General features: G+C 29.5%; 59 protein-coding genes, 6 tRNA genes and 1 other annotated feature (1 of these 66 running past the window's edge). Of the genes, 5 read left to right on the top strand and 60 right to left on the bottom strand.

All coding sequences use genetic code 11. From position 1 onward, the window contains the following. From rsmB to ACU68U_RS05305, 17 genes are all read right to left on the bottom strand, one after another. Nucleotides 1-1252 carry the 5' portion of a 16S rRNA (cytosine(967)-C(5))-methyltransferase RsmB gene (rsmB, locus tag ACU68U_RS05385; RefSeq protein WP_094207063.1) on the bottom strand. 20 nt of this gene lie to the left of the window's left edge, so only the first 1252 of its 1272 coding nucleotides appear in the window; the start codon lies at nucleotides 1250-1252; the stop codon falls past the left edge of the window. Nucleotides 1253-1366: 114 nt separating this feature from the next. Then, nucleotides 1367-2050 (bottom strand): zinc metallopeptidase, encoded by a 684-nt coding sequence (locus ACU68U_RS05380; protein ID WP_154271153.1) that lies wholly within the window; start codon nucleotides 2048-2050, stop codon nucleotides 1367-1369. A gap of 9 nt (nucleotides 2051-2059) precedes the next feature. Beyond that, nucleotides 2060-2992, bottom strand: a complete 933-nt coding sequence (fmt, locus tag ACU68U_RS05375) for a methionyl-tRNA formyltransferase (RefSeq protein WP_154271154.1) — start codon at nucleotides 2990-2992, stop codon at nucleotides 2060-2062. Continuing rightward, the gene (gene def, locus ACU68U_RS05370; protein ID WP_154271155.1) at nucleotides 2982-3470 is read right to left on the bottom strand and encodes a peptide deformylase; all 489 of its coding nucleotides are present in this window, start codon (nucleotides 3468-3470) and stop codon (nucleotides 2982-2984) included. Before def ends, fmt begins: the two co-directional genes overlap by 11 nt. 8 nt (nucleotides 3471-3478) lie before the next feature. Beyond that, nucleotides 3479-5848 (bottom strand): primosomal protein N', encoded by a 2370-nt coding sequence (gene priA, locus ACU68U_RS05365; RefSeq protein WP_446762879.1) that lies wholly within the window; start codon nucleotides 5846-5848, stop codon nucleotides 3479-3481. Between the two features lie 6 nt (nucleotides 5849-5854). Further along, complete coding sequence (coaBC, locus tag ACU68U_RS05360) at nucleotides 5855-7021, bottom strand: bifunctional phosphopantothenoylcysteine decarboxylase/phosphopantothenate--cysteine ligase CoaBC (RefSeq protein ID WP_154271156.1); 1167 nt, start codon at nucleotides 7019-7021, stop codon at nucleotides 5855-5857. Beyond that, nucleotides 7014-7211, bottom strand: coding sequence for a DNA-directed RNA polymerase subunit omega (gene rpoZ / locus ACU68U_RS05355; protein ID WP_094203559.1), 198 nt, complete (start codon nucleotides 7209-7211; stop codon nucleotides 7014-7016). Before rpoZ ends, coaBC begins: the two co-directional genes overlap by 8 nt. Then, entirely contained in the window at nucleotides 7204-7791 is a 588-nt protein-coding gene (gene gmk, locus ACU68U_RS05350) for a guanylate kinase (protein ID WP_094203558.1), read from the bottom strand. The genes rpoZ and gmk overlap by 8 nt, the downstream gene beginning before the upstream one ends. A 1-nt stretch (nucleotide 7792) precedes the next feature. Then, entirely contained in the window at nucleotides 7793-8044 is a 252-nt protein-coding gene (locus tag ACU68U_RS05345) for a DUF370 domain-containing protein (protein WP_002838275.1), read from the bottom strand. A 7-nt stretch (nucleotides 8045-8051) separates the two neighbouring features. Then, a complete protein-coding gene (locus tag ACU68U_RS05340; protein WP_278725420.1) occupies nucleotides 8052-8927 on the bottom strand; it encodes a YicC/YloC family endoribonuclease in 876 nt (291 codons plus the stop codon). A 70-nt stretch (nucleotides 8928-8997) separates the two neighbouring features. Further along, the gene (locus tag ACU68U_RS05335) at nucleotides 8998-10734 is read right to left on the bottom strand and encodes an Rqc2 family fibronectin-binding protein (protein WP_446762878.1); all 1737 of its coding nucleotides are present in this window, start codon (nucleotides 10732-10734) and stop codon (nucleotides 8998-9000) included. A gap of 9 nt (nucleotides 10735-10743) precedes the next feature. After that, nucleotides 10744-11193, bottom strand: a complete 450-nt coding sequence (gene smpB / locus ACU68U_RS05330; protein ID WP_094205581.1) for an SsrA-binding protein SmpB — start codon at nucleotides 11191-11193, stop codon at nucleotides 10744-10746. 12 nt (nucleotides 11194-11205) lie between these two features. Then, entirely contained in the window at nucleotides 11206-13311 is a 2106-nt protein-coding gene (rnr, locus tag ACU68U_RS05325; RefSeq protein WP_156849937.1) for a ribonuclease R, read from the bottom strand. Between the two features lie 76 nt (nucleotides 13312-13387). After that, the gene (locus ACU68U_RS05320) at nucleotides 13388-14002 is read right to left on the bottom strand and encodes an ATP-binding cassette domain-containing protein (protein ID WP_156849936.1); all 615 of its coding nucleotides are present in this window, start codon (nucleotides 14000-14002) and stop codon (nucleotides 13388-13390) included. After that, nucleotides 13989-14672, bottom strand: a complete 684-nt coding sequence (modB, locus tag ACU68U_RS05315; RefSeq protein ID WP_278735133.1) for a molybdate ABC transporter permease subunit — start codon at nucleotides 14670-14672, stop codon at nucleotides 13989-13991. The genes ACU68U_RS05320 and modB overlap by 14 nt, the downstream gene beginning before the upstream one ends. Continuing rightward, on the bottom strand, nucleotides 14665-15471 hold the full coding sequence (gene modA / locus ACU68U_RS05310; RefSeq protein ID WP_446762877.1) for a molybdate ABC transporter substrate-binding protein: 807 nt from the start codon (nucleotides 15469-15471) through the stop codon (nucleotides 14665-14667). The genes modB and modA overlap by 8 nt, the downstream gene beginning before the upstream one ends. Before the next feature lie 67 nt (nucleotides 15472-15538). Further along, nucleotides 15539-16333: a nitroreductase family protein gene (locus tag ACU68U_RS05305; protein WP_230454522.1), complete on the bottom strand. Its 795-nt coding sequence runs from the start codon at nucleotides 16331-16333 to the stop codon at nucleotides 15539-15541. Between the two features lie 100 nt (nucleotides 16334-16433). Here ACU68U_RS05305 and ACU68U_RS05300 point away from each other — a divergent pair, with 100 nt between their 5' ends. Next, on the top strand, nucleotides 16434-18275 hold the full coding sequence (locus ACU68U_RS05300) for an ATP-dependent helicase (RefSeq protein ID WP_446762876.1): 1842 nt from the start codon (nucleotides 16434-16436) through the stop codon (nucleotides 18273-18275). A 27-nt stretch (nucleotides 18276-18302) separates the two neighbouring features. Here ACU68U_RS05300 and ACU68U_RS05295 read toward each other — a convergent pair whose 3' ends face one another. Both ACU68U_RS05295 and ACU68U_RS05290 read right to left on the bottom strand, forming a co-directional pair. Further along, nucleotides 18303-18866, bottom strand: a complete 564-nt coding sequence (locus tag ACU68U_RS05295) for a redoxin domain-containing protein (protein ID WP_446762875.1) — start codon at nucleotides 18864-18866, stop codon at nucleotides 18303-18305. Between the two features lie 130 nt (nucleotides 18867-18996). Then, nucleotides 18997-19953 carry a DUF1002 domain-containing protein gene (locus tag ACU68U_RS05290; RefSeq protein WP_154254102.1) on the bottom strand — a complete coding sequence of 319 codons (957 nt, stop codon included), beginning with the start codon at nucleotides 19951-19953 and terminating at the stop codon, nucleotides 18997-18999. A 177-nt stretch (nucleotides 19954-20130) separates the two neighbouring features. Between ACU68U_RS05290 and ACU68U_RS05285 the strand changes: the two genes are divergently transcribed. Continuing rightward, nucleotides 20131-20217 (top strand) — tRNA-Leu (locus ACU68U_RS05285). 289 nt (nucleotides 20218-20506) lie between these two features. Here ACU68U_RS05285 and ACU68U_RS05280 read toward each other — a convergent pair. The 4 genes from ACU68U_RS05280 to ACU68U_RS05265 form a co-directional block, all read right to left on the bottom strand. Next, nucleotides 20507-20590 (bottom strand) — tRNA-Leu (locus ACU68U_RS05280). Nucleotides 20591-20593: 3 nt separating this feature from the next. Further along, nucleotides 20594-20670: transfer RNA gene (locus ACU68U_RS05275), tRNA-His, on the bottom strand. 125 nt (nucleotides 20671-20795) lie between these two features. After that, nucleotides 20796-21485, bottom strand: a complete 690-nt coding sequence (locus ACU68U_RS05270) for a thermonuclease family protein (RefSeq protein ID WP_446762874.1) — start codon at nucleotides 21483-21485, stop codon at nucleotides 20796-20798. Nucleotides 21486-21504: 19 nt separating this feature from the next. Further along, complete coding sequence (locus ACU68U_RS05265; protein ID WP_446762873.1) at nucleotides 21505-22179, bottom strand: glucosaminidase domain-containing protein; 675 nt, start codon at nucleotides 22177-22179, stop codon at nucleotides 21505-21507. Nucleotides 22180-22295: 116 nt separating this feature from the next. On the opposite strand from ACU68U_RS05265, the gene ACU68U_RS05260 reads away from it, so the two are divergent. Together ACU68U_RS05260 and ACU68U_RS05255 are read left to right on the top strand one after the other, a co-directional pair. Further along, nucleotides 22296-22371, top strand: a tRNA-Thr gene (locus tag ACU68U_RS05260). 31 nt (nucleotides 22372-22402) lie between these two features. Continuing rightward, on the top strand, nucleotides 22403-23290 hold the full coding sequence (locus ACU68U_RS05255) for a DegV family protein (protein ID WP_446762872.1): 888 nt from the start codon (nucleotides 22403-22405) through the stop codon (nucleotides 23288-23290). 15 nt (nucleotides 23291-23305) lie between these two features. On the opposite strand, the gene ACU68U_RS05250 is transcribed toward ACU68U_RS05255, so the two are convergent. The 33 genes from ACU68U_RS05250 to mraZ form a co-directional block, all read right to left on the bottom strand. After that, entirely contained in the window at nucleotides 23306-24229 is a 924-nt protein-coding gene (locus tag ACU68U_RS05250; protein ID WP_446762871.1) for an RluA family pseudouridine synthase, read from the bottom strand. After that, entirely contained in the window at nucleotides 24226-24903 is a 678-nt protein-coding gene (locus ACU68U_RS05245; RefSeq protein WP_094207043.1) for a uracil-DNA glycosylase, read from the bottom strand. Before ACU68U_RS05245 ends, ACU68U_RS05250 begins: the two co-directional genes overlap by 4 nt. Then, on the bottom strand, nucleotides 24903-25349 hold the full coding sequence (gene lspA, locus ACU68U_RS05240; protein WP_094203541.1) for a signal peptidase II: 447 nt from the start codon (nucleotides 25347-25349) through the stop codon (nucleotides 24903-24905). Before lspA ends, ACU68U_RS05245 begins: the two co-directional genes overlap by 1 nt. 8 nt (nucleotides 25350-25357) lie before the next feature. Beyond that, the gene (locus tag ACU68U_RS05235; RefSeq protein WP_446762870.1) at nucleotides 25358-26134 is read right to left on the bottom strand and encodes a YlmH/Sll1252 family protein; all 777 of its coding nucleotides are present in this window, start codon (nucleotides 26132-26134) and stop codon (nucleotides 25358-25360) included. A gap of 1 nt (nucleotide 26135) precedes the next feature. Beyond that, the gene (locus ACU68U_RS05230; protein WP_094205566.1) at nucleotides 26136-26408 is read right to left on the bottom strand and encodes a YggT family protein; all 273 of its coding nucleotides are present in this window, start codon (nucleotides 26406-26408) and stop codon (nucleotides 26136-26138) included. Beyond that, complete coding sequence (locus tag ACU68U_RS05225) at nucleotides 26405-26890, bottom strand: cell division protein SepF (protein ID WP_094203538.1); 486 nt, start codon at nucleotides 26888-26890, stop codon at nucleotides 26405-26407. Before ACU68U_RS05225 ends, ACU68U_RS05230 begins: the two co-directional genes overlap by 4 nt. 9 nt (nucleotides 26891-26899) lie before the next feature. Continuing rightward, a complete protein-coding gene (locus ACU68U_RS05220; RefSeq protein ID WP_094205565.1) occupies nucleotides 26900-27580 on the bottom strand; it encodes a YggS family pyridoxal phosphate-dependent enzyme in 681 nt (226 codons plus the stop codon). Then, on the bottom strand, nucleotides 27580-28737 hold the full coding sequence (locus ACU68U_RS05215) for an HlyD family efflux transporter periplasmic adaptor subunit (protein WP_094205564.1): 1158 nt from the start codon (nucleotides 28735-28737) through the stop codon (nucleotides 27580-27582). The genes ACU68U_RS05220 and ACU68U_RS05215 overlap by 1 nt, the downstream gene beginning before the upstream one ends. Before the next feature lie 37 nt (nucleotides 28738-28774). Further along, entirely contained in the window at nucleotides 28775-30001 is a 1227-nt protein-coding gene (locus ACU68U_RS05210; protein ID WP_446762869.1) for a peptidase U32 family protein, read from the bottom strand. Between the two features lie 46 nt (nucleotides 30002-30047). Further along, entirely contained in the window at nucleotides 30048-30692 is a 645-nt protein-coding gene (locus ACU68U_RS05205; protein ID WP_446762868.1) for an O-methyltransferase, read from the bottom strand. Then, nucleotides 30685-31023 carry a YlbF family regulator gene (locus tag ACU68U_RS05200; RefSeq protein ID WP_094203533.1) on the bottom strand — a complete coding sequence of 113 codons (339 nt, stop codon included), beginning with the start codon at nucleotides 31021-31023 and terminating at the stop codon, nucleotides 30685-30687. Before ACU68U_RS05200 ends, ACU68U_RS05205 begins: the two co-directional genes overlap by 8 nt. A 1-nt stretch (nucleotide 31024) precedes the next feature. After that, nucleotides 31025-32692 (bottom strand): ribonuclease J, encoded by a 1668-nt coding sequence (locus ACU68U_RS05195; RefSeq protein ID WP_002836243.1) that lies wholly within the window; start codon nucleotides 32690-32692, stop codon nucleotides 31025-31027. Next, nucleotides 32693-33145 (bottom strand): Fur family transcriptional regulator, encoded by a 453-nt coding sequence (locus ACU68U_RS05190; RefSeq protein ID WP_094203531.1) that lies wholly within the window; start codon nucleotides 33143-33145, stop codon nucleotides 32693-32695. Next, nucleotides 33145-33387, bottom strand: a complete 243-nt coding sequence (locus ACU68U_RS05185) for a DUF1292 domain-containing protein (RefSeq protein ID WP_094203530.1) — start codon at nucleotides 33385-33387, stop codon at nucleotides 33145-33147. The genes ACU68U_RS05190 and ACU68U_RS05185 overlap by 1 nt, the downstream gene beginning before the upstream one ends. A gap of 2 nt (nucleotides 33388-33389) precedes the next feature. Continuing rightward, nucleotides 33390-33803 carry a Holliday junction resolvase RuvX gene (gene ruvX, locus ACU68U_RS05180; RefSeq protein ID WP_154271167.1) on the bottom strand — a complete coding sequence of 138 codons (414 nt, stop codon included), beginning with the start codon at nucleotides 33801-33803 and terminating at the stop codon, nucleotides 33390-33392. A 52-nt stretch (nucleotides 33804-33855) separates the two neighbouring features. Then, the gene (locus ACU68U_RS05175; protein WP_094205556.1) at nucleotides 33856-34122 is read right to left on the bottom strand and encodes an IreB family regulatory phosphoprotein; all 267 of its coding nucleotides are present in this window, start codon (nucleotides 34120-34122) and stop codon (nucleotides 33856-33858) included. 12 nt (nucleotides 34123-34134) lie between these two features. Further along, entirely contained in the window at nucleotides 34135-36756 is a 2622-nt protein-coding gene (gene alaS / locus ACU68U_RS05170) for an alanine--tRNA ligase (RefSeq protein WP_446762867.1), read from the bottom strand. 10 nt (nucleotides 36757-36766) lie between these two features. Further along, nucleotides 36767-37954 carry an AI-2E family transporter gene (locus ACU68U_RS05165; RefSeq protein WP_154272666.1) on the bottom strand — a complete coding sequence of 396 codons (1188 nt, stop codon included), beginning with the start codon at nucleotides 37952-37954 and terminating at the stop codon, nucleotides 36767-36769. A 2-nt stretch (nucleotides 37955-37956) separates the two neighbouring features. Continuing rightward, the gene (locus ACU68U_RS05160) at nucleotides 37957-38364 is read right to left on the bottom strand and encodes an RrF2 family transcriptional regulator (protein WP_002839398.1); all 408 of its coding nucleotides are present in this window, start codon (nucleotides 38362-38364) and stop codon (nucleotides 37957-37959) included. A gap of 106 nt (nucleotides 38365-38470) precedes the next feature. After that, nucleotides 38471-40879, bottom strand: coding sequence for a leucine--tRNA ligase (gene leuS, locus ACU68U_RS05155; RefSeq protein ID WP_446762866.1), 2409 nt, complete (start codon nucleotides 40877-40879; stop codon nucleotides 38471-38473). Between the two features lie 37 nt (nucleotides 40880-40916). Next, nucleotides 40917-41097, bottom strand: a binding site (T-box leader). A 47-nt stretch (nucleotides 41098-41144) separates the two neighbouring features. Then, complete coding sequence (asnS, locus tag ACU68U_RS05150; protein WP_154271172.1) at nucleotides 41145-42530, bottom strand: asparagine--tRNA ligase; 1386 nt, start codon at nucleotides 42528-42530, stop codon at nucleotides 41145-41147. After that, a complete protein-coding gene (locus ACU68U_RS05145; protein ID WP_094207030.1) occupies nucleotides 42527-43822 on the bottom strand; it encodes a replication-associated recombination protein A in 1296 nt (431 codons plus the stop codon). The genes asnS and ACU68U_RS05145 overlap by 4 nt, the downstream gene beginning before the upstream one ends. A 93-nt stretch (nucleotides 43823-43915) precedes the next feature. Beyond that, nucleotides 43916-44368: a transcriptional regulator NrdR gene (gene nrdR, locus ACU68U_RS05140; RefSeq protein WP_002836229.1), complete on the bottom strand. Its 453-nt coding sequence runs from the start codon at nucleotides 44366-44368 to the stop codon at nucleotides 43916-43918. After that, nucleotides 44368-45450 (bottom strand): cell division protein FtsZ, encoded by a 1083-nt coding sequence (gene ftsZ, locus ACU68U_RS05135; RefSeq protein WP_446762865.1) that lies wholly within the window; start codon nucleotides 45448-45450, stop codon nucleotides 44368-44370. Before ftsZ ends, nrdR begins: the two co-directional genes overlap by 1 nt. 330 nt (nucleotides 45451-45780) lie before the next feature. Beyond that, complete coding sequence (locus ACU68U_RS05130; RefSeq protein WP_316094152.1) at nucleotides 45781-46503, bottom strand: cell division protein FtsQ/DivIB; 723 nt, start codon at nucleotides 46501-46503, stop codon at nucleotides 45781-45783. Then, complete coding sequence (gene murG, locus ACU68U_RS05125) at nucleotides 46490-47602, bottom strand: undecaprenyldiphospho-muramoylpentapeptide beta-N-acetylglucosaminyltransferase (protein WP_154271174.1); 1113 nt, start codon at nucleotides 47600-47602, stop codon at nucleotides 46490-46492. Before murG ends, ACU68U_RS05130 begins: the two co-directional genes overlap by 14 nt. Continuing rightward, entirely contained in the window at nucleotides 47599-48708 is a 1110-nt protein-coding gene (locus ACU68U_RS05120; protein ID WP_446762864.1) for an FtsW/RodA/SpoVE family cell cycle protein, read from the bottom strand. Before ACU68U_RS05120 ends, murG begins: the two co-directional genes overlap by 4 nt. A 4-nt stretch (nucleotides 48709-48712) precedes the next feature. Beyond that, nucleotides 48713-50038 carry a UDP-N-acetylmuramoyl-L-alanine--D-glutamate ligase gene (gene murD / locus ACU68U_RS05115; RefSeq protein ID WP_094207025.1) on the bottom strand — a complete coding sequence of 442 codons (1326 nt, stop codon included), beginning with the start codon at nucleotides 50036-50038 and terminating at the stop codon, nucleotides 48713-48715. 7 nt (nucleotides 50039-50045) lie between these two features. Then, on the bottom strand, nucleotides 50046-51008 hold the full coding sequence (gene mraY / locus ACU68U_RS05110; RefSeq protein ID WP_094207024.1) for a phospho-N-acetylmuramoyl-pentapeptide-transferase: 963 nt from the start codon (nucleotides 51006-51008) through the stop codon (nucleotides 50046-50048). A 78-nt stretch (nucleotides 51009-51086) separates the two neighbouring features. Then, the gene (locus ACU68U_RS05105; RefSeq protein ID WP_094207023.1) at nucleotides 51087-53324 is read right to left on the bottom strand and encodes a penicillin-binding transpeptidase domain-containing protein; all 2238 of its coding nucleotides are present in this window, start codon (nucleotides 53322-53324) and stop codon (nucleotides 51087-51089) included. Continuing rightward, complete coding sequence (locus ACU68U_RS05100; RefSeq protein ID WP_446762863.1) at nucleotides 53324-53713, bottom strand: cell division protein FtsL; 390 nt, start codon at nucleotides 53711-53713, stop codon at nucleotides 53324-53326. Before ACU68U_RS05100 ends, ACU68U_RS05105 begins: the two co-directional genes overlap by 1 nt. Nucleotides 53714-53748: 35 nt before the next feature. Continuing rightward, nucleotides 53749-54687: a 16S rRNA (cytosine(1402)-N(4))-methyltransferase RsmH gene (gene rsmH / locus ACU68U_RS05095; RefSeq protein WP_094207021.1), complete on the bottom strand. Its 939-nt coding sequence runs from the start codon at nucleotides 54685-54687 to the stop codon at nucleotides 53749-53751. A 7-nt stretch (nucleotides 54688-54694) separates the two neighbouring features. Continuing rightward, nucleotides 54695-55126, bottom strand: a complete 432-nt coding sequence (gene mraZ / locus ACU68U_RS05090; RefSeq protein ID WP_035109458.1) for a division/cell wall cluster transcriptional repressor MraZ — start codon at nucleotides 55124-55126, stop codon at nucleotides 54695-54697. Nucleotides 55127-55293: 167 nt separating this feature from the next. Between mraZ and ACU68U_RS05085 the strand changes: the two genes are divergently transcribed. Next, the gene (locus ACU68U_RS05085; RefSeq protein WP_094207020.1) at nucleotides 55294-55965 is read left to right on the top strand and encodes a class A sortase; all 672 of its coding nucleotides are present in this window, start codon (nucleotides 55294-55296) and stop codon (nucleotides 55963-55965) included. Between the two features lie 97 nt (nucleotides 55966-56062). Here the strand turns inward: ACU68U_RS05085 and ACU68U_RS05080 are convergent, their stop codons facing one another. From ACU68U_RS05080 to ACU68U_RS05065, 4 genes are all read right to left on the bottom strand, one after another. After that, a complete protein-coding gene (locus ACU68U_RS05080; protein ID WP_094207019.1) occupies nucleotides 56063-56788 on the bottom strand; it encodes an HAD family hydrolase in 726 nt (241 codons plus the stop codon). After that, on the bottom strand, nucleotides 56788-57168 hold the full coding sequence (locus ACU68U_RS05075; protein WP_094205538.1) for a hypothetical protein: 381 nt from the start codon (nucleotides 57166-57168) through the stop codon (nucleotides 56788-56790). Before ACU68U_RS05075 ends, ACU68U_RS05080 begins: the two co-directional genes overlap by 1 nt. A 95-nt stretch (nucleotides 57169-57263) precedes the next feature. After that, nucleotides 57264-57339: transfer RNA gene (locus ACU68U_RS05070), tRNA-Lys, on the bottom strand. An 18-nt stretch (nucleotides 57340-57357) separates the two neighbouring features. Then, nucleotides 57358-57433, bottom strand: a tRNA-Lys gene (locus ACU68U_RS05065). Nucleotides 57434-57671 lie beyond the last annotated feature (238 nt).

Raw genomic sequence — 57671 nt, 5'->3', positions numbered from 1 at the left:
AAATGAAAAATCCCTGTGTTCCTTTTTGGAAAGGCATAAGTTTTATAAATTCATTTTTATCTCCATAAAAATCAATATCTTCTCTTTTTAAATTTAATTTGTTTTCAATATAATCCACATTTTCTTCGTTCTCTTCTTTTAAAAGAGAACATGTAGAATATACTAAGATGCCGTCTTTTTTTAAATATTTTTCACAATTTTCAAGAATTCTTCTTTGGATTCCAACCAAATCTTCTACATCTTTTTTCGTTCTGAATAACTTTATCTCTGGATTTTTATTGATAACACCAGTTGCAGAGCATGGTGCATCCACAAGAATTCTATCAAATTTATTTATCAAATCTTCTTGTAAAATAGTTGCATCAAAATTCATATATTGAACATTTTCAACTCCACATTTATATACATTTTCTTTTATTCTATCTATTTTATTATTATTAATATCATTACAGTAAATAATCGATTGATTATTTGTTATTTCTTGAATGTTGCATGATTTTGACCCAGGAGCTGCACAAATATCAAGAACTACGGAGTTCTCCATTGGCTCTAAAACCTCTGCGCACAAACTACAAGAACCATCTTGGATAATAAATTTACCTTCTTTAAATTCGTTCGTATCTATTATCGATTCAGGATTTCTTACGATAAAACTATCTTTTAAAAAAGGATGTTCTTCTAATACGAATCCCTGATTTTCTAAATTTGTTTTTAAATTATTCTCCTTTATTTTATTTTGTTTAATTACAAAATCAGATTTGTAAAAGAAAGATTTGAGAAGTTTTTTTACAGTTTTTTTTGAATAAGATTTGTTCAACATCTTAAGTAATTCTTTGTTTATGGAGAATTTAATTTCATCTCCTAAATCTTCCTCATCCAAATTAATCCTGCAAACCTCCCTTAGAACAGCATTAACATAATCTTTATAATGTGTTAAGTTGTTAGCCAATTCTACTGCTTCGTCAACTACAGCATAATCAGCTGTTTTCATAAATAGTATTTCCGTAGTTGCCATTCGCAAGATTTCCAGAACAATTTTATCAAGCTTATTTAATTCCAAATCGCTGCACTTAGATATTACATAATCTATGAAAAATCTATTTTCTATTTCTGTAAATACACACCTTTTAATGTAAGCGATATCTCTCTTGTCCAAATCACCATAATCATAAGTCTTTAATAATTCAGAAGAGTATCCCGATTTATTATTAATTGAATTGGTAATATTAATTATTTCGTTTCTAATATTCATAATCTCTCATTTCTTTTAATTATTTTAATTACATAATATATTTTACACTAAAACAGCAAAAATAAAAAAATTGAACCTAGAAGGATTAACCTTAGGTTCAATCTACATTAATTTTTAATCTCTATCTCTTGATATCAATACTAATCTTACCAATTGTAACAGTGAAACCAAAGCACTTGCAATATAAGTTAATGCAGCTGCTTTTAAAACTTGTTTCGCAGGTTCTATTTCATCATCAGTCAATAGTCCATTTGATAAAGCTCGTATAGCTCTACTACTAGCATCAAACTCAACAGGTAATGTAACTAATTGGAACAAAACAGTCGCTGAGAATAAAATAATTCCAAATTCTACTAATGGTCTCATACTAAACATAAATCCAAGTAAAATTAAAATCCATACTGATTTCGATGCGAAATTCACAACAGGAAACAAAGATTCTCTAAATCTCAAGAAACCATAATTTTCCTTGTCTTGAATCGCATGACCTACTTCGTGACTTGCTACAGAAACTGCAGAAATCGACTGACTATTATACACTGCATCTGATAAAGCCAAAACTTTTTTTGATGAATCATAGTAATCAGTCAAGCTTCCTTGAACATTTACTATTTCTATATCAGACAAACCTTCGTAATCAAGCAAAACTCTTGCCATTTCTTTTCCAGTCAATCCTTTTGAATTTGTAATTTTCTTATACTTATCAAAAGTATGAGTGACTTTGATTTGTGAGTAAAATGCTAATATCAAAGCCGGAATCAAAAGTAGCATAGTTCTATCATAATAAAAATTAAACAATGATTCCTCCTACAAAATTATTCCCTCTTCAAATGAATTTCCATTCAAATATTCGCTAACGTTAAGAGGTTTTTTATTTGGAAGTTGTAATCTTGTGATAACTATAAATCCATCTTCACAAGCAACTTTAATCCCATTCTTATCTACTTTTACAACTTCTCCATTCTTATTATCATTATATTGTTCTATTATGTTGATATTGTGAACTTTTACAGTTTTATCGTTTAATTTAAAAAACAAACCTGGCCAAGGAGTCAATCCTCTAAATTTATTGTAAATTACATCTGCTTTTTCATTAAAATTAATTTCACCCATAGATTTTTGAATTTTGCCTACTGTAGATGCTTCATTTTCATTTTGTTTTTCTCTTGAATCGAAATATTTTTTATAATCATTGATAACTTTATCTATTAAGTCAGCACCCATTATCATTAATTTATCGTGCAATTCTTCAAGCATAATTTCTTTGTTAAGCTTAATTTTATCTACAGCTAAAACATCCCCAGTATCAAGTCCTTGTTCAACTAACATTATACTTACACCGGATTCTTTATCGCCATTTATTAGAGAGTAATTTATCGGAGAAGCTCCTCTGTATTTGGGCAAAATTGATGCGTGAACATTTAAAATCTTGTTTTTAAACCTATCCAGTATTCTTTTTTTGATTAATTGACCATAAGCTACCACCACAATAAAATCAGGATTAAGTCTATCTAATAGATTAAAAACTTCATCGTCATTTATATTTTGTGGAGTAATAACCTCTATTCCCAAATCCATAGCTCTTTTTTTAACTGCCGTAGGTGAAAACTTATTTCTATTTCGTTTTTTATCTTGTTGTGATATCACTAATTGAATTTCGTTATTTGGGTTATCATATAATCTTTGCAAACTCTCAACTGCAAAATCTGGAGATCCCGCAAATACAATTTTATTTTTCATTATTTAATCTCTCAATCTCTTCATCAGAAAGATTCAATACTTTATCAGTGTACAATACGCCATCTAAATGATCTAATTCATGACAAAAACAATGTGCTTTGTAATCAGTGCCTGTTTTCCTTTGAACGTTTCCGTCCAAGTCTGTGTATTCTACAGTAACAATCTTAGGTCTTTCAACATATCCATTTTTACCAGGAACTGACAAACAACCTTCAACATTAATTTGCTTTTCATCTGATCTTTCTACGATTCTAGGATTTATTAGAACCATTTTACCGTCTTCATCTTGCATGTCTATTACTACTATTCGCTTAAGCATTCCTACTTGTACACAAGCCAATCCTATTCCTTTATTTTCATACATTGTTTCAAACATATCATCTACGATTTGTTTGATTCTATCATCTATTTTTTCAACCTCTCTTGATTTTTTTCTCAAGATTGGATCATTTTCTAATCTTATTTGTCTTAATGCCATTTTATCTCCTAAAAATAACTTTGAGGATCTAATGTTATTTTAAGCGTTATTCCCTCTAAGTTAATATTGTATTCATTGTTTATTAAAACTTTTTTTATTATTTCTATTATTTTATCCTCTCCATTAGGGAATTTATAGTACAAATCAAACCTGTACATATTATTAATTCTCTCTATTGGAGAAGGATGAGGCCCATTTATTAATGTTGTAGATAGTTTGTATCTTCTGATAAGGGCAGCAACGTAATTTGAAACTTCATTGATTTTTTTCATAGCAACATTTCTGTTTTTACTGGAAATATTGATATTTAATATTCTGAAAAAAGGAGGATAATTAAATGATTTTCTTAGCTTTATCTCCTTTTCATAAAACATCTTATAATCATGAAGTGCCGCCGATGTTATAGCAAAATTATCAGGCTTATATGTTTGAATAATCACATCTCCTTCATATTCTGCTCTTCCTGCTCTTCCAGCTACTTGAGTTATCAATTGAAAAGTTTTTTCATTAGATTTGTAATCTCCTAAGTTTAAACTAATATCTGCAGCCATTACTCCGACTAATGTAACATTTGGAAAATCAAATCCTTTCGACAACATTTGCGTCCCGATTAATATATCTATTTCTTGATTATTCATCATATCATAGATTTTTTTGTAATCTTTTTTTGTGTTCGTAGTGTCTCTATCCATTCGTGCAATTCGTGCATTAGGAAAAAGCTCTCTAGTTTCTTCTTCTAATTTTTGAGTACCCGCTCCAAACTCTTTTATAAATTTCGAGCCACAGTTTGGGCATACTTTCGGCTTTAGAGCTGTTCTTCCACACATGTGACAAATCAACCTATTTTTTGTTTTATGATATGTCATGGAAACATCGCAGCTATCACATTTTAGTACATATCCACATCTTCTGCACGAAATAAAAGAAGTGTGCCCTCTCTTGTTTAAAAACAAAATAGTTTGTTTTTTGTTGTTTAAATTATTTTGAATTTTATTGAGTAGAACTTTACTGAACATTCTCATGTTTCCAGTTTCAAGTTCTTTTCTCATATCTACAATCGTGCATTCAACAGGGTTTGTATCATTAGCTCTTTTATTCATTTGAATAAGATTGTACTCACCTTTTAAAGCTTTGCTGTATTCTTCAACTCCAGGAGTTGCTGAACCCAATAAAAGCTTTGCACCATTATATTCTGCTCTAAATCTGGAAATATCAATAGCGTTGTATTTAGGATTTTTTTCACTTACATAACTTGTTTCGTGCTCTTCATCTATTATTATCAATCCTAAATTTTTAAACGGAGAAAATACAGCACTTCTAGCTCCAACTACTATTTTATATTCTCCATTATACATTTTTCGAAATTGTTCGAATTTTTCGTTAACATTTAGCTTAGAGTGAATTATCGCAACTTTTCCTGGAAACCTACCCTCAAACCTTTCAATAGTCTGCGGAGTCAATGATATTTCTGGAACCAGAACTATGCTATCTTTACCTTCATTTAACATTTTTTCAACCAAATGCAAATACACTTCAGTTTTACCACTACCCGTTACACCATGTAACAAATTAAATTGATTTTCTAAAATCGAATTATAGGCTTTTTCTTGCTGTGAATTTAGTTTTATTTTTTGATAAGTTCTAGTATCGTCGACGACAACTCTGTCAACTTCTTTGAAGTAAATTTCAACAATTTTCTTATCTTCAAGTGCTTTTACTACACTTGAAGTCGTATTAGTTTTCGCTAAAAGCTCACTATAAAGTATGTTCTTTTTAGTTTTTAGCATATCAACTATTTTTTGTTGAGCATTTGCTCTTTTTGAAATAACTGGATTATCATCTATAAGTTTGACGTATTTCAATAGCTTTGGTGTGATTTGTTGATCATATACTAAATCCATTTTCAAAAAATCAGATTTTACATATTCCATTAGCTTTTTATGGCTAATGTCTGAAATTTCTTTAATTTCTGAATATTCTTTCTTGGTTTTAAGAATATTGTACAAATCTTCATCTACATTCAGTAGTTTATCATTTGCAGTGAAATATTCTTTTAATTCTTCAAAGTTTCCAGGCGGCAAAATAGTTTGAAAAGCAGAGCTAAAATCGCTTAAATATTTATCAACCATGAAAAAAGCAATATCGATGGATTCTTGTGTTACAATAGGATTCAAGTCTACTACTGATATTATTTCTTTGTAATCAATATCTTTTCTAGGGTTATCATTAATTCTAACCACTAACGCTAATTTATTAATATTTGATTTGCCAAAATGGACTATAACTCTCATTCCAACTTCGACATCTTCACTTGAATAATATGAGTATAGCCTGTTAGTCATCTTCGATTTGTTTCTAAAAATAACATCAATATACATGTTTACCTACTTTATCAAATCCAATATCTTATCTGCGATATTTAACTTTGTGTCCTTATCAATTTCTAATATATTATCTTTGCTGATTATAGTTACCTTATTATATTCTGAATTAAATCCAATGTCTTTTTTTGATACATCGTTTAATACTATAAAATCTAGATTTTTTTTATCTAACTTTTTCTTAGCATTTTCTAATAAATTATTTGTTTCTGCGGCAAATCCAATAAAGATTTGATTATCTTTTTTATTTAATGATTTTAAAATATCTGGGTTTTCTTCTAATTCTAAAGAATTAATGCCATCTTGTTTTTTTATTTTTAAATCTTTTCTGTTCTTTACTTTAAAATCACTTACAGCTGCCGCCATAATTAAACAGTCAAAGTCGTCAATATAACTTTCAATTTTTTCTTTCATTTCAATTGCAGACTCCACTTTTATGTTTTCAATACCATATGGATTTTCTGCTGTTGTTTTTCCAGAAATAATTGTTACATCGGCTCCTCTCATACAAGCTTTCTTAGCAATCGAATATCCCATTTTACCACTGGAATCATTCGTTATATATCGTACAGGATCAATTCTTTCAACTGTTGCTCCTGCAGTAATCAAAATTTTCTTACCTTGTAAATCTTTTTCGCAAAAGTATTTTTCAACTTCTTCAACAATTTCCCAAGGTTCTTTTAATCTTCCGTTTCCTTCTGTATTACAAGCAAGCATTCCACTATTTGAATCTACAATTAAGTGTTTTTTTTGTTTCAAATCTTCTATGTTTTTTTGTGTCGCAGGATTATTCAACATATTGGTATTCATACTTACACAAAACATTATTGGCTTGGTATATGCTAGCGCGGTAGATGATAACAAATCGTCCGCGATACCATAATTTATTTTAGCCATCGTATTTGCACTAGCAGGTGCAATCAAAAACAAATCTGCCCATTTTGCAAGCTCTATATGTTCAACAACCTTGTGTGAATTATTATGAAACATTTTGTTTTTTACATCGCATTTGCCAATTGTTTCAAAAGTCATTGGACTTACAAATTCACAAGCTGAATCAGTCATAATTATTTTGATATTATAGTCAAGTTTTTTTAGTCTACTTACAACATCTACAACCTTGTAAATAGCAATTCCTCCAGTAACACCTAAAAGAATATTTTTATTCATTTGATTTGTTTTCCCAAACCTTTTTTTCCATAACTTCTTCTAAAGCTGTAGTAACTGGTTGAGCTTTTGCTTTCTTTAGTTTTGTGTCTTTGCCATCTATTAACATTCTTGCTCTTTTGCTTACCATTACACAAAGTGCATATCTACTATTGTTTATTTCTGATAATTTTTTAAATGATGGATTAATCATATTTTTCTCCTTTTACAACTCTAAATTTTTCTGCATCAATTATAGTTTCAATATTTTTTACAGTTTCATCGACATCTTCATTGATAACTGCATAATCATATTCATCAATAAAACTCAATTCTTTCTTGGCGTTTTGCATTCTAATATTAATTGTTTCTTCATCTTCTGTATTTCTGCCTTCAATTCTTCTTCTAAGTTCAATCAAATCCGGCGGAAGAATGAAAACAAAAACAGCTTCTGGATAGTTTTCTTTTACTTTTAATGCACCCTGAACATCAATTTCTAGAATAACTATTTCTCCTTTATTTATTTGATCAAAAACAAATGATTTTGGAGTTCCATAATAGTTATTGTGCACATTAGCATATTCAATGAAATCTCCTTGTTCGATTTTCTTCTTAAACTCATCCAAGCTCAAGAAATAATAATTTTCTCCGTCTATTTCATAGGGTCTCTTCTTCCTTGTTGTAGCTGATACAGAATATACAATATCATTTTTTTGTGATATTAATTTTTCACAAACAGTTCCTTTACCAACTCCCGATGGGCCAGAAACAACTAATAAAAATCCGTCTCTCATATTAATCTTCCTTATTATTTGATTTATCTAATCTCATTTGTAAAGTCTCTGGTTGAAGACAACTCAACACAACATGACTTGAATCCATAATTATTACACTCCTGGTTTTTCTTCCAAAAGTAACGTCTATGAGATTATTATCTTCTTTTGCTTTTTGAACAATTCTTTTAATTGGATTTGTTTCAGGACTAACAATTGCAATAATCCTGTTGCTATTAACTAAATTTGAAAAACCTATACCTAAACTTTCCATTTTCCCTCTATTCAATATTTTGTACTTGTTCTCTTAATTTTTCAATCAAACTTTTAACTTCAATAACACAAACTGAAATAGATTCATCATTTGATTTTGATGAAATTGTATTGATTTCACGATTCATTTCTTGAATTATAAAATCCAATTTACGTCCGATGCAATCTTTAATATCCATTGTCGATTTAAATTGAACTATATGAGAATCAAATCTCTTTAATTCTTCGTTAATGTCAGCTTTATCAGCCATCAAAGCAACTTCCAAGTACATTCTATCCTTATCAATTTTTTCTTCATCTAATAATTCAGATATTTTATTAAACAAATTTTCTCTGTATTCTTTTACACTATTTTCAGTTAAACTTGATATTTTAGATATTTGATCTTCTATTTTTGATAAATTAGTCGATAAATCTTCTCTCAAATTATCGCCTTCAATAGATCTCATTGAATAAATTTTATTCACAGCTTCATCTAAAACTTTTAGAATATTATCGTGCAAAAATTCATTGTCCAAATCTTTGTAAGTAAATGTCATTACATCATCATATTTTACTAAATCTCTGACACTAATATCCGATCTCATATCTAACTTTTGATTTAATGAATCAAGTTTTTCCTTGATTTTTTGAGCTAATTCATAGTTAATATCCACACTGTCAACTGATAGTTGATATTTTTTGATTTTGATATAAACTTCGACTCTACCACGTTTTAACTTATTTTTGATTAATGATTTCATATCTTCCAACATAAAATTCAAATAACTGGGCATTGAAAAATTGAAATCCAAATACCTATTATTAACAGATTTGATTTCAATATCTATGCTGCAATCTTCTAATTCCAAACTTGAAGATCCAAATCCTGTCATAGACTTCATTTCTATCGCCTCCCTTGATATTGTTAGTGTATATTAATCTTTAAGAATTTACAATAATTTATTACAATTTTTAAACAATTTCTTTGATTTTATCAATATCGTAAGAACTCATGTCGACATTAACAGTGTTGAAATTATTGTAAAAAACCATTCCTGGTTTTGCTCCCTTAGCTTTTTTTACATTCTTTTTTTCAGTATAATCGACCTCGACGTATTTTTCTTTACTCATTGATGAAAAATACGCCGCTAAGAAACAAGCAACGCCGTAGTCTTCTTCAGTCAAGTTTTCGTTTCTCATTATGACGTGTGAACCTGGCATATCTTTTACGTGAACAAAAATATCTTCTTTGTTAGCTTGTTTCAAGGTAAGATTATCATTTTGGTAATTATTTTTACCTACAAAAATATCAACGTTATTTTCTGTTACAAAATGTCTTGGCTTTGATGGTTTTACTTTTGCAGTTTTTTTCTTAGATTTTTTTATCAAACCTATTTTTACCATCTCATCCTTAATCTCTGATAGTTCCTGATATTCTGTCACTCTCTCCAGCGTTTCTAGAAGTTGTAGCAAATATTCGTTTTCTTGTTTTATAAGAGGAAGCTCTTGTGTAATCATTTTTTCTCTAGTTTTTAATTTGCTAAATTTTTTGTAATAATTTTGTGCATTTTCATTTCCAGATTTTATTGGATTCAATGGAATTTCAATTGGGTTCATATCATCATAGAAATTCTGTACATTTATTTTCTCCACGCCTTTATGAATCAAATGCATATTTGAACTTATCAGATCAGCATAAACTTTGTAAATATCTCTTTTCTTTGCTTCTTGCAAATCTACAGTTAAGTTGCTCAATTTATTTGAATTTCTTTGAATTTTATTTGAAACTATTTTCTTCAAGTGCGAAGATTTTTGTGTAATTGAATCATTCGAACTGTGTTTTTTATAATAATAATCCAACATTTCGTGAATATCATCAAAGTTTTTCTTTTGATATCCGTATTTTTCTAATTTAATTACATGAAAATCCTTTAATTTTTCATCTTCATCAATGACTATAAAATAATCATAATCACAATTTTTGATAGCTTCTCTAACTTCAATAAATGCTTGATTAAATCGAGATTTTTCATCTTCGGTCAAATCTTCGAGCCTTATATTAAAATCCAAATCTGCTCTCAGGCATATTTCTCTAGAAATAGTTGGAGAAAATCCAGTATAATTCATATAAAAAACTTTTTGTAGTTTAGTAGTCCCCTCAGCTATTTCTGTTGGAAGATCATCTGATTGCAGAATGTTTCTCTTGTCATCTTCCAAGCATGAATACTTGGTTTTTGGAAGTATTTGTCTGATGCTTTTAGTGTCGAAGCTAATTCTTTTGATTGCATCTACAATCATCTTACTTTCTTTTTCAATTAAAATTATATTAGAATGCTTGCCCATAAGTTCTACAACTAATGTGTAGTTCATGTCATAACCCATCTCATCTCTGCTATTGATGTCAATATTAACAACTCTGTCCATCGATTCTTGATAAATATCAGTTATAACTGCTCCTTGTAAGTATTTTCGCATCAGCATACAGAAATTATACGCCTCAATTGGATTTTTCTTATTTTCATTTGTAAAATGCATCCTCGGTAATGATGAGGATGCAGAAATAAGAAGTTTATAATTTTGTTTGTTATTATAGATAATTAAATCCAATTCGTTTTTATCTGGTTGATTAACCTTACTGATTTTACCGTTCGTTAATTTTTCTTTTATATCATCTACTATCGCTTTTGTTACAATTCCGTCAAAGCTCATTATTACTCCTTATCTTCTCATTGCTCTTTGCATATTTCTCAAATCATCGCGTTTTTTCAAAGTTTCTCTCTTATCATACAGATTCTTACCCTTTGCAAGAGCTATCTCTACTTTTACAAGTCCATTTTTTTCATATACTCTTAAAGGTATCAAAGTATAACCTTGTTCTTTTGTTTTTCCTATTAATTTTCTGATTTCAGATTTATGCATTAAAAGTTTTCTTTTTCTTAAACTATCCACGTTAAAAATATTTCCTTGAGTATACGGACTTACATTCATCGAATAAACAAAAACTTCTGAATTTTCTATCATGCAATAACTTTCCTTAATGGAAACTTTTCCTTTTTTGATAGACTTTACTTCAGTTCCTTTCAGTTCAATTCCACATTCGTACACATCTTCGATAAAATATTCGTGACGTGCTTTCTTATTGTTTGCTAATAATTTTATATCACTCATTATTTTCCTTTTCTAATTTACAAATTCAAAATCTATTTGACGTTTATCTTTGTCACTATTTATAACTTTAACTCTAACTTTTTGCCCAATATGGTATGATTTTTTAGTTCTTTCTCCATAAACTGTGTAGTTTTTATCGTCAAATACATAATAATCATCTATCATAGATTGAAATTGTACTAAACCTTCAATCGTGTTGTCAAGTTGTACAAAAATTCCAAATTTTGTTAGCGAACTAATAATTCCCTCAAATTCTTCATCTATGTGTTGCTGCATATATTCTGCAGATTTCATATCAATAGCTTCTCTTTCAGCTTCCTCAGCTCTTCTCTCAGTTGCTGAGCATTGTTTTGCAATGTCTTTGATATATTTCATGAATTCTTTTTCGTTATTAGTATCTGGCTTATGATTTATAAAATTCTTCACAATTCTGTGTATAAATAAATCCGGATATCTTCTGATTGGAGAAGTGAAGTGCGTATAGAACATCGATGCAAGTCCAAAATGAATGCTAGGATTTTGGCTGTACTCAGCTTTTTGCATAGATCGTAATAAAAGCGAAGATAATAGAGGTTTTTCAGGCTTGCCATCTAGTTCATTTAAAATTCTTTGGTAATCCTTTGAATATAAATTCTTACCTTTCAAATGATATCCAAAATTAGACAAAATTCTTTTAAAAGTATTCACCTTTTCTTCGTCAGGTTCTTCGTGAACTCTGTATAAAAACGGTCTATCCAAATATCCAAAATGACTTGCCACTGTTTCGTTTGTAATCAGCATGAACTCTTCAATCAATTTATTTCCAATTCTTCTCTCATCTTTTGTAACATCAACTACTTTAGAGTTTTCATCTAAAATAATTTTAGTTTCTGGAAAATCAAAGTCAATACTTCCTCTGTTTTTTCTTCTAACACTTAGAATTTCATACAATTCTTTCATTAGTAATAAATTATCCGTGAGTTTTTCATCATCATAAGGATTTTCTATATCTTCTAAAAAGTCTGACACATTTTTGTAGACTAATCTATAATCAGAGTTTATAACAGACTCATAGAATTTGTAGTCAAGAGTTTTACCCGTTGGTGAAATTTCCATTTTAACCGTTAAACAAAGCCTGTCTTCATTAGGGTTTAGTGAGCAAATTCCATTAGATAATTCTATAGGTAACATAGGAATTACTCTATCCAACATATACACACTTGTTCCTCTTCTGAAAGCTTCCTTATCAAGTGCAGTATTCTTTCTAACATAGTGGCTGACATCAGCAATGTGAACATATAGTATGAAGTTGTCACTTTTTTTTGAAATACTAATGGCATCATCAAAATCTTTTGCATCAGACCCGTCAATTGTAACTGTAAATAAATCTCTAAAATCCATTCTAGATTTCTTTTCTGATTCATCAACCTGTTGCTCTATTTCCCTAGCTTGTTCTTTAACTTTCTTTGGAAATTCATATGGTAATTTAAAAGTCTTTGCTATAGAATAAATGTCAATTCCAGGATCGTCCTTGCCTCCTAAGACTTCAACTATAACACCTTCTGGATTTTTGTGTTTTTTAGATGGAGTTTTGATTAATTTAACTACGACTTTATCGTTGTTTTTCGCCCCATTCTTATTACCAGATTGGACAAAAACGTCGAATCCGTATTTTTTATCATCTAATATTACAAATCCATAACCCTTTGCTTCATCAAAAGTTCCCACAAGTTTTTTTGTTTCTCTGGATAGAATTTGTAAAACTTTCCCTTCAGGACTTCTGTTTGGTTTTTTATCTACTGTTATTGTAACTAAGACTTTATCTTTATGGATTGCACCATTTAAATCTTTTTTGGCTATAAATATATCATCAATACTTTCATCATCAGGAATAAAATAGCAAAAATCACTTCCAGATCCTTGAATAGTACCCGGATATGCTTTTTGCTCTGTAATTGGAATTATATTAGAATTTTTATCAAGTAAAATTTTCTTATCTTTTTGTAGTTCATTAATAATCTTATGAAAAATTTTCTTATCTTTTTTTTCAATATTTAATCTTGAAGATAATTCATCAAAAGTTAAAGGAATATAATCATTAGAATTTACGATATTAAGTACCTTTTGCTTTATTTTCATTAAATACCTCCTAGTTGTTTCCTATCTATATTATACCCTAAATTGTAAGAAACTACCTAATTGATGTATTTAACGTTTATTTTACAATTTTCCCCTTATCAATAAAAATTAATCTATCAGATAAAATTTCTGCTTCGTGTCTATTATGGGTAACCATGATAATTGGAATATCCAATGATTTTTTGATTTCGATCAATTCTTCATAAAACTTATTCTTAAATTTTTCATCAATTGAACTGAAAGGTTCATCCATTAATAGCAAACGCGGCTTATTTGCTAACGCTCTTACTATTGAAACTTTTTGTTTTTCTCCGCCTGATAAAGTATTTGGAAAATTTCCCAAAAGATATTCAATTCCTAGTTTTTCTATAAGTGAATTTGTGTAATTTTTATCAGGATTCATAAAGAAAATATTGTCTTTAACACTCATATTTGGAAATAATGCGTAATCTTGAAAAACATATCCTATATTTCTTTCCTGTGGTTTCAAATTTATTTTATCTGAAAACAAAATATTATCATCAAGAATAATCTCTCCTTTATCTGGAGTTAATAAACCTGCGATCGAGTTTAAAATAGATGTTTTTCCGCTTCCAGACTCACCCATTATGCACAAAATTTGATTCTCCACGATAAATTCAGCATTAAGAACAAAATGATTTAATTTCTTTTCGATATTACACTTCAGCATTTCTATTCCTTCTCTTTTCTATCCATCTATTCAAGAAATATATCAATGAAAATGAAAATATCACAACAACAATCATTAGAGTATTAGCCATTGTTTTATCGCCACGTTCGACCGCATAGTACATAGCTAACGGAATTGTTTGAGTTTTATTTGGAATATTTCCAGCAACCATCATAGTTGCTCCAAATTCTCCTAAACTTCTAGCAAAAGCAAGTATCAACCCACTGATTATCCCTGTATAAGCTAACGGAATTGCTATTCTGAAAAATATTTTCCATTCACTAGCACCCATTGTTCTTGCTGCATTCAAAATTTTCTTATCAATACTTTGAAATGAAGCTTTGCAGTTTTGATACATGAGTGGAAACGAAACTATTACAGATGCTATGACACATGCCTTCCATGTAAAAATAACGCTCCATCCAAAATTATCGTAAAAAATTTTACCAATTAATCCGTTATTTCCTATTACAATTAAAAGTATGTATCCCAAAATTGATGGTGGTAAAACTAGAGGCAATGTGATAATTGCCTCCAAAACACTACCGTTTTTCTTGTTAAATTTTACCATCATCCATGCAATAAATATAGATAAAATAGAAGTTATAATGGTTGAGATTATGGATACCTTCAATGAAATTATAATAGGCATCATAATATCATTATTCATCGCTAGATTCAAAACCTGCTTCCTTGAAATATTTTATTGATAATTCATTTTGCAAAAATTCGTATAATTTATTTTGCATCTCAGTGTTCTTAGAATAAGTTGTCTTAGTTATTGGATAAACAATAGGCTTGTGAGAGTTCCCATCAACATTTAAAGCTACTTCCACCTTTTCATCAGTTACAGCATCTGAAGAATATACAAAACCTACATCAACTTCTCTACTGTCAACAAATCTCAAAGTATCTTTTACATTTTTACCATATACAAATTTTTCTTGAAGTTTATCTAATAAATTATAATGAGTTAAACTTTGTTTTGTGTATTGTCCGACTGGAACAGTTTCCAATTCTGCTACAGCAATTTTACCTTTAATGTTTTCCAAATCTTCAATTTTAGAAATTTTAACATCTGTTTCTTTGTTTTTAACAATAACTAACTTGTTTTTTAATAAACTTTTTGAATCTTTTACAAGTTCTTCTTTTTCAAGAGCTTTTACTTGTTTTTGTCCTGCTGAAATAAATACATCACAAGGAGCTTTTTGTTCAATCTGTTTTTGTAATTTCCCTGAACTTGCTAAGTTTACGTCAACTTTAACATTATTTTCTTTTTCAAATTCAGGAATAATTTTTTCTAACGATTCTTCTAAAGAAGCTGCTGCAAATAAGCTTATGTTTTCATTATTCGTTTTTTCTTCCGTTTTCTTTTCCTCTTTTTGTCCAGTATTTTGTTTTTCATTTTTTGCGCAACTAGACAAAATTAAACAACCGACTAAAATCAACAATAAGTACTTTTTTCTCATTCCATTATTCTCCTTGGCATATAACGCTATGTATTAAAAAAGCCTATCAAAAGGCTTTTTTTCTTAATTAAAAATTAACTGATGCGATGTATTTGCAATTGTCTTTATCGTTTAATTCTTCTTTAACAGTCCAATTTGCATCAATATTATTGTAATTAGCTAATTCTGTATAATAGTACATTACAATTCCTGCATCTATTAAGTTTTCTATTCCTTTGTAATCCTTGATATACAAATCAAAATCATCATCATTTAATACAAATCTCCATGGTTGTTCGTTTTTAGTTGAAGGAGCAAATCTCAAATAACTAAATAACTCATCCAAACCATAATTTTGTAATTTATCTATATTGATTGGAGTAGAAAGTGATTTGTCACAAACAAATTCTTCAACACCAATTCTTGAGCTAAATTTCTTCTTACCAAATCCAAATTCATTTGGAGCATATCCCATAGCAAGTAAGAAATCAACATTAGAATTATCTCCAAAAGCTGATTTTTTGGATTCTTCTGAAGCATTAGATATAGTCACCCAGCAGCTTCCTATATTTAATGCATCTAATTTAGTGATTAAATTTTCAAAATAAAATGCACCAAATATCATTGATAATTCGTTATTCTTGTCAGCTTCCATTGCGATATAATGGTTAGCTTTAATCATAGTTCCTTCGTATCCACCTTCTCCATCAAGAGCATTGTAAACCACAGAACCATCTTTGTATAATTTAAAATTAACGTCGTATTTCTTTGCTAAATTGTTTATTTCAAAAATAATAGATTCAACTTTTTTTAAATCTGAATCACTAAGATTTTTTGATTTAAAATCTCTTACTGATTTTCTATTTTCTAAAAATTCATTCATTGACATTTTACTTACCCCTTATCATAAATCTTATAATTAAATAATACTACAAATTGCGAATAATCACAAACATTTTGATATAATAATTAAAGGTGATAATATGAAATTTACTGAAAATCAGCAAAAAGCAATCTCTCATTTTAAATCTCCTGCATTAGTATTGGCAGTTCCAGGAGCCGGTAAAACCACCGTACTTCTTAATAGAATAAAATACTTGGAAAAAGTTCACAATATTGATCCAAAAAGTATTTTATCTATAACATTTAGCAAATCTCAAGCAGTAGATATGAAAGAAAGATTTTCCGAAAAATTTCCAGAAACGGAATCTGCTTATTTTTCTACGATTCACTCTTTTTGCTATTATATTATAAAACTACATTATAAAATGAATAATAGAATATTTAAAATTCTTGAATCCAATAATGATATCAATAAATATCTTGTTATAAGAAATATAATAAGAAAAATCAATAAAACAAACTCTAAGGATGAAGACGTCGAAAAATTCTTGCAATACTATGGATATTGTAAGAATATGATGATAGTCAAAGATTTTCCAAAATTCGACATTGCTAATTTTGAACAAATATATCTAGAATACGAAAATTTCAAGAAAAAGAATTTCTATATTGATTTTGATGATATGCTTACTAAATCATTTGAGATACTCAACGAAGATGATTATATACTCAAAAGAATTAAACGTAAGTATAAATTTTTTCAAGTAGACGAAGGACAAGATACTTCAAAAATTCAATTTGAATTAATCAAAAAAATCGCCTACCCTGAAAATAATTTGTTTATTGTAGCAGATGACGACCAGTCAATTTATTCTTTTAGAGGCGCAGATCCTAGCTATTTATTAGATTTTAATATAATTTTCCCAGATGCTAGTATTTATTATATTGATCAGAATTTCAGATGTAGCGACAAAATAGTTAATGCTAGTAACTTGTTTATCAAGCAAAATAAAAATCGATACAATAAGGATGTTACTTCCACAAAATCATCAGACAGAAAAATAATTATAAAATTTCCACAAAACTTTTTGTCGATGTTTTCTTATCTAAAAAGCAATATAAATCCTGAAAAAAAGACGGCAATTTTATACAGAAAAAATATTTCCTCTATTGCCTTGAGTAAGTATTTACACGATCAAGATATTGATTTCCACTCTAGATATCAAAAAGATGATTTTTACAATCATTTTGTGCTCAATGATATTTTAAAAATGATTGCATTTTCTGAAAACAAAACGTCTGTTGGACTTTTTAGGGATATTTATTACAAATTAAACAGCTATATCAAAAAAACTTCCATAAATCAACTGGAAACCTATGATGAATCAATGCCTATATTAGATCGTCTTTTGGATGATTCAACTCTAAGTAGATATTATGTAGACAGGTTTTTGGACTTAAAATCATTTTTTTCAGGAATAAAAAGAGCAAAAGGTTCCAAAAAAATTGATATCATTATGAATGATATTGATTACAAAACATATATTGAGGACAGTGTTCTGCTCCAAAACCAAAAAATATCATTAGATCTTTTGATAGAAATCTATAAATATTTGTTTAAAGATTGTGAGTGCTACGAAGATTTTATTAATGAAATTGAAAATTTAAAGAAAATCCAAAAAGATTCTATAAAACATACTAGTAATCTTAATTTATTAACTGTACATTCTGCAAAAGGTTTGGAATTTGATGAAGTATTCATCATTGATTTGATAGATGGTGAGTTTCCCACAAATATTGATTCCAACAATAAGAATTACGAAAATATATTTGAAGAAGAAAGAAGAATGTTTTATGTAGCTATGACTAGAGCTAAAGATAAATTAACCCTGTTATCTCCAAAAACTAGAAATTCCATTGAGGTTGATTCATCACAATTTTTAAAAGATATCATAGAAATTGAAAATAATTTAAAAAACTAGCTGTAATTTTACAGCTAGTTTTACTATTTATAAGTTACCTACTAGGTCAATTCCTGGTTTTAAAGTGTCTTGACCAGGTGCCCAGTTTGCTGGACAAACTTGATCACCATATTTGTCTACATATTGTGCAGCTTGTAATTTTCTTAATAATTCGTGTGCGTTTCTACCAATTCCATCAGCAGATACTTCGTATAATACAACGTCTAAATCAGGATTAATCAAGAAAGCTCCTCTTTGACTTTGACCGTCAGCTTCTTTTAAAACGCCAAATTGTTTTGATAAAACAAATGCTCTATCTGATAACATTGGATATTCGATTTTTTTAATCTTTTCAGATTTATCATGCCATGCTTTGTGAACAAATTCTGAATCTGTAGAGATAGAATATATTTCACAGTTTAAATCTTTAAATTCTGAGTATAAGTTTTGTAAGTCTTCTAATTCAGTAGGACATACAAATGTAAAATCTCCTGGATAGAAGAACAATAATGACCAGTGACCTTTTAAATCTTCACTAGAAACTTCTGTAAGTTCTTCATTGTGATAAGCAGGAACTTTAAATTCTTCAACATGTTTTTTAATTAATGACATAAATAATCATCCTTTCCTATTTAATTTACAATTTAATTATACCATATTTTGTAATGATTACAAGTTGCATTGATATTATTTCATATATTTCACTATATTAAAAAAAGAGGCTCAAAAGCCTCTAATTTTGTTATTTATTTGAATCAAAAGAATCTGCGATGGATTTTATGATTGAAGAGAAAAAGTTGATTATTTTGTCAATAATACCTGCATCTTCTGCTTTTTTATAAATATCCTTAGCTCCTTCTATAACTTTACCAGAAATATTAGACAATTCATCCTTAATATCTTTTGAATCAATAGATTTCACATTAGAATATTTTTCGAAAAAATTAACCAATTCTTGTTTTTGATCTTCTGTGATTACATTTTCAAGATTATTCTCTTTGATTGCGTCGTTGACAATCTTTTTAATTTCTTCAAGAGTTGGAGCTTGACCATTATTGTTGATATTTATATTCGCAATATTATCTTTTATTACAACAATGACATCATTTAATTTGTCTCTATTAAAGTCACTTTTATCTTTGTTTTCTTTATTAATATCACTGACAACTTCTAGTTCTTCTTGGGCAACTTTTATTCTGTCACTGTCAAGCTTTTCACCATTTGACTCAAAAGCTTTGAATACACCAGTGAGTGCTGATTCTCCCGTTACTGGTCTCACTGCAGCCACCATGATTGTACAGTCTTTTACACCTGCTGTAATTGCAGCATTTTCATATTGTTTTTCAGTAATTAATGTAATGTTTTTTGGTGTTGTAATATTGACTTTTATACCTTTGTTCTTGTTTTCTTTTTTGACCAAAACGCTTGAAATCATACTACCAGGATTTGAATCATCTCCTCCAATGTATTTCAATAAATCATTATAAGTAACCATAACAGACTTTATATTGTCATCATCTTCAATATTCAAAAGTCCTTTTGTTTTTCTAATTTGAGATTTATCTAAGCTTTCACCATACACAAAAGTTGGCTTTCCCCATCTCTCATCAACAACCTTCGTGTCTATCTCTCCGGCAAAACTTATAGTTGATGATAATGAAATCAAAATAGCTAATAAAAAAACTGTAATTTTTTTCATAGATTATTATCCTCCGTTCACATTGATTATAGCACAAAATCAAGCGTTCAAAGTCTACAAAATTATTAAGAAAAACTAAACAGAATAAGCCAAATCTCAAAAACTAATAAATAAATTTCAAATTTTTACAAAAATTCCTTTACATTGTTTTTACTTTATGCTATACTTATAAAGTCAGCCGGAGTGATGGAATTGGCAGACGTACTGGACTCAAAATCCAGCGGTGGCAACACCGTGCGGGTTCAAGTCCCGCCTCCGGCACCATATATAAGATAGCTTTTAAAGCTATCTTTTTTTTGCAAATTTTAAAACTTAGGTAAAAATTTTTACCTAGGTTATTTTCGTTTTGTTATTAAATAATAGCTAAAATTTCTTAGAGAAATCAAAACTCAAATTAGAGAAATCAAAACACAAAAACTAAAATCATACTAATAAAAATTGTTACGTTTATTATTACGTTTTATCATTAAATGTGAAATCAATTAAATTAAATACGCAAACAAAAAAGACTCAATTCCAATGATTTAATCATTTGAATTGAGTCGATATAATTTGGTGCAGGAAAGAGGACTTGAACCCCCACGTCAAAGACACTAGATCCTAAGTCTAGCGCGTCTGCCAATTCCGCCATTCCTGCTTATGGGGTGGATGAAGAGATTCGAACTCTCGATCTTCAGTGCCACAAACTGACGCCCTAACCAACTAGGCTACATCCACCATAGCCTCAATTGACTACTTTATAAGTGTACCATAATAAGATATGATTGTCAAGCATTTGTAAAATATATTTCAAGTGAACTTGACTTTATTATTATAGCATCGTGTTTTTGATTTTGCAAGTATTATTTTGAAGATTTTAAAAAACCTTCGTCTTGCGCTTCTTTTTCTGTTACGAAATATTTCTCACCTTTTTTAAAATTGATTTTTACATCTTTGTAACTTTTCTGATTAGGCATGTGATATATTTTCAATCCTTTATTGTTGATATTTCCTTTTATCATTCCCCTACCTTTAGAATCGGTGTATTTTATATATAAATTTGGATCATTTACATAGAAATCTTTCCAGAATCCTTTTTTGTTATCTTTTGCATATTGTTCGGCCTTTTTTAATCGTTCAGAATATTTTTGATTAGTTGTCTTAGTGTATAATTTGGCCATTCCTTCTTTTAGTAATTTTTCATTAATAAATTCATCATCTAAGAACAAATAACCAAGTTTTCTTTCATAGACATCCTGTTTTTCTTCGTCGAATTCTACTCTGACTTTTTTGTTTTCAAGCAAGTTTTTTGTATATTCACTTGCAATTTTACCTTCTTTAACATTGCGACTTTTATCTTCCGCTACACTTTCTGGTGTATCAATTCCTATAAGTCTTACTCTCGTTTTTTGTCCATCTATATTTAATATTACAGTATCTCCATCTACAACTCTGACTACTTCATATAAATTATTTTGATTTTCTGTTTGAATAATTGTGTCACAGCTTGTTAAGGATATTAGTATTAATAATCCTACTAAAAATTTCTTCATGTTTTCCTCTCACTTTTTATTATTTATAGCTTGATAAAATCTTTTCAGCTATTAGTATCATATGATTATTGACTTTTTCTCCCCAATTCTTATCACTAGCATAATTTTTGTTCATAGCGTAAGAATTGTACCCTTTAAAATACTTCCCATTGTCGCTAAGATACAATATTTTGATTTTTTTTCCTATATCTTGAATTCCATCATCAAGTGAATCATATTGACTTGCTCCGTTATATGGATTTGAGTCAATAGCATTGAATCCAAACAAATTATTCTTGTCCTTTGCTATTCTGCTTTGTCCAAAATCAGATTCATGATTTGCTATAGCTAGTAAATACAAGGCGTTCACACCGTATTTTTTTTCTACTTTAATAAATGAATGAGCATTGCCTTTTAAATCAGTGCCTTCTAATGCAACCTCTAACATTCGTTCAGATATTTGAGATTTGTGAGTCGGATAAAACATATTATCTTCTGTAATTTTTAAAGCGCCTACTCTTTTAAATTCAGCCAAATCTTTTTCTATTTTGTTTAGCGTTTTAAACTCATTGTCTTCCAATTCACTTTTTTGATAAGTGATTTTGTTAGAAAAAGAAAAATAATTTTCAGAATAATTAATTATTAAACAGGCACAAAATACCAACATAAGCAAGAATATCCCAACTCTTTTTTTTATTAGTTTCTTGTTTTTCATTCTGCCTCCTAGAATATGACTAGTATTTTATCATAATTTTTGCTAATTTCCTATTGATTTTCATTATTATAATAATCTTGAATTATTGCACTCTAAAGCTTATAATAAATGTATATGCTGTTGTGGCTCAGTTGGTAGAGCAATTGATTCGTAATCAATAGGTCGGAGGTTCGATCCCTCTCAACAGCACCAATAAAAAAACAATACTTATCTGGAGGTAAAAATGTCTATAAAAATAATCACAGATTCTGCTTGTCAAATAACAGATTCTAATAAAAATGAAAATTTAATAATACTTAATATGCCAGTTATTAGTTCTGATAAAGAATACATAGAAGGTCAAACAATTAATTCTTCAGATATGTTTTCTAGAATGAAAAATGGAGAAATTTTCAAAACTAGTCAAGTTCCATATAAAACCTACTATGAATCATTTAAAAATGAATTAGAAAGTGGAAATGATATTATATGCATTACACTATCAAGTGGATTAACTAGCACCTTCCAAACTGCTACAATGGCAATGAATGCATTATTAGAAGAAAACAAAGATTATAAAATAATAGTTAAGGATTCTCTTTGTGCCTGCTCCGGAGAAACTTCTGTCATTAACAAAGTACTAAAGCTTGTAGAATTAAATTATTCGTTCGAAGAATTAAACGAAAAATTGGATGAAATAATCTGCGCACAAGAGCATATTTTTACTGTTACTAACTTAGAGTATTTGTACAGAGGTGGAAGACTATCTAAGACTCAAAAGGTAATGGGATCATTATTGAACATAAGACCAATTATGAGTGTGGATAAAAATGATGGTAGCTTATATGTTGTAGAAAAAGCGCGCGGCGAAAAACAAACTTTTATTAAAATTAAGAATTTAATGGCTGAAAAATGCAATAATAATGTAAATTTAAATCAAACTCTTTATGTTTGCTATGGCGAAAATGAAGATGAAGCAGATTTATTAATCGAAAGAATAAAAGAAGAATACAAGTTCAAAAAAATAGTAAAGTATCCATTGGGATGTGTTATAGGTGCTCATATCGGTCCAAATCTACTAAGTATTTATTTTAGTAACAAAAATTTGGGAGACGAATTATCAGAAGTTTAAAAAATACCTTCTAAGTTATAACTTAGAAGGTATTTTTGTGTAATCTAGTTTTGTTTTTTTTATAGCTGTGATAAAGTCCTGTTTCAAGTTCCCTATCACATTGATGTTTTCGTGAGTTTGAGGATGAACAAATTGTAGGTTGTATGCGTGTAGAACTTGACTGTCGAAAAGTATTTTTTCTTTTTTCAATCCATATAATTTGTCACCTAAAATCGGATGATGAATATAATTCATATGAACCCTAATTTGGTGAGTTCTGCCCGTTTTGATTTGGACTTTTACGAGGGAATAATCGTCATTATAATCAAGTCTTTCATAATGAGAAACAGACAATTTTCCTTCGTCAGAAATCATCATCTTCTTTCTATCTTTAGGATTTCTAGTCATATATTCTTCAATTGTTCCAAATTCATCGATTTTCCCATGAACAATACACAAATAAGTTTTTGTAATTTCGTGATTTTTGATAATCTCTTTTAATTTTGAATGTGTATCGTTGTCCTTTGCAATTATTATTAGTCCTGTAGTATCTTTGTCTAATCTGTGAACTATTCCCCTTCTATAATCTCCGTCAACATCACTCAAATTTTCAAAATTATACATCAAATAATTTACCAATGTATCAGAATATATAGTCTCTGTTGGGTGAACTATTACATTTTTGTCTTTATTTATAATCGCAAGATAATCGTCTTCATATACAATATCCAAATCGTATTTTTGCGGTTTTATAGTTTTGTCTGGCTTTTCATACTCCAATTTAATCTTATCGTTCAAATTTAACTTGTAGTTTTTTTTCTGAAATTTTTCATTTACCAGTACTTTTTTTTCATCGATAAGTTTTTGAATTTCACTTCTGGATAATTCAACTTCATTAGCCAAAAAAACATCCAATCTTGAGTTTTGATTAGAATTATCTATTAAAAATTCGTACATCATATATTTTCTATCTTCCAATCAATAGGTTCAAGCCCGTTATCCTTCAAATAATCGTTAGTTTTTATAAAATGATTGCAACCGAAAAATCCCCTATTTGCAGAAAAAGGAGAAGGATGTGGTGATTCTAATATAAGAGCATTTTTGCTTTTAATTAAATCTTTTTTCATTCTAGCGTTGTTTCCCCACAATATAAATACAATCGGTCTATCAGAATTCCCTAATAATTCTATTATTTTATCCGTTAAAATTTGCCAACCAATTTTAGAATGAGAATTTGGTTTGTTTTCAATTACTGTAAGTGAAGTATTTAATAACAAAACTCCTTGTTTTGCCCATTTCATCAAATATCCATTGTTTGGAATAGGATAACCAAATTCATTTTGCAATTCCTTGTAAATATTGATCAATGAAGGAGGTGTTTTAACATTTGGTTTAACAGAAAAACTAAGTCCATGTGCTTGATTAGGATTGTGATATGGATCTTGACCTAAAATCACAACCTTACAATCTTCAAATGGAACTAATTTCAGCGCTTCAAAAATATAATTCATATCAGGATATACTCTGTAATTTTGATAATCGTGTATCAAAACTTCTCTTATTTTTTTATAATAATCCTTGTCCCATTCATCTTTTAATAAATCATCCCAACTATTTCCTATACTAACACTCATTATTTCTGTCCTTTTAAGCTAAATATCACAAGTAAAATACAAGATACTACAACAGCTATATCTGCAACATTAAACACTGGAAAATCGTAATTAAAAGGTAATCTTACAGAAATAAAATCGATGACATAACCTCTGAAAATTCTGTCGATAAGATTTCCCAATGCACCTCCAAGTAATAGCCCGTATATTACTTTTTCAAAACTAACCAAGCTTTTGTAATTCTTAAAAATATACACGATTACAAATCCAATTATTAGTAATGTAATTATCATTAAAATAATTTTCTTATTTTCTAGAATTCCAAAAGCCGCTCCTCTATTCTCAAGGTAAGTAAGCTTCAAAAATTTATCAAAAATGATAATATCTCCTTCTTTTAGAGAAATTGCCATATATTTTGTTAAATGATCCAAGCCAATTACCAAAATCATCATTAAAATTGTAACCATTTTTACTCCTAAATGTATTTAATATATCTTATTCTCAATTTGTCTTTTTTTGTGCTTCCCAAATATTCTATAAGCCTGTATCTACCATATCCTCTTATTGATACAAGAGAGTTTTCTTCAACTGATTTGCTTGTATTGGATATTACTTCATAATTAAGCTTGATTTTCTTGTTTTTTATCATAATCTGAGCATCTTTCCTAGAAATATTTGCCATCTCAGAAACCAAGCAATCCAATCTCTCTGAGTTAATAATTCCAGTAAAAGATTTAACCTTTTCTTCATCTTTTTTTATATTCTCTTCAATAATCGATGTCGAAATATTAAACTTTTTTATCTTGGCCAAATTCAAATTCAAAAAATTAATCATCGTATTTGTAGCACACAGATAAAATCTTTTATTATGAATAAAAATATCTCCGATTTTTTCACGATTAATTCCTAAATTCAATACAGCTCCTAAAATATCTCTGTGAGTAATTTCCTGATCCGTTTGTATTTCTAAAAGACCAATATAATCGAACATATTGATATATTCTTCTTCGTAGCAATACCTATCCCACATTATAATAATGCTATTTTCACAGTTTATTGGACAATTTGTAACCATATACCCTACATCGGTCTCTGTATTCAAAATTGAAGTAGCATACTCTATTTCCTTTGGATTCATAAAATCAGTTGCATAAATAGTTTTTGTTCTTTTAACTGAAATAAGACTATCAATAAATCTATCGATAGTCTTATTAATTTCTATATCTTGAATGTAATTTAATTCATAACTCATTTTAAGCCAATCCTACTATTAACGATCCAATAATTTGAAGAAAAATCAATGTTATTAATGGTGACCAGTCAATAATGCCTCTATCAAGTCCAAACATATTTAAAAGTTTTTTCGCAGGATACATTATATAATCAGTAATCAAATAAATCGAATCAACTAATGCATTGTCTCTAGATATGTGAACAAAAGACAATATAACTCTAATAAATATCGACCATTCTATTAGCTTTAAAATGGTTAGGAAAAAATTAACGATACTAAATCCATTTATCATAATTGGAAAAATCCATTATTTTTTGTAATTTGATCCTTAATCTTGCCGTCTATTTCTACCCCTTTTGGAACTAAAACAAAAATATCTTTAGTTACTTTTTGCATTTTACCATCAAGTGAATAAATAGCTCCACTAACAAAGTCAAATATTCTTTGCTTTACATCCTTTTCAAGCATTTCAATATTTAATACAGCAACTTCGTTTTTTAATATAACGTCAATAACCTTTGGTGCATCGTCAAAACTAATTGGTTCGTGAATATTAATCTTAACTCTATTTAAAGGTTTTGATTCCACAGGTTTAGTTGTAGAATTATTCATGCTTACTATATTGTTTTTTGTTTCGTAATTTTGTTTTGGTTCATAATCATTTGATTCAGCTTCAACATGATCTGAGTCATCATAGTAGTATTCATCATCGTAATATTCGTCGTAATCGTCTTCTACCCCTACTAATTTTTTAAATGAATTCATAAATGACATAACGTCCTCCTAATTGTAATTTCTTTTGCCAAAAATAAAGCTTCCAACTCTTACCATATTGGATCCTTCTTCAAGCGCTACTTTGTAGTCGTGGCTCATTCCCATTGATAAGTATTTCATTTCTATATTTTTGTATTCTGTATTTTTTATTTTATCATAAATTTCTCTCATTTTCTTGAAAACCCATCTAATTTCTTCAGAATCTTCTGCAAATGGAGCAATGCTCATCAATCCTTTTACTTTGACGAACTCTCTTCTTTCTATTTCTTCAATAAAATAATCCAAATCATCAAGATATAAACCAGATTTTTGCTCTTCTTCTGCAACATTTAATTGAATCAAGCAATCTTGTGGTTTATTAATTGCACGAGCTCTTTTTTCTATTTCTTTTAAAACACTCATTCTATCTAATGAATGAATCAAACAAGCTTTTCCTACAACATCTTTAACTTTATTAGATTGTAAATGACCAATCATATGATAATTAACACAATCTTTCAATTCATCATATTTCCAACTCATTTCTTGGGGCTTGTTTTCGCCAATATCAGTTACTCCACAATCAATAGCTTCCTTAATCCTGTCGATGTCCACAGTTTTTGTAACCGCAATAAGTTGTGGTGTTTCTCCATGAGATGCAAATTTTTTCAAATTTTCATTAACTTCATTTAGATTGTCTTTTATACTCATTATTTTAAAAGTTCCCCCTCTTTAACAAACCTTGGATTTTTTACAATATAATCGTATAGCTCCAAAGTGTTTACTTTTCTGTTATTAACATCAATCTGTCCATCAATACCCGTTGAAACATAAGCAAATTTATCATCAGTTTTTAAAACTTTTACAGCTACAAATTTTATAATTCCCGTCTCTTTTTTGATGTAAACGCCTTGTGTAGAATCTTTTGTAATAATCGACTTGTTAGGTATTTTGAATACTTTTGTTTTTTTATCAATCACAGTTATAGGCACAAATCTTTTATTCATTAAATAATTAATACCATCATTCATATCGCATACTATAGTTATGATATCTCCATTTACTTTTATGTCTTTTATATGCGCTGAATATTCGTTTTTGTCAACATGGATTTCAATTTCGTCGTTATTTTTCAAATTTCGATTCAACTTAGAACTTTCCACGTCAAAGGCCAAAGACAAATTCATACTATCAACTACTGATAAGCCTTTAGAAGTATAACTTTCATCTATATCTCTTAGATAAAAATCACTACCCATAATACTTGAAGAATTATATCCTACGAAGTTTTCATAATTATCAATATTGTTTTTTAACACTCCACTAACTGTTGTCTTTACAGTAGATGATTTTGAATTTAAAACTTGTTTCAATATTTCCAATTCTTTTTTAGAATGAAAATACTCTTCTTCTGTTATATTCTTTTTCTTATCATATTCAGACAGAAACTTACCATCAAAGTTTCTATTTCTTATAGAATTTGATAGTGTTTTAATATCTGTATCCTTAATCTCAAATTTACTTGTAGTCTTATCGGCGTGATTTATTTCCAAATCGTTCAATTTGTCATCTATATATTTTGTACTCATTTGTAGATTGATATCTTTCGGTACGTTTATTACATTAGATCCAACAGGATATTTTACATTTTCAGCCACTTTTGTATCCACATCATTTAAATAAATGTACTCATCTTTGAGAACAAGAGCATTTACATTTATTTCGTTTTTTATTTTGGAAATATCGTTCACAAGATATAAGTTTCGTTTGAATAAAAAACCTAATAAATTGTGAACAATAAATACTAATAGTAAAAAAGAAATAATTATTATAAAAAATTCTTTTTTGTTAAGTTTTTTCGTTTTCATAATCTGATTATATCATAGTATAATTTACATTCCAAAATTAATTATCGCTCTTTTTTCTCATCATCGAATTAGGTTGAAGTTTTTGATCAATCTTAATTTTAAAATTTTGTTGAGCCTTATTTGCCACTTCAATTTCATTCATTTTTTCATCATACATTTTTTCAATCTTTGTTGTAATAAATCCATCTTCTGGTCCAAAAATTTCTACTTCGTCTCCTTTGAAAATTCTATTTCTTTGTTCAAAAGTAGCAATTTTACTTTCTTCATCATAATCTAATAATAATCCGACAAAATCATATTTTCTAATGTAAGAGGATGATTCGTACAATTGGTCATTTTCATCAGGTTTTTTTTCAAAAAATCCTGTAGTAAAATCTCTATAAGAAACTTTTTTAATTTCTTCTAAAAGTCTCTTCGATGTTTGTTCATCAAATTCATTATTGTAATACTTGTCGATGGCGATTCTATAGCTTCTAACTACCGTAGCTACATAATATTGACTCTTTACTCTACCTTCTATTTTCAAACTATCAATCCCTGCCTCGATTAACTTATCTAAATACTCAATCATACACAAATCTTTTGAATTGAAAATAAAAGTTCCTTTCTCATCTTCTTCAATAGGAAAATATTCTCCAGGTCTTTTTTCTTCAACAAGTCTGTACTTCCATCTACATGCTTGTGCGCAGTCTCCTCTGTTTGCATCTCTTCCTGTCATGTAGTTACTCAATAAACATCTTCCCGAATAAGACATACACATCGCTCCGTGTACAAAACATTCTAATTCAGAATCAGGAATATTTTTCTTGATGTCTTGAATTTCTTTCAAAGATAATTCACGAGCCAAAACAATTCGTTTGATTCCTTGATCCATCCAATATTTTACTGTTCTAAAATTTGTCACAGATGCTTGTGTCGACATGTGAACTTCAATATCTTGATTAATACTTCTAATAATAGAATAAATTCCAGGATCAGAAACAATCAAAGCATCTACATTTATATCGATTAGGCTTTGAATATATTCTTCAATTCCTTCCAAATCATCATTGTGGGCTAATATATTCATTGTTATATATATTTTCTTATCTCTACTATGAGCGTATTCTACTGCTTCTTTCATATCATCTAATGTGAAATTTTTAGATGCAGTTCTCAAACCATAGTCAGGACCTGCCATATACACTGCATCTGCGCCATAATCTATGGCTGTTTTTAATTTATCTAAATCACCTGCCGGTGCTAATAACTCAACTTTTTTCATTTAATCTCCTCAAAAATAGTCGGAAATCATAGACTTCCGACTATCGCTATTTTAATTTAGTTATGCTCATTCCATCATCTATTGGAATTATAGTTGTATCGTATTTTGAACTATCAGAAATAATTTCTAAAAATTCTCTTAATCTCTTAACAATTGTTATCTTTCTGTGTCTATGTTCATAGAATTCTTTTTCGCATACCATTCCTCTAAACAAAACATTATCACATACAATAACTGAATTTTTGTTAGATAATCGTACAGCTTCTTCAAAATATTTTATATATTGTCCCTTAGCAGCATCGATAAATATCAGATCAAATTTTGTATCCATATTTTTCATTACTTCATATCCGTCGCCAAATATCAATTCGATATCATCATAGCCGTACTTTTTGAAGTTTTCCCTAGCAAAGTTTGCATTTTTTTGATAATTTTCAACTGTAGTAATCTTTGCATCAGGACAAGTTTTTTTCATAATAATCGAGCTGTAACCAATAGCTGTGCCTATTTCTAAAATAGATTTTGGTTGTTCCATCAGTAAAATCATCTTTAATAGCTGTCTAACCTCTGGTTCAACTATCGGTATATGATTATTCTTAGCAAATTCTTCTAGTTCTAAAATAGTTTCATCGTTACTTTTTGATAATTGTCTTAAATAATCTTGTAGTTGTTCATTTACAATACTATTCATCTTCTAATTTTATGCCACCTTCTAATGCATCGTAGACATCTTTCAAAATCATAGAAAATCTTGCATCTGCTTGTAAATAAGCTGCTATATCGTGATTTGTCATGATAATATTTTGTAAGTTTTGAAGTTTCTGTACATCTTCAGGATCTTCTTTTCCTGTTTGTTGGATTTTTAATTGATATTCAAATAAATGCTTTTTAAAATCATCTATCATATTTTTGTTAGTTTCATTCTTTTTATAAACTTCTTTGTGAAGTTTTTTGAGCTCTTGAAACTCTTGAGAATTGTTCAACATTTGTGCTAATTCTTCAGCTTTTTTCTTATATTCCATATTATACCTCCATTATTACTGGCAATATCATTGGATTTCTCTTAATTTCTTGATACAAGAATTTCTTTAGTGTTTCTCTTATATTGTGTTTAAGAGTAGACCAGTCATATATATTTTTTGTATAACATTCATCTAGGACTTTTTGGACAACAGATTTGCAATCTTCCATTAAATCATTATTTTCTTTAACATATACAAATCCTCTTGAAATGATGTCAGGACCAGCTATAACTTCTTTATTTCTAGCATCTAAAGTAATTACTACAACTATTAGTCCATCTTCTGATAAATGTCGTCTATCTCGTAATACAACATTTCCTACATCGCCTACTCCAAGTCCATCTACTAAAATATTACTTGCAAATTTAGTGTCTACAAGATTAATACTTTTTCTTGTAAATTCTATAGTATTACCATTATCAGCGATAACTATATCTTTTTCTTTCATTCCAAGATCAAGTGCTAAATTCGCATGACATTTCAAATGTCTCATTTCACCATGAAGTGGAACGAAAAATTTAGGTCTAACTAACGAATGCATCAACTTTAATTCTTCTTGACAAGCGTGTCCACTTACGTGCACATCAGCCAATGAAGAATAAATAACTTTTACTCCCATTTCCATTAATTTATTGATAACTGAGCTAACTTGATTATCATTTCCTGGAATTGGTGTTGCAGATAAAATAACAGTATCTGTTGGATCCAAATGGACTTTTCTATGAGTTCCATTAGCCATTCTTGTCATTGCACTCATAGGCTCCCCTTGAGAACCAGTTGTTAGAAGAACTATTTCGTTTGGACGGTACCTATTGATATCATTTATATCAATAATAGTTTTTTCATTAACTTTAATGTATCCCAACTCACGAGCTACATTAACAGTGTTGATCATTGATCTGCCCGAAAGCGCCACTCTCTTATTGAAATGCTCAGCTGCTGAAATAACTTGTTGAATTCTGTGAACATTAGACGCAAAAGTAGCTACAATTATTCTAGCAGGTGCATCATCAAATAAATTTATAAATGTTTTTCCAACGCTTTTTTCGCTTAAAGTATAGCCTTGTCTTTCAACATTTGTACTATCAGCAAAAAGTGCAAGGACACCCTTGTTTCCAATGGCAGCAATTCTACCAAAATCCATTCTATTGTTATCAATTGGAGTGTAGTCAATTTTAAAATCACCAGTAAAGAACAAAACTCCCACAGGAGTTGTTATAGATAAACTTGCAGCATCAGGAATTGAGTGACATACTTTTACAAATTCTACGCTAAATGCTCCAAGTTTTATTGATTTCTTATAATCAACTGTGTGAAGTGACTTCAAACTTAACTTGTGCTCCAATATTTTGTTTTCTAAAAGTCCCATTGTAAGTTTTGTACCATAAACAGGAACGTCTAATTTTTTTAATACATAAGGAATTGCCCCGATATGATCTTCGTGACCGTGAGTAATTACAATGCCTCTGATTTTTTCCTTGTTTTTTTCTAGATAAGAAATATCTGGGATTACTATATCAACTCCCAACATTTCTTCATCTGGAAATGTCATTCCACAATCCACAACAATAATATCATCTTTGTATTCAATTACTGTCATGTTCTTTCCTATTTCGTTAAGTCCTCCTAGTGGAATAACTTTTAATTTATCAATATTCTTTTTTGCCATTTATTTCTCCTCATTTTTAATTTTTTCTTGGCAATCAGAACATATTCCATAAAACTTTAAATCGTGATTTTGGATATCGAAGTTGTAATCTTTGCTGATTTGCTTTTCGATATCTTCCAATAAATCGTATTTTACTTCGTCAACTTTACCACAATTTGTGCATATTATATGGTGATGATGGTGGTCTTCATCCTCATCAACCAATTCATATCTATATCTTTTATCATCAAAATCTAACTTGTAAACCAAGTTAAGTTCTTCAAAAATTAATAAAGTTCTATAAACCGTAGCTATACCAATTTCCGGATCTTTTTTGCTTACTATTTCGTTCAATTCTTCCGGAGATAGGTGTGAATCCATATTTTCTAACAATGCTTCAAAAATTACTTCTCTTTGCTTAGTAACTTTGTATCCGGCATTGATTAGCCTAGTTTTCAATGTTTCTATGTTCATTATTGCTCCTTTTGTGAATTCATTAGATCTTCGTATATTTCGATAGCATCGTTTAATTCTTGTTCATTTTCTAATCCAATAAATTCAACTTGTTCATCATTTTCAATATATTTCAAAATAACATTCTCACCATTTGATACATCTTCTAATACGCAATAATTATCATCGTCCATACCAAATGTATTGATTATTTTAAATTCTTTTTCATTGTTGTTTTCATCGTATAATTTTATAGTTTCCATAATTATCTTCCCATATCCAAATAAGTTTGCAGAATATAAGTAGCTGCAACACTATCAATTACATCTTTCCTTTTTTTTCTTGAGACATTTTGTTCTATCAGAACTCTTGTAGCACTAACAGTTGTTAGTCTCTCGTCAACATATTCAATATCTAGATCAGTGTGTTTTCTTAGTTCTTTTACAAATGTTTTAACTTTTTTTGCTTGAGGGCCAATAGTATTATTCATATTTTTAGGTAGACCTACTATAATTTTACTGACTTCCTTTTCTTTAATTATATCATTTATGATTTCTATGTCTTCAATCTTGCTTTTTCTATTAATAGTCATCAAAGATTGGGCAGTCAATAAGAATGGATCACTTATGGCGATACCAATAGTTCTATCTCCCACATCAAGTCCAATATATCTTTCCATAATTATTTACATATTTTGAGAGCTGTTACAAGTAACAGCTCTACATTATCCTTTATTTATCTATTTCGTTCAAATAAACTTCTAACATTTCTCCCAATAAATCATCTCGATCTATTTGTCTAATCAAATTTCTCGCATTATTAAAGCTTGTAATGTAAGTAGGATCACCTGATAATATATATCCAATAATTTGATTTTTAGGATCATATCCTTTTTCCTCTAAAGCTTGGTAAACTTTCTTCAAAGTTTCCTTTATTGATTTCTGTTCAAGTTTTGATGCTTCAAATCTAACCGTATGGTTTAAATCCTTACCTTCCATTTTTTGCCTCCTTTAAGCATTAATTTTTGATCTTACTGTTTCAATTCCCTTTTGTAGTGCTTCATCAACTTTAGAGTTATCTTTTGCACCAGCTTGTGCAAAATCTTTACGTCCGCCGCCATTTCCACCGCATACTTTGGCAACTTCTCTTACAATGTCCCCAGCAAATACACCTTTCTTAACTGCTAAGTCCGTAACTAAAGTTATAAATGATACTTTTGATTCATCTGAATTAGCTAGTATTACAACACCATCTTCTAATTTTGATTTAATATTTTCTCCAAAATCTCTAAAAGAATTATTGTCCAACCCACTTAACTCAAATATACAAACTTTTGTGCCGTCAATGTCTACAGCATCCTCAATAACTGAATCAATATTTGAAGATAAATCCTTATTTGTTATATCTTTAAGTTTTTTCTTCAATTCTTTAATTTCTTCAGTGTTCATTTCAATTCTTCTTGTGATTTCATCTTCATTAGTTGCCTTTAACGAATGCTTAACAATATCAATCAAACTATCTCTATCTTTTAAATATTTGTATACTGCGCGACCAGTAATTGCTTCAATTCTTCTGACACCTGCAGCTACACTTGATTCAGAAAGTATTTTCAACATTTGAATGTCACTTGTTGTCTTAACGTGAGTTCCTCCACATAATTCTTTAGAATAATCTCCCATTTGAACAACCCTTACAACATCTTGATACTTATCTTCGAAAAGACCTCTAGCTCCAATTGATTGAGATTGTTCTAATGACATTTCATCAATTTTTACAGGAATACCTAAAGCTATTTTTTCATTGACAATTTGTTCAACTTTTTCTAATTGTTCTTTAGTAACTGCTTCAAAATGTGTAATATCAAATCTTAATCTTTCTCCATCAACATAAGAACCTGCTTGATTAACGTGATCTCCTACAACATCCTTTAATGCTTGATGCAATAAGTGTGTAGCAGAGTGATTTTTCATAATATCTCTTCTATTAAGTTCATCTACTTCGATTGTAACTTTATCGCCTACATTTAAGCTTCCTTCGATAACTTTTACGTAATGCAAGAATACTTTCTTTCCAGTTTTTTTCGTGTCGTAAACTTCAGCTTTGAAATTATCATTATAGATAATTCCCTTATCACCTACTTGACCTCCACCTTCTCCATAGAAAGTTGTACGGTCTAATACTATTATACCCATATCTTCAGCATTTAAATTATTATCATTTTCACCGTAGATTTCGATAACTTCACTTTCATCTTTTAAGGAATCATATCCATCAAATTTTGTTTCAGGAAGTCCTTCGCCATATTTTTTGTCAGAAGACCAACCCATGTTAGATTCATTTCTTGATCCTCTAGCTCTTTGTTTTTGTTCTTCCATTAACTTTTTGAATTCATCTTCATCTACAGTTTTGTTGACTTCACCAACCAATTCCTTAGTTAAATCTATAGGGAATCCATAAGTGTCATATAATTTAAATGCATTTTCTCCACTAAACACATCTGATTCAGTTTCTTTTAGCATAGAATCCAAAATACTCAAACCTAAATCCAAAGTTTCTTGGAATTTCTTTTCTTCAGCATTAGCTATTTTTACAATTCTATCTCTTTCTTCTTTTAATTCAGGATATCCAGATTCATAAACTTTAATGCAAGAATCTATAACTTTTTCTATAAAACTATCGTTTATTCCCAATAATTTTCCGTGTCTACAAGCTCTTCTTATAAGTCTTCTTAGTACATATCCTCTTTGCTCATTACTTGGAATTACACCATCATAAATCAAAAATGTCATAGCACGTACGTGGTCAGCAATAATTCTGATTGATACATCATTTTGATGATTTTCCTTGTATTTTACGCCTGAAATTTCTTCAATAGTTTTGATTATATCCTTTACAAGTCCAATTTCAAAAATATTATCAGCATTTTCCAAAACCATTGTAATTCTTTCAAGACCCATACCAGTATCTATATTTGGATGAGCAATTCTTTCGTATTTTCCATCAGCAGTTTTGTTGAATTGTGTGAATACCAAATTCCATACTTCCAAGAATCTTTCGCCCTCATCACCTGGTTTTGCATCTTCTCTAGGGTCAAATTCAAATCCTCTATCTACGTGAATTTCAGAACATGGTCCACAAGGTCCTTGATCTAGTTCCCAGAAGTTGTCAGCTTTTCCTAATTTAACAACTCTTTCTGGACTAACTCCTACATCATTTACCCAAATATTGTAAGCTTCTTCGTCTTCTTCATATACAGTTATCCACAATATATCTTTTGGTACTTCTAATTCATTTGTCAAGAAGTCCCAAGCCCATGTAATAGCTTCTTTTTTGAAATAATCTCCAAAAGAGAAATTACCAAGCATTTCAAAGAAAGTACCATGTCTTTGAGTCTTTCCTACTTCGTCAATATCAGCTGTTCTGATACATCTTTGTGAAGATGTTGCTCTGTCTTTTTTTAGTTTTTTCTCACCTGTAAAATACTTCTTCAAAGGAGCCATACCAGCATTTATAAGTAGAAGACTTTTATCATCTTGTGGTATAAGAGGAAATGATTTAATAACAAGATGTCCCCTTTCCCCAAAATAATCTAAGAATTTTTTTCTAATTTCATTTAAACCATAATCTTTCATTATAACCTCACTAATTTTTAAAAAACATTTTAATTTTATCCTTAAAATGTAAATATAATATTTTAACTGTAGCAACGAATGGAACTGAAAGTATCATACCTACAACTCCAAACATTCCTCCACCTATAATCAAACTAACAATTACTAACAATGGATTAATGCCAATTTTTGAACCTAATAATTTAGGAGCAAGAATATTATTTTCAACCCATTGAATAGAAACAAATACAATTACTACAACCACCGCTTTTAAAGGGCTGTCCAAAAAAGCCAAGATAAAGGCTGGAGTAACCGCTATAAAAGGACCAATGTATGGAATAATATCGCCAACCATAGTAAGTATTCCAATTATTATCGCAAAATCGACTTTCATAATGATTAAGGCAATTGCAGTCAATACTCCAACGAAAATTGCCATAATTAATCTACCACGAATGAATTCACTGTAAGCTTTATCCATATCAGAACAAATACTCAAAAATTTATCTTTATTTTCATTTGGTATGAATCCCATTATAAAGTCAATGCACTTTTCTTTATCTAATAACATATAAAAACTTACAACTGGAACTAAAACAATTCTGAGTAAATTGCTGAATATATTTCCCGTAACATCTCCAGTTTGGGATAATTTGTCCAGTATAGAAGTTTGGATAGTTCCAAGCTTTTGGTTAATTGTTTGCATTGCATTGGACATAATTTTGCTAATGTTAGGATATTCTTTAAATATTTTATTGTTGATAGCATTTAGTTTCACAGAAATATCCGACATAAAGCCAGGTAAGCTTATTATCATTTTTTTAATTTGTTGTATAGTTTGTGGAACGACAATCATCCCCAATAAAATAATCAAGAGGATTACTATAACGTAAATGATTAAAATAGCTATTGATCTTTTAACTCCTTTTTTTTCAATATATTTTACCAAAGGATTTATAATATATGAAAGCACTATTCCTATCAATAAAGTATTAATTGTATGATATATAATTGGATATTTTGAAAATAAAGCTGCAATTCCCAGCAATATAAGTATTAGTATTGTAGTCTTTTTTATTTTATGAAAATTAAATACAATTTTGTATTTTTCGTCTACTTTACTATTTCCCACAGTAATCAGAAAATAAGTTCCAAAAACCATGAAAATAATAGTTATAAATATTAATGCATTTCGCAAAAATTCAGAATTAATAAGCATATCTATTTCTCTTTGCTAATTAAATCTTGCAAACTCACGTTTTTTATACTGTTAATCATATCATCATGCATTTGAGTCCAAATAAGCCTAGATGGACAAGTGTCTTCTCTTGAACAAAGTCCTGGAACTACAGAGCATTCTGTCACTCCAAAAAACTCTTCTAAACACTCCAAAATTTCAGCTACTGAAATTTCTTTTGGAGATTTTTTCAATAAATAACCACCTTGCACACCTCTAACTGAAATCACCAAATCTTGTTTTTTCAATTCTCGTATAAGTTGTTCTAAATAATTATTACTAAGTCCTGTGGCTTTAGATATTTCATTTAAACTAACAGGATTATCTCCATATTTTTTGCCTAAATATATCATAGCCGCAAGCCCGTATCTTCCTCTAGTAGATAATCTCATAAGCCCTCCTATTTATGATAAATTTTATCATAGTAAAATAGTTGTGTAAATATCCTATTGCAATAATAATAGTAGATTAAGAAAACTCAATCTACTATTACCAAAATTATTTAACAATTATATTAAAAATTCTACCTTTTACATAAATTTTCTTAATAACATTTTTGTTTTCAAGATATTTTGCTACAACATCATCCTTGATAGCTTTTTCAAAAACTTCATCTTCAGAAGCATCTCTACCTATCTCTACAGTTGTTCTAAGCTTACCATTTACTTGTATAGGAAGTTCTATTACATCTAATATCGTCTTTGATTCATCATATTCTGGCCAACTAGCTTCGTGAACATATCCTTCATATCCCATTCTTTGCCAAATTTCTTCTGTTATATGAGGGCAAACAGGATTTAATAATATCAAGAATATCTTATATTGTTCTTTAGAAATTTTATCTAAGTTGTTGAATTCATTCAAAAATGTCATAAGTTGAGCGATTGCTGTATTAAATTTTAAATTTTCATAATCTTCACTTACTTTTTTAATAGTTTGATGCGTTAAAGTTTCCATTTTTTCAAAATTAGAATCTTCATCTACTAATTCTTGTGTTCTCCATACTTTATCTAAGAATTTTCTACAACCTTTAACTCCATTTTCAGACCAAGGAGCTGATTTTTCAAAATCTCCAATGAACATTTCATAACATCTCAAAGTATCTGCACCAAAATCTCTGACGATATCATCTGGGTTTACAACATTACCACGAGACTTACTCATTTTTTCGTTGTTGTCACCTAAAATCATTCCATGGCTAGTCCTCTTCATATATGGTTCTTTTGTAGGAACTACTCCAATATCATACAAGAACTTGTGCCAAAATCTTGAATACAATAAGTGAAGTGTAGTGTGTTCCATCCCACCGTTATACCAGTCAACTGGAACATAATAGTCTAAGTTTTCTTTACTTGCTATCGCTTCATCATTATTAGGATCAGTATATCTCAAATAATACCAAGAAGATCCTGCCCATTGTGGCATAGTATCAGTTTCTCTTACAGCATCTCTACCGCATTTTGGACATTTTGTGTGAACAAATTCATCTATATTTGATAGTGGTGATTCTCCATTATCTGTTGGTTCATAATTATCGACCTTAGGCAATGCTAATGGTAAATCTTTTTCTTCCAAAGGAACCCATCCACAATGTTCACAATAAACCAATGGAATTGGTTCTCCCCAATATCTTTGTCTAGAAAAAACCCAATCTCTTAATTTGTAGTTTGTTTTCTTGTGACCTATTTCTTTTTCTTCAATGTATTCATACATTTTTTGTTTTGCTTCGTTTACACTCAAGCCATTCAAAAATTCAGAATTAATAAGATTTCCTTCGTTTGTTTCGGTGAATGCAGAGTTTTCTATGTCAGATCCTTCAATTACAGGAATCATTTCAATGTTAAATTTTTTAGCAAATTCATAGTCTCTGTCATCGTGCGCAGGAACTGCCATAATAGCGCCTGTTCCATAAGTCATCAATACATAATCTGATACATAAACTGGGATATCTTTGTTAGTCAATGGATTGATTGCTGTTAAGCCATCAATTTTGTATCCTGTCTTTTCTTTAGATAAATCTGTTCTTTCTAATTCCGATTTCTTAGCTACTTCTTGTCTGTAGCTTCTAATTTCTTCGATATTTTTAATTTGATCACTATATTTTTCAATCAAAGGATGATCAACAGAAATAACCATGTAAGTTGCACCAAATATAGTATCTGCTCTTGTTGTAAAAACAGTAATTTTTTCGTCAACTTCTTTTAATGGGAATTTAATTTCTGCACCGTATGATCTTCCAATCCAGTTTATTTGTTGAGATTTTATTCTATCCAAATAATCAACATCTTTTAAATCATCTATAAGTCTATCAGCGTATTCAGTTATTTTAAGCATCCATTGATTCTTAACTTTTCTGATTACTTCTCCACCACATCTTTCGCAATGACCGTTTATTACTTCTTCATTTGCAAGTCCTGTTTTACATGAAGGACACCAGTTAATAGGCATTTCTTTTTTATATGCAAGTCCTTTTTTAAACATTTGGATAAAAATCCATTGAGTCCATTTATAATAATCTGGGTCTGTTGTGTTTATTTCTCTGTCCCAATCAAAAGAAAAACCGATTGATTGCATCTGTCTTTTGAAGTTTTTGATGTTATTTTCTGTAACAATTTCAGGTCTTATTTTATTTTTAATAGCAAAATTTTCTGTAGGAAGTCCAAATGCATCCCAACCCATTGGATACAAAACATTATATCCTTGCATTCTTCTTTTTCTTGAAACGATATCCAATGCAGTATATGGTCTTGGATGGCCTACGTGTAGTCCTTGTCCAGAAGGATAAGGAAACTCTACTAATGCATAGAATTTTTCTTTTGACTTATCATCAGAAGTCTTAAAAGTTTTGTTTTCTTCCCAATATTTTTGCCACTTTTTCTCAATTGAATTCGGATTATATCTATCCATTTTTACCTCCAAATAATAAAAAATTCGCCTCTTACAAAGAAGAGACGAAATAAAATTCCGCGGTACCACTCTTATTGGTTAATCCCACTCAAATCTTTAACGCAGATATACGAATATTCTATTAATAAACAAGTTCAATAATCTCAAATATTGATTCGCACCAACCACCAATTCTCTGAAAATTTTTAATTATTTACTACTTTTATTCAAATACTATTATAAAAACTTACTATTATGATATCACATAACAGAATTAAATTCAATATTAGTATTCACAATGTCCAACAGTTCTAGGGAATGGAATGACATCTCTTATGTTTGACATTCCAGTCATATACATAACCATTCTTTCAAAACCTAAACCAAATCCACCGTGTTTAACTCCGCCGTATTTTCTTAAATCAAGATACCATTTGTATTCTTCTTTGTTGAATCCTAATTCATCCATTTTCTTATCCAACAATTCGTATCTTTCTTCCCTTTGACTTCCACCAATTAATTCACCAATTCCTGGAACTAAAAGATCTGTTGCAGCAACTGTTTTGTTGTCGTCGTTAAGTCTCATGTAGAATGCCTTGATTTCTTTTGGATAATCAGTAACAAATACCGGCCCGTCAACAACTTTTTCACTCAAATATTTTTCGTGTTCTGTTTGTAAATCCATTCCCCATTCAACAGGATATTCAAATTTTTCTCCTGATTTTTGTAAAATTTCAACAGCTTCAGTATAAGTTAATTTTTTGAATGATTTATTGGCAACTTTTGTTAATCTTTCAATTAAGTTCTTGTCTACAAAACTGTTGAAGAATTTAATTTCTTCTTCACAATTTTCCATAACATCTTTTATGATATATCTAACCATATCTTCAGCCAAATTGCATACATCATCCAAATCAGCAAAACATATTTCAGGTTCCATCATCCAGAATTCTGCAGCATGTCTAGGAGTATTAGAGTGTTCACTTCTGAAAGTTGGTCCAAATGTATACACATTTCTAAATGCTAATGCGTAAGCTTCTGCTTGTAATTGACCACTTACAGTTAAGTTAGTAGATTTTGAGAAGAAATCTTGTGAAAAATCAACATTTCCATCGTCATCTTTTGGGATATTATCCAAATCTAATGTTGTAACTCTGAACATTTCTCCAGCGCCTTCAGCATCACTACCGGTTATTATTGGAGTATGAACATATACAAATCCTCTTTCATTAAAGAATTTATGAATAGCAAATGCTAATCTACTTCTAACTCTAAATACAGCATTAAATGTATTTGTTCTTGGTCTTAAATGTAATATTGTTCTCAAAAATTCAAAAGTATGTCTCTTCTTTTGAAGTGGATAATCATCTGTAGATTCCCCTTCAACTATAATTTTTTCTGCTTGAATTTCAAAAGGTTGTTTAGAATTTGGAGTCAAAACTAATTTACCAATAACAATAATTGCTGAGCTTAATTTTAACTTTTCACACTTTTCAAAATCTTCATTATCTTTTCCTACTACTATTTGAACTGGATTGAAGAAAGTTCCATCGTTTAGTTCAATAAAACCAACATTCTTACTGAATCTTGAGTTTTTAGTCCAACCTCCAACTTCAACTTCTTTGTCAGAATACTTTTCGTAATCTTTAATCAAATCTTTAATTAATATCATTCTTTACTCCTCGTTTTTTTATATATTTTGCTTTCATGTCCAATATCTTTTGGATCGTAATATTTTTGATTTTTTAATTCGTCTGGTAAATATTGTTGATACGAATCATCATTATGTGGATATTTGTATCCAATCCCTCTGTCCAATGATTTTGCTCCACTATAGTGCGCATCTTTTAAATGACTAGGAACATCGTAAATCTTATTTTGTCGAATATCTTCCAAAGCCTTGTCAATTGCGACATAAGACGTATTAGATTTCTCACTAGATGCAAGATAAATTACACCATTCGATAAATTTATCCTACATTCTGGTAACCCTATTAAATTAACTGCATTGAACACATTAATAGCGACAGTCAAAGCTTCTGGATTTGCTAGTCCAATATCTTCTGATGCAAAAATCACCATTCTTCTAGCAATAAATTTAGGATCTTCTCCACTTTCAATCATTCTTGCTAAGTAATACAAAGCTGCGTCAATATCAGAACCTCTCATAGATTTAATGAATGCCGATATAACATTATAGTGATCTTCTTCTTTGTCATATTTCAACACAGGTTTAAATACCGAATTTTTTATCGCATCTTCATCTATGATTAAACATCCATTAACTAAATCTGAGCTTTCGACTGCAATTTCCAAAGCATTCAAGGCACTTCTTGCATCTCCATTTGCAGAATTGACAAGAACATCAATTGCTTTTTCATCAAATTGAATGTTCATTTCTCTAAGCTTTTTATCTTCTGTAAGCGCATTTTCTATGATATTTCTAATATCTGTATCAGTCAACGGTTTCAACTCGATAATTTGACATCTAGATAAAAGAGCCTTGTTAACTTCAAAGAATGGATTTTCTGTAGTAGCGCCTATCAGTGTAATTGTACCGTCTTCAACATATCCAAGCAATGCATCTTGTTGCGATTTATTAAATCTGTGAATTTCGTCTATAAACAAAACGGTTTTTTTATTATACATACTCAAATTATTTTTAGCTGTTGAAATGACTTCTCTAATATCTTTAACTCCACTAGAAATAGCAGATAATCTTTCGAACAACGAATTAGTTTGGTTCGAAATTATTTCTGCCAAGGTTGTTTTTCCAGTTCCGGGAGGCCCATAAAAAATCATGGAAGGAATTTTATCAGCCTTTATCAACCTATTCAAAAGCTTTCCTTCTCCAACCACATGGGATTGCCCAAAATATTTATCCAAACTTTTAGGTCTGAGTCTATTTGCTAACGGCGAACTATTTTCTTTTTGTAATTGTAAATTATATTCAAATAAATCCAAAATATTTCCCCTTTAACATTTATTTTATTTATATCTTACCACAAAAACTAAATATCGTTAAATAAAAATTAAAGGTCGGATAATCACCCGACCTTATTCATTATCTAATTTTGATATTTCCTCGTTAAAAGATTTAACATCTGTAAATTCTCTATACACAGAAGCAAAACGAATATATGCCACCTTGTCAATCTTCTTAAGCTTTTTCATTATTAATTCACCTATTTCAGATGAATCTACCTCCCTTTTATTGCTATGTGTTAATTCAACTTCTATCTCTTTAGTAGCCTCAAGCAACACTGAATCTGGAACGGGTCTTTTTTCACAAGACTTTTTCATTCCACGATACACTTTATCCCTATCAAAAGCTTCTCTGTTTTTATCTTTTTTTACCACTGTAAGGTTATTAAAATCATATCTTTCATAAGTGGTAAATCTTTTGTGACAAGAAATACATTCTCTCCTTCGTCTAACTATCTTATCATCTTCCGATGCTCTAGTATCTACAACTTTTGTATCAGATGCATTACAGAACGGACATTTCATTAGAATCCTCTTCTCTTCAAGAATGAAGGTATTTCTATATCGTCGTAATCTTTTTCAGAAGTTTCTTCTGATTTTTGAGAAACTGAATCAGATTTTTTGTTTGATTTTAATTTGTTAGCCATTGGATTGTCAGAATCAAATCCTGTTGCAATAACAGTAATCTTGATGTCATCTCCTAGTGAATCATCGATACCAGCACCAAATATAATATTAGCATCTGGATCTACTTCTTCTCTAATTAATTCTGCAGCTTCATTAACTTCGAATAATCCTAATTCTTTTCCAGTAACGTTAATTAACACAGCTTTTGCTCCACCAATTGATGTTTCTAATAAAGGAGATTTAACTGCAAGTTTAGCAGCTTCCATTGCTCTATTATCTCCGTTTGCTTTACCAATACCCATATGAGCAATACCTTGGTTTAACATAATTGATCTAACATCTGCAAAGTCTAAGTTGATTAAGTTAGGTACAGCGATTAAATCAGAGATACCTTGAATACCATCCATTAGAACTTCGTCAGCCATCATGAAAGCTTCAGACATTGTAGTTCTCTTATCGGAAATTTGTAACAATTTATCGTTAGGAATAATTACCAAAGTATCAACTTTTCCCTTCAAAGCTTCGATACCTTGTTCAGCTTGCATTTGTCTTTTTCTTCCTTCGAATGTAAATGGTTTTGTTACAACACCAACTGTAAGTATTCCTTTTTCTTTTGCAATTTGAGCAACTATTGGTGCAGCACCAGTACCAGTTCCACCACCCATACCAGCAGTTACAAATACCATGTCTGTTTTGTCAAGTGCTTCTTCGATTTCGTTTCTACTTTCTTCAGCAGCTTTCATACCAACTGCAGGATTAGCTCCGGCTCCCAAACCCTTTGTAATCTTGCTTCCGATTTGCAATTTAGTATTAATATCTAAATTATTTAAAATTTGTTTGTCAGTATTAACTGCAACAAATTCTACACCTTGCAAACCTTCTTCTTTCATTCTCTTTACGGCATTATTTCCGCCGCCACCAACACCAATTACTTTGATTTTGGCTAAATCATTATCTTCTAGTTCCATATCAAAAGTCATAACATCCTCCTAATTTGTAATTAAAATTCCTTTTAATCTCTTTAACTTAATTATACTACAAGTTCAACAATATTTTTAATGACATTTAGCGTTTTTCACTTCTCATTTGTTTTGTACCTGTAGTTTAATCTTTATTATATTTAATTATTTTCAGCTATATTTAGCTATGTTGATTTGTATCTCTAACATTTTTGAAGTTTGTTGCTCTTTCTTTGAGTTTGATATAATTTTAAAATCATAAAACTAATAATACACCAATGTATTATAAATACACCATATTTTTTATGCATCTTATAAAATCTTTTTTCAAGGCAAACTCCAAAACTGTAATTACTCAGTTTGTTCTGGATTTTCTTTTATCAAAAATGGTTTTTGAGGATCTTTAGTATCTAGTATTTTTGTGTTTATACTTTTAGTACTAATTTCTTTTAAAATCTTCGAAATATTATTTGATTTCTTCTCTGAGTCATTTAAATCTCCAAAAAACACTTTTATTTCGTTTTTTGTAACCATGGTTACATCGTTTGAATTTACGACGTTAATTTCAGTTAATTGTTCTAAAATTTTGTGTGAATAAAGATTATACAAAAACTCATAAAATTTTTCGTCTGATTTTAAATTACTAATTTTTAACAGATTTTCATTTGCTCCAACAATTTTAACAATTTTTGAATAGTCTATTCTATCCTTGTTCTTTGCAATTTTAAAATCTGAATCTACGAAAATTTTATCTTTTCCAACTTCAAAATAACAAATATCATTTGCCTCTTCCACTGTTATTTCAATAGTATTTGGATAAATCTTCTTGATATTTGCATTTCTAATATAAATATCTTTATTAATCTTTTCCTGTAATTTTTTCTTATTAAATCTAAAAATATTTTCGCCTAATGAGTAATTAGCATAATCTTTTATTTCAGATATTTTTACTATTTTATTGTTTTTAACTGTGATTTTTTTTATTGAAAAATAGTCAAGTGTAGCACATAAATACGCTATGAGTCCAATCAATAGCGATATTGCTACAATAATTACTACTCTATGCTTTCTCATCTTGTTCTACCAATCTGTAAAGTTCATCTACAATATCTTTACAAGCAGTTGGATAAGACATTTTCTTCGAGTTTTCTGAAAGTTCTTGTAACAATTTATCATCACTTAGTATTTCATTTATTTGGTCAAATAGGGTATTAGCATTCACGTCTTTTTCCAATATAACCTTACTTGCTCCTATTTTTTCAAATGCTCTTGCGTTGTGTTCTTGATGATTTTCTGTTGTATATGCTTTTGGAACAAGTATTGACGCTTTCCCCAAGAAGGATAGTTCAGCTAGTGTTATAGCCCCACTACTTGTAACGATCAAATCAGACACAGAATAAGCTTTATCTATGTCATCTATATATGGATAGATGTGTAAATTTCTAATGTCATTTCCTGATTTTTGTATAAACTCATCGTAATTTAATTTACCTGTAGCTAAAATTACCTCAAATACATCTTGATTAGATATTTTATCAACCATATCAAGTGTTGCTTTGTTTAATATTTCAGAACCATTTGATCCGCCAAATATGAATACAACTTTTTTGTTTTCTGATATTTTGTATTGTTCAATTGCTACATCTTTGTTTTTTCCAATATCAGTAAATCTGTTCCTAATTGGATTACCAGTTACTACGGCTTTTTCTTGATTTTTGAAGTATTTAATAGATTCTTCAAATGTGACAAAATATCTATCAACATATCTTGATAATATCCTATTAGTAACTCCCGGAAAACTATTTTGTTCGTGAAAAGCTACCTTTGCTTTAGTTTTAGTGGCTTTGTATAATATAGGTCCACTCACATATCCACCAGTTCCAATAACAAGATCTGGTTTAAAATCTTTAAGAATTTTGTTTGCTTCTTTTAATCCTTTGAATAATTCTTTCAAAGCTTTAAAAGAATTCGCATTTATTTTTCTAGGGATTCCTCTAACATGTATAGTTTTAAAATCTATTCCCAATTTCGGAACAATACTACTTTCCAATCCTTTTTCGGTTCCTACATAAAGTATTTTATTATTTTTATCTCTTTTTTTTAATTCTTCAATTAATGAAATGGCTGGATATATATGTCCACCTGTTCCGCCGCCAGATACTATTATATTCATTGTCTCTCCTCTTCATTGTTTCTGTCTACATTTAAAATTATCCCTACTAATGCCAACATAATCATCAAAGACGTTCCACCATACGATATAAATGGTAATGTCAATCCTGTTGGAGGAATTAATCCCGTAACCACCGTCATATTAACATACGCTTGTATCCCGATTACGAAAAGTATTCCAGAAACCAATAATCTTGAATAAATATATTTTGTTTTCATCGCAATTCTGATTCCAAAAACTAAGAAGGCAAAATAAGCAATAATTAAAACCAAAGCTCCTAAAAACCCAAATTCTTCACAAATAATCGCAAAAATAAAGTCATTATGAGCTTGGGATAAATACAAAAATTTCTGTTTACTCATACCTAATCCACTGCCAAGAAAACTACCGTTAGACACTGCTGCCAACGATTGGGATAATTGCCATCCCTCATCTTCTAAATTCCCCAGTGGATCAATAAAAGCTATAATCCTGTCAATTCTACTGTAACCTATTTTTACTTTAAATATAGCTATGTATCCAAATACAAGTGCAGTTATAAATGTAGATATAATGTATCTAATATTTAAACCACTTACCATAAATACGCAAAAAACACTTCCTATAATTACTATTGCTGTTGATAAATCAGGCTGGATAAATACAACACCTCCTGATATCGCAACTAATATAATCATTCTCAAAAACCCTTCTTTGAAGGTTTTAATTTTATTGATATTTTGTGATACAATAGCTGCTGCTAAGTTAATCGATGCAAATTTAAGAATATCCGATGGCATAAAGCTAAATGATTTAATCTTGATCCAACGTTTTGCGTAATTTATTTCTTTTCCCAACGGTGTAAAAACAAGCATACACAATAAAATTGCAAAAGCAAATATCCACAATGCATTTTTTTTGTAATTCTCATTATTAAATACACTTGTAAATTTCATGAAAATAAAACCAGGCAATGCAAAAATTCCTTGTCTTAGTCCATAATAATACCAAGCTCTATGTTCACTAACTGCCGTTGGCCAACTTGAACTTAGTACCATAATTATTCCAAAAATTGTCAGGAAAATTGTTATATACAAGATACCTTTCCCATCTTTTGAAAGTTTCATGCTTCTATCCTCGCAAATTTTTTACTAATTCTTTAAATTCATTTCCTCTTTCTTCATAGTTATTGTACATTCCCCAACTTGCACTAGCTGGAGAAAGTAGCACCACGTCTCCACTTTCAGCTATTTTATTAGCTTGAATAACCGCTTGTTTCATATCATCTACTAAAAATATATTTTCAAATCCATATTCTTTTGCTTTTTTTTCGAACAACTCTCTAGTTTGCCCCATTAAAATCAATGCTTTAAACTTATTATTACCAGCTATAAAAAAATTATCCAAGCTTACTTTTTTGTCGTATCCACCAGCTAATATAATAACATTCTTATCAAAAGATTCTATTGCTTTAACACTTGCATCAACATTGGTTCCCTTAGAATCGTTGTAGTATTTTACTCCCGATAATTCTCTTACAAATTCTAGCCTATGTTCTACACCAGAAAAACTCATTAAAGTTTGTCTGATACTATCATCATTAATACCTATCAGCTTTGCTAAAGTAACACAGAATAGAACATTTTGATAATTATGATAGCCTATTAATTTAACATCTTTTAAGTCAATTATTTTGTTGCAATCTGAATCAGAAAAATATATTGAATCGTCTTTGATGAATGAACCTTTTTTCACATCGTTTGAAGTAGACACATCATATACATTTGATTTTGTAAAATTTTTGCATTCTTCGTAGTATTCATCATCAACATTAAGTACCGTGTAACAATTATGGTCTTGATTCTTTAATACATTCCTTTTTGCGTTTACATAATTTTGCATACTTCCGTGCCAATCAATATGATCTGGAGTAATATTGATTATGCAAGAATATTGTGGTTTAAAGTTTTTCGTACTTTCTAGTTGGAAGCTTGAACATTCAATAACAAAATATGTGTCTTTGTCGCTGTTATAAATTTCCCATAACATTCCAACACCAATATTTCCTATTGATATAGCTTTTCTTCCTGAATCATTCAACATTTTAGTCATTAACGAAGTTGTAGTTGTTTTTCCATTCGTGCCAGTAATTGCTACAATTTTAATATCTTCAAAAATTCTTTGTGCCAATTCCAAATCACTAACAACTTCGATATTTAATTCATTCGCCTTTAATATCACTGGATTATCCATTCTAATACCAGGACTTTTTAAAATAATATCGTATTTATCAATAGTATCTATAGTCTCTATTTGAACGTCTAATTCATTTAATATTTTTGTTTTCTCTTCGTCAATATTATCATCAATAGCTCCCAAATCATATCCTTTTAATTTTAATGTTTTTAGAGCTGATATTCCTGTTCTGGCTAATCCAAATACTAATATTTTTTCCATAATTCACCTATAATATATCTATTAATGTAATTAAACTTGTAATTACTGATACAACCATAAAAGTTGATACTATTTTTTGTTCTTTGTAGCCTTTTAATTCATAATGATGATGAATTGGACTCATCAAAAATACTCTTTTTTTGTTTCTCAATTTGTAGCTAGTCATTTGAATTATTACTGATAACACTTCAATCATGTACACAAATCCTAAAATAATTAAGTAAAAACTCAATCCGTACATAGCCATAATCATTACCAAAGCGCCACCTATAGCCATCGAACCTGTATCCCCCATAAAAACTTTGGCTGGATTTGAATTGTACACCAAAAATCCCAAAAGGCTACCAGCAAATATAATACTGAATATACTAGCTGTAGAATTTAAGTTGTACAAAATAATACTTGTAGCAATGAACACAGGAATTGATACAGAAGTTGCAAGTCCATCTAATCCATCAGTAAGATTAGTAGCATTAGATGTTCCCATCATTACGAAAATCAAAAATGGATAAGTTATTATTCCAAAATCTACTGTTTTATGGAAGAAAGGAATAACTTGTTTTGTAAAATTTGGATTTACTTGTTTAATCAAAAAACAAGCTATGATGGAAAACAAAAGTTGTAACACAAGTTTTTGTTTTTCATTTAATCCCAATGAACGTTTCATTACTAATTTCATGAAGTCATCTATAAAACCTATCGCTCCAAATGCAAGCATTCCATATATCGCCAACAAAACTTCACTATTAAATAATCTAAATACAATCACAGTAATCAACGTAGATATTATAAATATAATACCTCCCATAGTTGGTGTTCCGGCTTTCGAATAGTGTGATTTCGGGCCGTCATCTCTGATTTCTTGACCAATATGTTTTTGTCTTAAAATCTTGATTATAAACTTTCCTAATATCAATGAAATTACAATTGATAATAACATCGACATTAAAATTTCACTTTTAAAATTCATATTTATCTCCTTAAATTATGAACACAAATTATGTCCAATTTTATACCTCATAAGTATTTATTATACCACACGAAAAAATTATTCTTCAGTATTTTTCTCTTGTTCAGTATAAATTTTAATGTAAGATTTTGGATCCATCAATTTGTTTTCTTCAGGATCAGTTTTTACTACTTTACCTTTTTTACCATTTTTGATTTCGATATTTTTAATACCGTATTTTTCTAAAGTATCTACAGAATCTTCAACTGTGAATCCTACTATTTCAGGAATTCTAATCATTGAGTCCTCTACACTTCCCGTCGTAAGTTCAATTATATCTCCCTTATTCACTTTAGAATATGCAGCTGTTTCTTGAGAATTTACAATTGAATTCAAATTCGAATTTGAATTTGTAACCTTAGACTTTAATCCCAACGAATTTAATTTATCAACTGCTAACTTCAATGTAAGCCCTTCTAATTCTGGAACAGTAACCTTATCTGAATCGTCAGCATCCAGTCTGGTTTTATTTATTCTCTTATATTCTATAATTTTAGAGAAAATCTTACCTGCAGAAGGTGCGCATACAGCACTTCCGCCATTTTTTCTTTGAGGCTCATCTACAACGATTAAAACAGTGTATTCTGGGTGATCTGTTGGAAAAGATCCAAAAAATGATGCAGTTGTTTTACTGTCAGTGTATTTGCCGTCTTCGATTTTTATACTTGTTCCTGTTTTACCACCGATTCCAAATCCTTGAATTGCAGCTTTTTTACCACTTCCATCATCTACAACTCCCTGCAACATTTTATTAATTTGCTTTGAGGATTGTGCAGAAATTATTTGTCTTTTTACTTTTGGCTGAACTTTTTCTACCTTTTTTGTATCCTTTGAAATAAATTCCTTTGCAACATGTGGTTCTATCAACATTCCACCGTTTACTATTGAGTTTAAAGCAGTTATCATTTGAATCGGCGTTGCCGAAATACCGTGACCATAAGAAAGCGTAGCAAGTCTTGCTGCGTCGATGTCTTTAACGCTTTTCGGAGCTATTCCCAATTCTTCAGCCGGTAAATCAATATCTGTTTTTTGATTAAACCCAAAACCATTTACGTATTTTTGCATATTAGCTTTTCCCAAATCTCTGCCAATATTTACATATGCAATATTGCAAGAATTGTTAAAAGCTTCTTGAAAAGTTTCGTCACCATGAGGATTCCAATATCTTTCGCATCTTATAACAACGCCTGGAATATCCCTGATAAATCCATTACAAAAATAATATGATTCTTGTGTTGCTGTATGCTCTTCAGTTGCAGCCGCACTAGTTATAGTTTTAAATACACTTCCCGGCTCATAAGTCCATGAAGTTGCTTTATTTTCCCACATATTAAAATAAAATTCACCGATTTTATCATCATCATTTTCTTTTTTCAAATCATTTAATTCATTCATTTGATCTTTTAAAAGCGGAGTTTTAGGATCATTGGGATTAAAATTAGGATAAGACCCCATACCCAAAACATCCCCATTATTTGGATTCATAACGATTATCGTCGCAGATTTTGGTTTAAAATTATTCTCTATGTCTTTTAAACTATCTTCTACAAAACCTTGGATAGTACTATCTATAGTTGTTTTTAAATCATATCCATTTTCTGGATTAATAATCACAGAACTATCATCTGATAAATCAATCGATCGATTAACTGAACTGTTCAGAATTCTTTTTCCTGGTTTACCTTTTAATTTAGCATTATAAAAGCTCTCCAATCCGACAACACCATCATTATTTACATTTGTAAATCCTAAAACTTGTGCTAACGTTTCTTTATTTGGATAATATCTCTTTTTCTCAGAAACGACGCTAATAAATTTCTGATTACTAATAGGTAGTTTTTTTATGTTTTCTATTTCTGTTTTTGATAATGAAGGTTTAACTAGAACTGTTTTCTTTCTGTCTAAAACTTTTCTTAATTCTTCAGGTTTCATACTTAAAGTTTTTCCTAATGAATCAATTAAGTTTGATTTCGATTGATCATTTAAATAAGTAGCATTTACATACAAATTATTGGATACCACATTATCTGCCAATGTCTCTCCATTTGTATCTAATATTTTCCCTCTTTCAGCATCAATATTAATAGTATTAGTGCTTTGTTTTGCCGATAGTTTTCGGTATTTATCTCCGGCAGGAGTCAATTGTAAATAAATCAATTTACCAACTATTAATAATACAATAATTGTCAGTATACAAAATAAAACTACAATACGAGAATTGTAGTTTTTATTGAAATTTTTATTGATTTTTCCTTTGCTTAAATTGCGCCTTCTCATTATTTTTCCTCTAATTTTAAGTACATAATTTGAGCATTTTCAGGAAATTGCATACCCAAATTATTTTTTGCTATTTCTTCAATATTTTTACTAGTTAATTTACTTTCTATATGAGATTTTATCACATCTCGGTTGCCTTCTGTAAGCATTACCTGATCTTTTACTTCTTTTAATTCACTGGACATGCTTTGAATCTTAGAATAACGATTCATAACCAAAATGGATAAACAAATAACCACGCATATCATTACTTTATTAAAAGTAGAAAAAAAATTTGTTTTTCTACTAGGTCTATTTAATTTTTTTGTTTGTTCAATTTTTTTTACTTCAAATTCTTTTTTTTCTACATACTGTGGAAAAACTTCGATTTTTCTTTGTGCATTACCCATTTTTGTCTCCATTTATTAATAAAATCATATAATTATCAAATAATCTTTTCAGCAACTCTCAATTTTGCACTTCTAGCCCTAGAATTTTGTTTTAATTCTTCTGGTGAAGGCTCTATCGGCTTTCTAGTAATAATCTTAATTTCAGGCTTATGATTGCAAACACATACCGGAATTTCTGGAGGACAAATACAACCTTTTTGTCTTTGTTTGAAAATATCTTTGCAAATTTTATCCTCCAAAGAATGAAACGTTATTATGCAAATTCTACCTTCAGGATTCAATAAATCTATGCAATCTCCAACTGCTTGTTCTAAAACGTCTAATTCCTTATTAACTTCAATCCTAATTGCTTGAAAAGTTTTCTTTGCACTGTGGCCTTTTTGATTCATTCTTACTTTTTTAGGAATCGCTTTTTCGATGACTTCCACTAATTCGAAAGTAGTATTAATAGGTTTAATTTCCCTTTCATTGCATATAAACTGAGCAATTCTTTTCGCCCATTTTTCTTCTGAATATTTGAAAATAATATTTTCCAAATCTTCTTGTGAATACGTGTTGACGATATCCTTGGCGCTAACTGGATTAGTTTGATCCATTCTCATATCCAAAACCGCATCATGCATATAAGAAAAGCCTCTACTTTCTTCATCGATTTGATAAGAGCTAACACCTATATCCATTAAAATTCCATCAACTTTTTCAATTCCTATATTTTGTAAATCGCTTTTAATATTTTTAAAATTATCCTTTATAAAGATAACCTTATCTCCATATTCCTTTAAGCGTTCTTTTGCTACTGTTAATGCGTCTTCATCTTGATCAAAGCAAATTAGCTTACCATTCCCAATTCTTTTTGCAATTTCTCTGGAATGTCCAGCGCCTCCAACAGTGCAATCCACATAAACTTTTCCGTCTCTAATATTCAAATTTTCGATGCATTCATTTAATAAAATTGGCACATGTTTGAATTCCATAATTCACCTACAAATCAAGATCATTTAAATCATCAGCTAAGTCGTCATAGTTTAGTGAAGAGTCATTAGAATATTGTTCCCATTTTTCTTTATCCCATATTTCAATACGATTAGATACTCCAATAATAGCAACTTCTTTTTTGATATCTGCATAGTTTCTCAAGGATTGTGGAATCAAAAATCTTCCTTGTTTATCAATTTCTTGATTACTAGCACCAGCAAAAAACACTCTTGAAAACGCTCTTGCTTGTCTTCTAGTTAATGACAATTTATTAAGCTTTTCTGTCATTTGGATAAAAGCAGATACAGGATATACGAAAAGACATTCATCCATACCTTTTGTAATGTAGAATTCTTCTCCTATTTCATCCCTAAACTTTGAGGGCATAATAACGCGACCTTTTGAGTCAATATTATGAAAATATTCGTTAATAAACATTTTTCCCTCCACTTTGTTCCACTTTCATTCCACTACATTAATAATATCTTTAATATATGATGCTTTCAATGTTTTTATACGTTCTGAATATACGTTCTTATCGATATTTACTTATATTTCAATATATGTTAAAATACTCTACGTAATAAAAATTAAAGAGGATGAATATGAGAAAGAAATTTGGAATTTTTTTAATGACGATAGGTATTCTACTATTTGCTTTGTATTTTGCAGCAAGATTAATACCTAACTATTATAGTGAAAATGATATAAGTAAAGATATATCATCCACAGAAATGGAACAAAATAATAAAAAGGAATTCAAAAACGACTTTGACGCTGTAAACTCCATTAGCACAACTACATCGTTGTTTAATTTTACAGCTATAAGCGGAGAAAATGTTATTGGACAAATTATTATCCCTGATTATAATTTGAGTTTACCTATTCATCGTGGAGTAACTGATGAACACTTGTTAAGTGGTGCAGCTACAATGAAAGAAGACCAAAAAATGGGAGAAAAAAATTACACACTAACAGGTCATTACATGAAAAGAAATGGCTCTTTATTTAGTAAAGTGTATGATTTAACTAAAGGTACCAAAGTTTACATTACCGATAAGAAGAACATCTACGAATATGAAATCGTAGATAGAAAAGTTACTGACTCATATGCATTTTATATGTTAGAAGACGACAGAATTGAAAAATATGATAATAAACCTATTCTTTCTTTGATGACATGTGATATGCCAAATGATCCTAATAACAGAGTATTCCAAATAGGAAAACTTGTTAGATCATTTAAATACGACAAAAATTATTTCAAACAAAATTAGAGTAAAAATTTAGACCACAGATGAAATTCAAAATTTTCTGTGGTCTCTTCATATAAAAAACTCTCCTCACAACTGTAAAGAGAGTCTGTTATGCTTTTTAAATATCCAAAATTTTACCATTTTTAGGAAATTCGTATATTACATCTTTTCTTTCAATGATTATTTTGGTTTTTTCATTTATTTTTTCGTTAGCTCTTATTAGTTCAAATAACTCTTTGGTAGGATTAATCGCTGTTGGTTTTCCCATCATATTAATCATAGAAAAATCACCCGAAGTATCACCGTAACAGTATGAATTATCGACATCAATTTCATAACGTTCGACAATTTCATCGATCACAGTCTTTTTACTATTTTTATCCCACATTGGAACCACTTCTCCAGTGTACATTCCTGAATTTTTCAAATACAAGGATGCTCTGTATTCAGTTACTCCATAGCTCTCAGCCATTTCTTTTACTAAAAAGTCCGGGCTTCCTGAAATAAAGAATATAAGATGATTATTTTCTTTGTGAAATTTAATCATCTCACGAGTATATCTGTAAACTTTCTCTTTAACTTGACTGATTACTTGATTTGATATATATTCATTGAACTCACTACTAAATCCTTTGAGCTTATATTTATAGACATCAACCAATTGATTGAGATACTCATCATAGTCAATTTTTCTTTTTTCGTATTTTTGGTATGCTGGATAAACTTTTTCGTAGTATAATTTTTGATCTATTATTTCAAAATTAACCAATTTTTTGAAATGTTCAATCATTAGTGAATCTCGGGCTATTGTTCCATCAATATCAAAAAACGCGCCTATTTTCATTATTTTGTACTCCTAGATTCTTCAACTAATCTGTCAAATTTTTCAATTATATTACGAAATTCTAAGCTTTTTTTCTTTTCAGATATAGGTTTTATGATATCCAAAATCAAAGAATATGCTAAGCAAATTACAGCCGATGCAAATGTAAAAGTAAACATCATTAACAAAGTGAGTCCAAACTTACTTAAAATCGACAACATCGACATTACAAAAAGAACAGCTGATAAAATAAAAATAGCAGTTGTGAATATATATTTTTTTTGTTTATTGTGTAATTTATTATGTAAAAAATGTACTATAATCATTAATAAAGCTACAAATACGAAAAATAAAAAAGTAAAACCTTTGTACTTCCATACTACAGATAATATTGATTTCATGTTCGTCCTCCTTTTTTTATTATATCATATATGTTAAACTTTTAAGTTAATTTAATTTTCTAAAACAAAAAAATCCGAGTTAATCCCGGATTAAATGGTGCGCCTTCAGGGACTCGAACCCTGGGCCCACTGATTAAGAGTCAGTTGCTCTACCAACTGAGCTAAAAGCGCATATTAAATTTAAAAAAGTGGTGCGCCTTCAGGGACTCGAACCCTGGGCCCACTGATTAAGAGTCAGTTGCTCTACCAACTGAGCTAAAGGCGCATATCTTTACCACAACAATAATATTATACACTATTTTAAGAATTTGTAAAGAGTTTTAAATATTTTTCAAATTCAAATTATTGTAATAATGTAAAAAGAAGCAGATAAATTTGACCTGAACCCCAAAATCCGGAATACGGATGGAGGGGTTTTTGTATGCCAAAATACACAAAAGAATTTAAAATAAAATTAGTACTAGAATACTTATCAGGTGAATCAGGAGGACTTAAATCAATAG

The organism is Finegoldia sp. P3-F-LR, from assembly GCF_052932165.1.
The sequence above is the reverse complement of the archived record's forward strand: the minus strand, read 5'-3'. Positions and strand labels throughout refer to the sequence as shown.

Coding starts and splice junctions, on each gene's coding strand:
- fmt (WP_154271154.1), bottom strand. CDS start 2,992: ATGAAAAATAAAATTGTATTTGCGGGATCTCCAGATTTTGCAGTTGAG.
- def (WP_154271155.1), bottom strand. CDS start 3,470: ATGGCATTAAGACAAATAAGATTAGAAAATGATCCAATCTTGAGAAAA.
- priA (WP_446762879.1), bottom strand. CDS start 5,848: ATGTATATTGATGTTATTTTTAGAAACAAATCGAAGATGACTAACAGG.
- coaBC (WP_154271156.1), bottom strand. CDS start 7,021: ATGAATAAAAATATTCTTTTAGGTGTTACTGGAGGAATTGCTATTTAC.
- rpoZ (WP_094203559.1), bottom strand. CDS start 7,211: ATGATTAATCCATCATTTAAAAAATTATCAGAAATAAACAATAGTAGA.
- gmk (WP_094203558.1), bottom strand. CDS start 7,791: ATGAGAGACGGATTTTTATTAGTTGTTTCTGGCCCATCGGGAGTTGGT.
- ACU68U_RS05345 (WP_002838275.1), bottom strand. CDS start 8,044: ATGGAAAGTTTAGGTATAGGTTTTTCAAATTTAGTTAATAGCAACAGG.
- ACU68U_RS05340 (WP_278725420.1), bottom strand. CDS start 8,927: ATGAAGTCTATGACAGGATTTGGATCTTCAAGTTTGGAATTAGAAGAT.
- ACU68U_RS05335 (WP_446762878.1), bottom strand. CDS start 10,734: ATGAGCTTTGACGGAATTGTAACAAAAGCGATAGTAGATGATATAAAA.
- smpB (WP_094205581.1), bottom strand. CDS start 11,193: ATGAGTGATATAAAATTATTAGCAAACAATAAGAAAGCACGTCACGAA.
- rnr (WP_156849937.1), bottom strand. CDS start 13,311: ATGAAAATAAAGCAAAAGGTACTTAATATCGTAAATTCTAATGATTAT.
- ACU68U_RS05320 (WP_156849936.1), bottom strand. CDS start 14,002: ATGCTGAAGTGTAATATCGAAAAGAAATTAAATCATTTTGTTCTTAAT.
- modB (WP_278735133.1), bottom strand. CDS start 14,672: ATGAATAATGATATTATGATGCCTATTATAATTTCATTGAAGGTATCC.
- modA (WP_446762877.1), bottom strand. CDS start 15,471: ATGAGAAAAAAGTACTTATTGTTGATTTTAGTCGGTTGTTTAATTTTG.
- ACU68U_RS05305 (WP_230454522.1), bottom strand. CDS start 16,333: ATGAATGAATTTTTAGAAAATAGAAAATCAGTAAGAGATTTTAAATCA.
- ACU68U_RS05300 (WP_446762876.1), top strand. CDS start 16,434: ATGAAATTTACTGAAAATCAGCAAAAAGCAATCTCTCATTTTAAATCT.
- ACU68U_RS05295 (WP_446762875.1), bottom strand. CDS start 18,866: ATGTCATTAATTAAAAAACATGTTGAAGAATTTAAAGTTCCTGCTTAT.
- ACU68U_RS05290 (WP_154254102.1), bottom strand. CDS start 19,953: ATGAAAAAAATTACAGTTTTTTTATTAGCTATTTTGATTTCATTATCA.
- ACU68U_RS05270 (WP_446762874.1), bottom strand. CDS start 21,485: ATGAAGAAATTTTTAGTAGGATTATTAATACTAATATCCTTAACAAGC.
- ACU68U_RS05265 (WP_446762873.1), bottom strand. CDS start 22,179: ATGAAAAACAAGAAACTAATAAAAAAAAGAGTTGGGATATTCTTGCTT.
- ACU68U_RS05255 (WP_446762872.1), top strand. CDS start 22,403: ATGTCTATAAAAATAATCACAGATTCTGCTTGTCAAATAACAGATTCT.
- ACU68U_RS05250 (WP_446762871.1), bottom strand. CDS start 24,229: ATGATGTACGAATTTTTAATAGATAATTCTAATCAAAACTCAAGATTG.
- ACU68U_RS05245 (WP_094207043.1), bottom strand. CDS start 24,903: ATGAGTGTTAGTATAGGAAATAGTTGGGATGATTTATTAAAAGATGAA.
- lspA (WP_094203541.1), bottom strand. CDS start 25,349: ATGGTTACAATTTTAATGATGATTTTGGTAATTGGCTTGGATCATTTA.
- ACU68U_RS05235 (WP_446762870.1), bottom strand. CDS start 26,134: ATGAGTTATGAATTAAATTACATTCAAGATATAGAAATTAATAAGACT.
- ACU68U_RS05230 (WP_094205566.1), bottom strand. CDS start 26,408: ATGATAAATGGATTTAGTATCGTTAATTTTTTCCTAACCATTTTAAAG.
- ACU68U_RS05225 (WP_094203538.1), bottom strand. CDS start 26,890: ATGTCATTTATGAATTCATTTAAAAAATTAGTAGGGGTAGAAGACGAT.
- ACU68U_RS05220 (WP_094205565.1), bottom strand. CDS start 27,580: ATGAGTATAAAAGACAATCTAAATGAAGTTAATGAAAATTTGAAAAAA.
- ACU68U_RS05215 (WP_094205564.1), bottom strand. CDS start 28,737: ATGAAAACGAAAAAACTTAACAAAAAAGAATTTTTTATAATAATTATT.
- ACU68U_RS05210 (WP_446762869.1), bottom strand. CDS start 30,001: ATGAAAAAAGTTGAGTTATTAGCACCGGCAGGTGATTTAGATAAATTA.
- ACU68U_RS05205 (WP_446762868.1), bottom strand. CDS start 30,692: ATGAATAGTATTGTAAATGAACAACTACAAGATTATTTAAGACAATTA.
- ACU68U_RS05200 (WP_094203533.1), bottom strand. CDS start 31,023: ATGGAATATAAGAAAAAAGCTGAAGAATTAGCACAAATGTTGAACAAT.
- ACU68U_RS05195 (WP_002836243.1), bottom strand. CDS start 32,692: ATGGCAAAAAAGAATATTGATAAATTAAAAGTTATTCCACTAGGAGGA.
- ACU68U_RS05190 (WP_094203531.1), bottom strand. CDS start 33,145: ATGAACATAGAAACATTGAAAACTAGGCTAATCAATGCCGGATACAAA.
- ACU68U_RS05185 (WP_094203530.1), bottom strand. CDS start 33,387: ATGGAAACTATAAAATTATACGATGAAAACAACAATGAAAAAGAATTT.
- ruvX (WP_154271167.1), bottom strand. CDS start 33,803: ATGGAAAGATATATTGGACTTGATGTGGGAGATAGAACTATTGGTATC.
- ACU68U_RS05175 (WP_094205556.1), bottom strand. CDS start 34,122: ATGGAAGGTAAGGATTTAAACCATACGGTTAGATTTGAAGCATCAAAA.
- alaS (WP_446762867.1), bottom strand. CDS start 36,756: ATGAAAGATTATGGTTTAAATGAAATTAGAAAAAAATTCTTAGATTAT.
- ACU68U_RS05165 (WP_154272666.1), bottom strand. CDS start 37,954: ATGCTTATTAATTCTGAATTTTTGCGAAATGCATTAATATTTATAACT.
- ACU68U_RS05160 (WP_002839398.1), bottom strand. CDS start 38,364: ATGAGATTATCTACTAGAGGAAGATACGGGCTTGCGGCTATGATATAT.
- leuS (WP_446762866.1), bottom strand. CDS start 40,879: ATGGATAGATATAATCCGAATTCAATTGAGAAAAAGTGGCAAAAATAT.
- asnS (WP_154271172.1), bottom strand. CDS start 42,530: ATGATATTAATTAAAGATTTGATTAAAGATTACGAAAAGTATTCTGAC.
- nrdR (WP_002836229.1), bottom strand. CDS start 44,368: ATGAAATGTCCGTTCTGTAATGCATCTGATACAAAAGTTGTAGATACT.
- ftsZ (WP_446762865.1), bottom strand. CDS start 45,450: ATGACTTTTGATATGGAACTAGAAGATAATGATTTAGCCAAAATCAAA.
- ACU68U_RS05130 (WP_316094152.1), bottom strand. CDS start 46,503: ATGAGAAAGCATAGAGTAGTAATTATTGTAGCAATATCGCTATTGATT.
- murG (WP_154271174.1), bottom strand. CDS start 47,602: ATGAATATAATAGTATCTGGCGGCGGAACAGGTGGACATATATATCCA.
- ACU68U_RS05120 (WP_446762864.1), bottom strand. CDS start 48,708: ATGAAACTTTCAAAAGATGGGAAAGGTATCTTGTATATAACAATTTTC.
- murD (WP_094207025.1), bottom strand. CDS start 50,038: ATGGAAAAAATATTAGTATTTGGATTAGCCAGAACAGGAATATCAGCT.
- mraY (WP_094207024.1), bottom strand. CDS start 51,008: ATGAATTTTAAAAGTGAAATTTTAATGTCGATGTTATTATCAATTGTA.
- ACU68U_RS05105 (WP_094207023.1), bottom strand. CDS start 53,324: ATGAGAAGGCGCAATTTAAGCAAAGGAAAAATCAATAAAAATTTCAAT.
- ACU68U_RS05100 (WP_446762863.1), bottom strand. CDS start 53,713: ATGGGTAATGCACAAAGAAAAATCGAAGTTTTTCCACAGTATGTAGAA.
- rsmH (WP_094207021.1), bottom strand. CDS start 54,687: ATGGAATTCAAACATGTGCCAATTTTATTAAATGAATGCATCGAAAAT.
- mraZ (WP_035109458.1), bottom strand. CDS start 55,126: ATGTTTATTAACGAATATTTTCATAATATTGACTCAAAAGGTCGCGTT.
- ACU68U_RS05085 (WP_094207020.1), top strand. CDS start 55,294: ATGAGAAAGAAATTTGGAATTTTTTTAATGACGATAGGTATTCTACTA.
- ACU68U_RS05080 (WP_094207019.1), bottom strand. CDS start 56,788: ATGAAAATAGGCGCGTTTTTTGATATTGATGGAACAATAGCCCGAGAT.
- ACU68U_RS05075 (WP_094205538.1), bottom strand. CDS start 57,168: ATGAAATCAATATTATCTGTAGTATGGAAGTACAAAGGTTTTACTTTT.